The sequence below is a fragment of the Bacillus cereus group sp. MG9 genome (genome assembly GCF_040459995.1).
In the GTDB taxonomy this organism is placed as follows: Bacteria; Bacillota; Bacilli; order Bacillales; family Bacillaceae_G; genus Bacillus_A; species Bacillus_A mycoides.
Map to the genome: position 1 here is coordinate 1,007,058 of NZ_JARVHC010000001.1, position 57,077 is coordinate 1,064,134.

The window sequence follows — 57,077 nt, forward strand, 5'->3', positions numbered from 1 at the left end:
CAAATCATCCCCAAGCCATCCATAGAACTCATAATGTAAAAATTGAACTTTTCCTGAAATCCCTTCTTCTCTAATTTCCTTTTCAGTTCCATAAACTGTTTGTTCTCCATGTCCCCCCGCTACTTCGGGTGCTAAAAGGTACAAATTCATAATTTTATTTTTCTCTTTAAATTATTTACTGGAGTTTTGGATTTATCAATAATACCTATAAATTTCTTCATAAAGGCATCCCCTTTTAAAATATGTAATTATTATAACCTTACAATTGTATACAAAATTAAATATTTTAGTAATATACAAATAAAAAAATATACAATTGCATAAACAAACTTCTCAATAGAGTCTACCCTATTGAGAATATAGGAAGTTGTTGATTTTAAAGTATTTAGAAGCTCTCAAATACACTTATCAAAATTACATTCTGGAATTTAATCCCAGAGTGGCCCCTCATACCCAGAATCGTTTCCGTACCCCTGTTACGAAAAAGTAACACCTCACATACTATAAACCCTTGGTATTACTGACTTTTTTTATTAGCCCTATCTCACTCTTATATATAGGGCTAAAAGTTCCGCAAGGAACGGGTCGTATTTTTGAGAAGAACACTCAAAAATCTCCACCCTCAAAATTAAAAAGTCGGTTCGTTTATCCTCACCTAAAGGCTAACGCCTTTTCTTTTTGATTTTGTCTTTGCGAAACTTTTTTCGGCTCGTGTGCTTTTTTCGCCAAGCTGACAGACAAAAAGCAAAGCAATGGTTCTCGACTTGGATTAGCAAGTATACGAGCCGAACCGCTTAGGTCAATCGTTCAAAAATAGTTCTTATACTATATTTCAATACGTTTAATACGTGGGGTTTCGCCCCCACACGACGAGCCAGCATTCTAGCCAAAAAGCAACTACAAACTTTCTACTTAATACTATTTGTTTTTTAAGAATATATTTTTGTTTTTACGACAAATAATATTATTTCAAATCTATATTCTTTAAAATAGATTTTGAAGTGTCTGGATGCTATTTTATATTTTGTAAAGGAAACAAAATATAAAATAGCAATTAGCGGTGGGTAAATTAAGTTAAATTAATGAGGGAGTTTAATTTTTTGAAGAAAACTATAGAGCTTATAGCTGAAATTAAAGATTTGGAACAAAAATTAAAGAAATTTACAAAAACCGAAAAAATAATTTTCGGATGTATTAAAGAAGGGATGAAAAGAAAAGAAATAGCCGAAAAGTTGTTTAAATCAGAAGAAACGGTAAAAATACAAATCCGTTCATTAAGAAAGAAATTATAAAAATAAAAAGAGTCCTAACTTATAGGACTCTTTTTATTTTTACTAAATTTTATTAATTTAATCATGGGTAGGATGCCCAATTGTATAATCTTGTTTCCAATAAACACTAGCAGATATTTTTTTTTGTTTGTTGTTTAAAAAATGTCCTTCTATAAAAATCGTACCTCCACCTGTTTCTCCAGAAAATTCAGCTTCTGTAATAACAACATCTAGATTTTTTTCGTTTTTAAAGTAATCAATAACTGTTTTTGAGGCTTTATCCTTGATTTGTTGTTCTTCTTTAGATGACATAGAGAGGAAAGGGTTTACAGTATTTATTACTTTTATAACAGTACAAGAAGTAAGAGCGATAATAATAATACCAAATATGACTATAGGTTTTAATACAAATTTTTTCATGATTTTTCACCTTTCATTATATGTAATTATATTATACTTAAAATACTAAATTTTAGAAAAGAGGAGAAATGATGAGTAATAATATATCAGATTCAGCTTATCATCAATTAGCTGAATCTGCTTATAAAGATGAAAAGGCAATTAAAGATGATATCTCGAATGAAGAATGGAAACCAATACATCCAAAAGGTGCAAAATTGCATGATTCAGCTACAGGGTTTGATGCAACTGTTTATCAAAATGAAACAACAAAAGAAATTGTTGTAGCCTATAGAGGAACTGAAGGAAGTGAATCATTAGATAGGTCGGGACCTGATTTTTATACAGATTTAAGATTTATTATGATGGGTGATAATCCTATACAAAATGGAGAGAAGATCAATATAGATGATAAAAGTCAAATAATTGCTGCGAATCAATTTACACAAGCAGTATCTCTTATGGAACATGTGAAAAAAGAATACAAAGATGTAAAAATATCAGCTACAGGTCATTCATTAGGTGGTGCACAGGCTCAATATGCAGGAGCATTAAGTGATGTGCCTGTTGTTACTTATAGTGCTCCCGGTATTTATGATATGTTACCAAAAGATATACAAAAGAAAGTAAATGAAGGAGAATATAAAGGTAAAATAACGAATTATATAAATCCACAAGATTCAATTAGTGGTGGTGCTTTAAGAGAAGATAAAAAACATATTGGTGATACATATATGGTAAATTCTGATTTTAAGACTGCAAATAGTGATTATGGAATACATCAAGTTGATAGATTTTTAGATTCAATTGGCGCAAAAGATTTTCATGGGTTAAATAATTATCATTTTGATACTTTTGGTAATATAAATAATTCTAAATTAGTAAATGCTAGTACAGGGAAAGAAATATATAAATCTCCAAGGTATTCAATGGGACACGGTGAAATTAGAGTTGTCATGGAGTATTTAGAAGAATCAGCGAGGAAAATGGAACAAAGTGCAGAAGAGTTTCAAAATCAAGTTCCAAGAGCAATTGGAGAAGTGATGCAATATCTTAGTTCTACAAAAAGTCAACGCATGGAAAGAAGAATTGAGGAGTTATATCATTGTTTAGATCAAACAAGTAGAGTATACGTAACAAAAGCTAGAGAAGTATCTGGTTTTATTAGAAAAAAAGCTGAAGAATATAAGAATGCAGATGAAAATTTCCAAGGATTTGAGTGGTTAAAAAAATGAGACATATGTATTTTAATGAGGAACATATAGAAACAGCATTTGAACGTTTGACAAAGCTAATTACAGATATTAACAAAAAACAAGAACGAATTAATGATATATATAATTTAGTGCAAGCAGGTTGGTCACAAAAAGGTGCAGGAAAGATCTAATACCGGATGATTTTTTGAGTGGTGCTGCATTAAATCCAAATTTAATTGGTCCTACATTACCACCAATTCCTTCTTTTACATTTCCAACAGGACCAACAGGATCAACAGGACCAACAGGAGTAACGGGACCAACAGGAGAAACGGGGCCAACAGGACCAACAGGATCAACAGGAGTAACGGGACCAACAGGAGAAACGGGGCCAACAGGACCAACAGGACCAACAGGACCAACAGGATCAACAGGAGAAACGGGGCCAGCAGGACCAATAGGATCAACAGGAGAAACGGGGCCAACAGGATTAACAGGACCAATAGGATCAACAGGAGAAACGGGGCCAACAGGATTAACAGGACCAATAGGATCAACAGGAGAAACGGGGCCAACAGGATTAACAGGACCAATAGGATCAACAGGAGAAACGGGACCAACAGGATTAACAGGACCAACAGGAGAAACGGGGCCAACAGGATCAACAGCAACAAGCTGTATTAGAACTGACCCCGATAACGGATGTTCTGTGGCAGAAGGAAATAGTACTGTTGCAAATGGATTTGCCTCCCATGCCGAAGGAGATACCACAACAGCAAGCGGAAGTGCCTCCCATGCCGAAGGAAGTGGCACAACAGCAAGTGGAGATTTCTCCCATGCCGAAGGAAGAGGCACAATAGCAAGTGGAGATTTCTCCCATGCCGAAGGAGTTGGCACAACAGCAAGCGGAAGTGCCTCCCATGCCGAAGGAAGTGGCACAATAGCAAGTGCAACTACCTCCCATGCCGAAGGGTTTAGCACAACAGCAAATGGACTTTTTTCCCACGCTGAAGGTCTAAATACCATTGTAAATATAATTCATCCAGGTTCTCATATTATGGGACACGATGGAACTACACGATTCCCTTTTTCGTGGCATTTAGCAAATGGTGTTGGTATTGGACCATCATTAAATTCCGCTGTAATTGAAGGAGCAACAGGAAATCTTTACCTTGACGGTGTTGTATTATCTCCTGCTGCTGCGGATTATGCAGAAATGTTTGAAACCGTTGATGGAAACTCAATTGATGTTGGATACTTTGTAACTTTAGGTGGAGATGGTGACAAAATACGAAAGGCGAATGCAGATGATGATTATATTCTAGGGGTAGTGAGTGCAACTCCAGCAATGATTGCGGATTCAAGTGATTTGCGTTGGCATAATCTCTTCGTAAAAGATGAATGGGGAAGAACTCAATATCATGAAGTTATTGTACCAGAAAAAAAAGATGACGATGGAAAAGTGATTCACCCCTCCTTTACAAAAATCGAACCTATATTAAATCCTGAATGGGACTCCTCACAAGAGTATATCCCACGTTTGCAAAGACCTGAATGGGTACCTGTTGGTCTTGTTGGAAAACTTCTGGTTCGAGATGATGGAACATGTCAGCCAAAGAAATATTGTAAACCTAATAGTGAAGGTATCGCAACTGCGTCAAGTGAAGGATATCGAGTAATGAAGCGCACAGGACCAAATCAAATTATGATTTTAGTTCGCTAAAAGACAAACGACCATATAACATATTGAGTTCTAATGTAACCAAATCAACATTAGTGACATTAGAACAATGATAACTGGATTTGAATTGATGCTTTTCACTTCCAATAATAATAATTATGTAAATGTGCTGTCCATATGGGCAGCTTATTTTATTTTTTGTTTAGCACGGGGATTTTTTCATGAAGAAAAGACACCTTATAAGGTGTCTTCCTTCGATTTGAAACATTTTAAGTTTAATAATATACGGTCTTGCCACTGACCTATTAGGCTGAAATTTTATAGTGTTTCTGAACAAAATTTTGTGCTAATTTTGAATCCTTAAGTTGATGGGGATTCTTTTATGTTTTATCATTTTTAAAAAAATCCTTCATTATCTTAGCGCCTTTAATATTCACCGTCACAGCTTCTACTTTATCTTTCTTCTCATCTTTAGCAATCGTAATTTTCTCCTTATTATCAACCCATACAAGAAACTCTTCTTTTGCGTCATCTTTATATGTAACGGTAATAGTAGAATGTGCAGATTCTCTCTTTTTTTGATCTAATGTGATTGCTTTAGGAGTTCCGCTTTGAACTGCCGAAACGATAGATTTTATCATTTCCTCGTTATCTGTTTGAGATTTGGAACTAGTATTACTTGTTGTTCTAAGCATCTCAATGTTGGTAATGTCTGCAGAGTTTAATTGAATGGTATTTTTCGTATTTTCTTGCTTAGTTTTTGGAGTATTGTTTGTAGTAGAAGTGCTTGTACAGCCTATTAAAGTGAAAGATAGAATACTTAGAGCACATATGTAAGTGATTTTTTTCATTTTATCTCCTCCTCTAATTTAATTATAACAATATTCTGTTAACTAAGGTAGTTATTGTAAGGAAAAGGTAGAATAATATTTCATTCTTACAAAATTGTCACATTCATGTAAGGTAATTCAATAGATTAGATACTTTTTCCATGTCATAATAAAGACATAAGAAAGCTAATCAAAAAACTATAAGTTATTAGGAGAGTGTCAGTCATGATTGTAACAACAACGTCTGGAATTCAAGGTAAAGAAATTATTGAGTATATCGATATTGTAAATGGTGAAGCTATTATGGGTGCAAATATTGTCCGCGACTTATTCGCTTCCGTTCGTGATGTTGTCGGTGGTCGTGCTGGTTCTTACGAAAGCAAGCTAAAAGAAGCTCGTGATATCGCAATGGATGAAATGAAAGAACTTGCAAAACAAAAAGGTGCGAACGCTATCGTTGGTATTGACGTAGATTATGAAGTTGTTCGTGATGGAATGTTAATGGTTGCTGTAAGTGGTACAGCTGTACGTATATAATTAAATAAAAAACAGGCTCACCCCTTGAAGCTTATGCTTTGAGGGGATTTTTTTGTTTCATGACTAAAGTTAAAATGAAGAAGAGTTGATGTACTAGCGCGCTTAAACTATATGACTGCTTAAGGGATAAAATTGAAAAGAAACTATCATATACATATATTTAAAGTGGGGAAACTTTCGTCAAACATGGAAAAAGGCTAGGATTTCTCTTAGCACTCCATAAAGGGTATTGCATGGGAATTTAGATAATAAGCAGACGCACCCGCTTATTTCAAATGTAGTATATATTGTTTTCAAAGAGAAAAGTAAGAAATATAGCAATCTTTATATATGCTTAACGAAAGTGTTAACTTTATGACAAATAATAAAATTGTTATTTGAGGTAAAGAGAGAATTAATGGTATGAATAACTTTAGAGACAGTTAAGGAGGATTTCCAATTTGTAATAAAAATGGAGGGACCGAGAACACTTCAGAGGGTGTATAGTTTATGGGAAAAACGATTGAGCATTTTAAGAGTTTTATTACATAAAATTTATAAAGAAATCGAGGCGGTTACAATATGTTTTGGTTAGGGTGCTTTTTAGGATACATTGTAGGTTCAGTTATTACATGTGCGCTACTTTACTTTGGGTATAGATCCAATGAAAATAAAAAAGCGGATATGCAAAAAGGGGGGGAGAGGAAAATCAATAAAAAAGGTGTATAGGATGTGAAAGGTAAGGTGATAGCTTTGATACAAAAATAAAGGGCAGTACATATTGTATATGACTACTATGTACTGTCCTGATTATTCTTTTTGGATTATGAAAAGTTATTTCCTGTCTTGCTATAAAATTCATAGGCGAAAAATCCAAATAAATAGCCTATTCCAGCTCCTAAACCAATTGTAAGCAGTGAATAATTCGGGAAAAATATGTCGACAATTATACCGATTAAACACCCTAAAAGCATTCCCATTGGTATGAAATTATCTAATAAAACTTGAGCTTTTTTTGATTTTTTCTTACCTAAGTTACCGTTGTTATATTTATGTTTAAGCCTTTCAATCACATATACTACAATTCCCCCGACTATTACAACAGGCGCAATTGCCGTAAGTAACCACATATTAGAGTCTCCTTTCCCTTTTTAATAGAATTATACCAGATACTTACAATTAGCCATTCCTGAACGTACTATCTAGTCTATTTAAATGACCAATCAAAAAGACTCCTTCAATTGTAGTTAATAACCCGTCAAAAACACTTTCCCTTTCGTTTTCTCAGCAGACTGCACGACATCAACCGCTGTTTTCACATCCGCTAAGTCATATGTAGAATGTACCGTCATAAAACGTAATTGCTTGTTTTCCACTAAGCGAATTAAGTGACGAAACGTTTCTTGCCATTTATATGGTGATACTTCTTTATTCCAATGTCGTAAATGAAATATGTTCGCGTGCACTTTTGCTTTCGTGACAATCTCTGCCCAGTTAACTTGTATTCCTGATAGAAGGCCGATCGTTAAAAAGCGCCCGTTTGGACGTAAGGAGAAAGCTAATTCATTTCCATCCGGCCCTCCGATAGAATCAATCGCAGCATCTGCACCAAGCCCGTTTGTTAACTCCATAACGGTTTCATAAAGCGGGGCAGTGGAAGTATCAATTACATATTCGGCACCGAGCTGAAGTAATTCCTCTGTATGTTTATTATTTCTCGTAACAGCAATTAATCGGAAGTTTAAAATTTGTGATAACTGAGCAAAAAGATGACCAATAGCGGATCCGCAAGCATTCACTAATAGAACATCATCCTGTTTTAAATTTAGTGTTTCTGTACATGTAACCCATGCCGTAAGGGGATTAATATACATTTGTGCCGCTGTAAAATCATCAATGGAATCAGGAATAGGGACTACAAATTCAGCTGATGTTGTAACGAACTCTTGCCAAGTACCATCTCCGCGTAACGGTAAAACACGTTTACCGATAAGATCTCTAGTAACGCCCGCGCCTACATCTTCTACAATACCAACACCTTCATAACCAGGGATGTTAGGTAAAGGCATTCTATGTGCATACGCTCCGGTTACGGGAATTAAGTCAGATGGATTAATCGGTCTAACTAACATACGAACTAAAACTTCATTATCTTTTAATGGTTCTATATTTTTAGATTCAACTTGTAATACATCTTTTGGGTTACCAAACTCATGAAATTGAATGTATTTTCCGTGCAAGATAGTTGTTCCCCCTTAGTTTGATTGGGTTTATTATAGCATTTTTGGTTTAAATGATTATTTCATTAGCACTAAATAAAAGGGAACAGAAAGTCGTCGTTTATACTTTGAGGAGATTTTGATTGTGCAAACTTTTAAAATATACATTAATTATGTAGCATTGTATGGATTGCTGAATAATAATCTTACATAAACATCAATGCATTTCGATATACAATATTTCATATTTGTATTTGGTAATGAGGATGAAGAGGAATAAGTGACTTATCCCGCTATTTGTGGGAGTCGGGCTGTATGTAAAAGCCTTCACTTTATCAAAATGTAAGTTGCATCTTGTATAATGTAATGGTGGAGGTCAGATATGAAAAAAATAAGTTTAAATATAGATTTGGATACAAATGTATTGGAAGTGGTATTTATTCCAAGAAGGTTTATTATTTTATGGATTACACTCGTATATATAGCTTCAGTACTTTTAGAATTTCGTAATAATATTTTCTCTATGGATAGTTTTTTCTTTACAATAGTCATTGTTATTCATACTATTTTTCATTGGTATGCGAGTTCATTAAAAAATAGGCAATTGTTGTACTTCTTTTTTGTACAACTTTTCATTGTGTTTTTGGCTGCGTTTATTGCAACAAATGCTTCGATAGCGATTTTTGTTGGATTAACTCCTATTTTAATCGCCCAAAGTTTATATGTTTATAACAATATATTTAAAGTAATGGCAGTTTTTACTCTTATGTATGCAATATTTTGTGCTGCAATTAGTATCAATTATGGTGTGAATAAATTAGCTATTCTTATCTCTATGTTTCTTTTAGTGTTAGCAATTATTATTCCTTTTTCTTATATTAATAAGCAGCAATTTGATGCACGTAATCGTATACAGAGCTATATTCAAGAGTTAGAGTCTGCATATATGAGAGTGGAAGAATTGACATTAGCTAATGAAAGGCAGCGTATGGCAAGAGATTTACATGATACGTTAGCGCAAGGTTTAGCAAGCTTAATTATGCAATTGGAAGCGATAGATGCCCATATGCAAAAAGGGAATACAGGACGATCTCAAGAGATTATGAAACAAACTATGATAAGAGCGAGACAAACTTTACATGATGCAAGGTTGGTTATTGATGATTTGCGTCATACTACTAATTCATTTAATGGAGCAGTAAAAGAAGAGGTTCAACGTTTTTCTGAAGCTACGTCTATACATGTGAGACTTACTATTCAAAGTCCACCGTATATTTCAAGCGTAGTAAAAGAGCACTGTTTATATGTAATTAGTGAATGTTTAACGAATATCGCAAAACATTCACAGGCAGCAGATGTAAATTTAAATGTTGAATATATCGATGATCTTGAAAAACTTACTATTGAAGTTGAAGATAATGGAATTGGTTTTGACACTAGATATATTGGTAAGAATCCTGGACATTATGGTTTAATTGGTCTAAATGAGCGTGTTCGATTGATTAAGGGAGAAATACATATATTGAGTGAAAAGATGAAAGGTACGAAAGTGTATATTCAAGTGCCTATAAATAAAGAAGGAGATAGCCATGAAGCATAACGTATTAATTGTAGATGATCATTTCGTTGTAAGAGAAGGTCTGAAATTAATAATAGAAACGAGTGATTCATTTCAAATTATAGGTGAGGCTGCAAACGGAGAAGAAGCCCTTTCTTTCATAGAAAAGAAGAAACCTGATGTCATTTTAATGGATTTGAATATGCCTAAAATGAGTGGTTTAGAAACAATTGAGGCTTTGAATGAAAAACAAAACCATACGCCGATTATTATATTAACTACTTATAACGAAGATGAATTAATGTTAAAGGGAATTGAGTTAGGGGCAAAAGGATATTTGCTAAAAGATACGGATCGTGAGAATTTATTTCGAACATTGGAAGCGGCTATTCGAGGTGAGATTTTACTACAACCAAATATTATGGAAAAGATAGTGAAGTATAAAAGGAAAGAAGTACATGCTGATAAGGTTGCAGAAAATAACTTAACGGTTAAAGAATTGTTTGTGCTGAAAGCTATTGCGCGCGGATATAAGAATAAAGAAATTGCATTTGATATGGGAATAGCTGAGCGAACGGTAAAAGCATATTTAACAAATATATACAATAAATTAGGTGTTAATTCACGGTCAGAAGCAGTAGCTGTATCTATTGAAAGGAAGTTAATTCATTTTTAAAACATTATATATGCCCAATCGTACATTATAGGCTTGCCCTTTTGTACGATTTTTTTATTTCTTTCTCATGTTATGCTTCAGAAAGTATGAGAGATTTAAGAACAATCTAATTGCATTACAATTATAGACGTTTCTAATGTAGGAAAGGAAGAAGAATAATTAAATGGAAACTTTGCTTTTAATTCCTGTATTAATTTTCTTTATTTGGCTGCAAAGCAAACAAAGAAAAATAAACTGGATAGATATTATAACTTTTCTCATGATGATAGGGAGTATTACTTATACGGCGCCGCAACCAATAACTAGGGATTTACAAGCAGAGCTACTGGCAGTTACGCTTTTTTCTTTTGCTATTGGTGTTTGGCAAGGTGGGGGAATTACAGTCTGTTATGAGGATGAAATTTTATATATTACAAATGGAAAACAGTATTCCATTTCATGGATTCTCTTAATAATTGGCAACATAATTATTATTAATATATTTGAAGGTGGATTTACATTTAATGGATCGTGGTTTCTTTTGTGTGGTGTTGTCATTACATCTGGGGTGAAAAACAGTATTCTATGTGTTCTGTACAAATTAACAGTGCGAAATTGAATGGAAGACCAAAGCTGTTTTCTTTTACCCCAACATAAAACGTATTGCTGTAAGTTCATTAAAAGACCGTAGTTGATAAAAAATGAGATGGAAGTATTGGAAGTATTGGAAGAATGGGGGAGTTAACGTAGATGTTTCTACCTATTACTACATTTGATAGGTTTAGTTGGCTGGGGAATGTTGCTTTCTCTTCAGAAAAGACTAGTAGGAATCGAGCGCTATCGAGGGCTGAAGAAAGAGATGTTAATTTGTGTAATAAGAACTGTATAGGTTCAGTTAATAATATGCATCAAAAAATAACGATAGATTCTGTGGAACATGGTGATAATTGTGTATTGGGCCGTGCAGAACCTCATTCAACAATTGTCATAACGAGTGGCGATATGTATGTTGGAAGCGGACCGGTTAATAAGTATGGAGAATTTAAAATATATACAAATGATTATCTGGAAGAGTATTCGGTAATAGAGATTCAGTTGATAATGGGCGGTTTCTATCAAGGAAGTATAACGGTAAAGTTAAAAAGTTAAGGTATGATGATTTCCTTTTTATTTAGTAAATAAAAAGGAAGCAACCGTAGTCGCTTCCTACATCTATTAAGCCGAAGCTTTCTTCATTCTCTCAAGTAAACTAGATAAAATATGTGTACGATAAGATTCTAGTTTTTTACCTTCGTAAGTACGAATCCCTAATTTTTTAAGTTCTTTTACATACCAACCTTTGCTTCCGAAATACATGTGATCGCTCCCCTTCAACTTTGTTTATTTGTCCTGATTGTACTTGGAGGTACGGGTAATATAATGAAGGAAATGAATTTCGCGCGAAAATGGTTAACTTTGTTGCAAAAGACATATATACTAAGGGTAGTATATAACGAGGTGGGCAAGACGTGATTATAGAGAAGCACGAAATTCAAATTGACCAAATTACGAGCGGTAAGGTGAATATCTTTACTTTCTATCGAAATAGAAAGCAAGTTGACGATTACTTTTTACGATTGCAAGAACCATCGCTTACAGCAAACTACTTCTTCCATTTTCATTTTGATGCAGAGAGCTTGCATCTTCTGCAGGAAGAGTTTCCAGGCGTATATCCGTACGACCGTAGTGACACGATTCACGACTGGACGGAAAAGATGAAAGCGGAATTGCAACATCAGATCCAAACAGGAAAATGGAATAAGCGCGTACGTATCGGTAATCGTATTCTAGATGTGGCGTTTACGTGGTGTGACGAAGATATAGTAGAGTGAAAAAGAAGCGGATGACGCTTCTTTTTTTTAGCGCTGGAATAAAACGAGCTTACCTGCAGAAGATGTGCAGCGATGTGTTTTTTCGTACAATCCTTTTTCTTGTAAAATAGATTCACCTTTTGCTTTCGCTTCTTTTTCAGTTGCTGCCTCGAATGATTCGTCTAATGCTTTTGAACCATCTTTTTCAAAGACTGTTAGAACGTATACTCCCATGAAAATTCCCTCCAATAATTAAAATCAGAATCTTATAACTATTTTGGCATAAATCAATAGAATATGCAAAGAAATATATGACATTGCGTGTTACAATAAAGTGAAACTTTAACTAGTGGGGAGTCTTTTCATCCCCACTAGTTATTAGTTGAACTAATCGGGTATTTATGGGCAGTTTACTTTCAGATTGGCTTCTTTGCCTACTGCCCGTTAATACGGGGTAAAGTGAAACTTTAATCAGTGGGGGATTTTTTATTTCCTGCTTATTACTAGTTTTCAACAATTGAGCATTTATTGTTTGTGTTCATGCGGATAAGATGAAACTTTTGAACTATAGAAAGGATCGTTATTTGTGAAACAAGTGAAGTTTATACATGCGGCTGATTTGCATTTGGATAGTCCGTTTAAAGGGATGGAAATGAATGTACCACAGTCTGTTTGGGAGAGAATGAAGCAGAGTACGTTTGAATCGTTCGAGCGTATTGTTGATAAAGCGATTCAAGAGCGCGTTGATTTCGTATTACTAGCCGGAGATTTGTATGATGCGGAGACGAGAAGTTTGAGAGCGCAAGTGTTTGTGCGTGAGCAAATGAAGAGACTTTCGCAGTACGATATTCCCGTTTTTATTATTCACGGTAACCACGATCATTTAGGGGGAAGCTGGGCAGCGATTGAGTTTCCGGAAAATGTTCACGTGTTTACGGAGCCTTATGTGGAAGAGAAGTCATTTTATAAAAATGGTGAGCTTGTAGCTTCTATTTATGGTTTTAGTTATTTGCAGCAAGCGGTAACGGATAATATGACAGCGCAGTATACGAAAATGAGTGATGCGCCTTTCCATATTGGAATGCTTCACGGAAGTGTGGAAGGGGATGCAGAACATAATCGTTATGCACCGTTTCAAATTCGTGAGCTGAAAGAAAAGCAGTTTGATTATTGGGCTCTTGGTCATATACATAAACGTGAAATTTTATCAGAAGAGCCGTGCATTATTTATCCGGGTAATATACAAGGGCGTCATCGTAAGGAAACAGGGGAGAAAGGTGCGTACCTGATTGAACTTACGAAACAAGGAACGCATTGTTCATTTTTCCATACGGCGGATGTTGTGTGGGATGAGATTGAAGTTAGTATCGATGGACTTGAAACTGTTGATGATCTTATGACGAGCGCGTCAAGTGCGATGAATGAATGCAGAAGAGAAGAGGAAGGCACGCTTTTAACTGTCGTATTTACAGGGCAGGGGCCACTTTCTCCTTATTTGCGTGAAGACAAGCGCGTGGAAGAGATTTTTCATATTTTAGCAGCTGGCGAAGAGCGAAAAGACTTTGTGTATGCGATGAAGTGGAAAAATGAGACGGTTTCTTTTGCGGAAATTGAACGTTTGAAAGAAGAAAATCATTTCGTCGGTAGTGTGCTGAAAGAGTTAGAAGCTTTCACAAATATGGACGGAGTATTGCGCACCATTTGGACATCTCCTGTAGCACGTAATAGCATTGAAGCTTTTACGGAAGAAGAGAAGAAAGAGATTCAAAAGGAAGCGGAAAATATTATTTTAGAGCAATTATTCCAGCAAGAGAGGGATAAAAAATGAGAATTGAAAAACTCCATATTTATGGCTATGGAAAACTAGAAAATGTGGAAATGGATCTGTCAATGCTGACGGTGTTGTACGGTGAAAATGAAGCGGGAAAATCGACAATTCGCTCGTTTATGAAAAGTATTTTATTCGGTTTTCCGACGAGAGGACAGCGCCGTTATGAGCCGAAAGAAGGCGGAAAGTACGGCGGAGCGGTCACTGTACAAACAGAGAAGTACGGTCGTTTGAAAATTGAACGATTGCCAAAGACGGCAGTAGGCGCGGTGACCGTTTATTTTGAAGACGGGAAAACTGGCGGCGAAGATATTTTAAACGATATATTAAGCGGTGTGAATGAAAGCTTATTTGATTCTGTTTTTTCATTTGATATGCATGGTTTGCAAAATATTCATCAGCTCGGCGAAGCGGATATCGGTAATTATTTATTTTCGGCAAGTGCAGTCGGAAGCGATGCGTTATTGCAGTTAGATAAAAAATTAGAAAAAGAAATGAATCAGCGCTTTAAGCCGAGTGGTCGTAATCCTGAAATTAACGTGTCACTGCAAGAGATGAAGAAAATTGAGGAAAAGATGAAAGAGTGGCAAGGGAAGATTGGCACGTATGAAAAACAGGTCGAGCAGTTAAAAGAAAGTGAAGAGAAACTTGCTTCTGTTCGTGCGGAAAAAGAGTCAGCCGAAAGACGAAAGCAAGATTATGAAATATTAGTGGCGCTTGAGCCTCTCGTTATTGAAAAGAGTGCGCACGAGAAAGTGTTGAAAAACGAGAACGGGCAGTTTCCTGTAAACGGAATGGCGCGCTATGAGGCGGTAAAGGCAAAGATAGAACCGCTGCAAGTACAAGTAGATTCGCTTCAAAAAAAGATAGAAACAGTGCAATCAGAAATTGATTCCACAGAAATAGATGAAGTATTTTTACAAAAAGAAAGTTACGTAGAAGAACTTCGTATGCAACATATGTCTTATGAAAATGCACGCCAAGAAATGCGTGATATGACGGGAAGTATTGCGAATATAAAAGAAGAAATCGCAGAACTACAGCAACAAATTGGCGCTACTTTTGAACAAGAGACTGTTCTTTCATTTGATATAAGTTTAGCGACGAAAGAATTAATTACACAAACGGTGCAAAAAGCGAGAGAGTTAGAAACGCAAAAAACGCAGCTTGATGAACGTTTCAAAACGGCTCAGGAGCAATTAGAAGAGCAAGAAGAAAATATAAGACAAATCAGCCAGCAAATGTTAGCTGATGAAGAACGAAATACGTTAGTTGAGAGAGAAAAATCATTTCAGGATGCGGCATTTTTAGGAATGGGCGCAGAGAGAATGAAGCGCAAGTATGAGGAAAAAACAGGGGCGGCTATGCAAAAGAAAAAACAGTGGCAAAGAATTTGTCTTCTGTTACTTCTTATTAACACGCTTGTTTTATTCACGAGTCTATTTATAGATAACCGCGTGCTGTTATTTATTAGTGTGATTGTTTTTGTAGGGATTGTTTTAGCACTCGTTTTATATAAAGATCCTTCGGGTGGATTACAAGAAGAGCTTCTTACTCTTCAGCAAAGTGCTGGCGGACGACAAAGTGAAGAAGCGATGTCTGTTCGTTATCAGTTAGAAAAAGATGAAGAGATTCGTAAGCTATTTGAGCGTGAGTCGTATAAGTTGCAGCAAATGGAGCGAGCGTATGATAAAGTCGTTTCATCTTATGAGGAATGGGAGAGAGAAACGTTCCAAATAGGAGAACAAGTAGATGCGTATAAAACGCGTTATATGTTCCCAGAATTTTATACGTATGCGCACATATTGCCGGCGTTTGAGCGTATTGAAAAAATGCAACAATTATATCGTGATTTAGAGAAGCAAAGTAAGCGGAAATCTTCATTGTATGAAATGATTTCGCACTTTGAGCATAAACTAGAAACTGTTATCGGTAGCACGGAGTATAGCAATTTGCATGAGGCGCAAAGTCGTATGCAAAATGAAAAAGAGAAGCGCCAAACTTGTAAGCAGCTGAAAGAGAAGCTGGCGGAATGGCAAGAAGAATATGAGTTCATGCAAGAGCAATTAAAACAACTACTAGTAGAGCGAGATGGGTTATGGCATATCGCAGAATCTACAGATGAAGAGATGTTTTTAGAAGCTGGAAAATTGGCAGAGAAACGTGAAGACGCGGATAAGCAAGTGGGGCGTTTATTACCTCAAATTGATTTGTTAGAGCAGCGCTTAACGAGTTTGTCATTAGCTGAGCATTATGAGGCTGACGGTTATGATGAAAAATTAAAGCAAGAAATTACAGCCGCGCAAAACTGTCTGGCAGGGGAGAAAGAACTGACAGAGCGTATTGCGAAGCATCGAATAGAAATTGCGAATTTAGAAGAAGGCAGTACGTATGGTGATTTACTACATGAGTGGGAAATGAAAAAAGCGCAAGTGCGTGAACAAGTGAAGAAGTGGGCTGCATATGCGGCCGCAAAGACAGTATTAACGAAAACGAAGCAATATTATCATGAAGTGCATTTGCCGCGTATTTTACAAAAATCCGAAGAGTATTTCGTGTATTTAACAGGCGGAAGATATAGTAAAATATTCTCACCGTCAGAAGCGGAACCTTTCATTGTCGAACGTAACGATGGTATGCGTTTTTACAGTCATGAACTAAGCCAAGCGACAGCGGAGCAGTTATATTTATCGTTACGATTTGCGCTAGCGAAAACGTTTGAGCATGACTATCCATTTATTATTGATGATAGCTTCGTACATTTTGACGCGGTAAGGACGAATCGAACGATTGAACTTATAAAAGAAATTGCGAAAGATAGACAAGTTATCTTCTTTACATGCCATGCGCATTTATTAACGTATTTTACAGAAAATGAGATTATAAAATTAACACGTAAGCGTAAAGAAAATGAGTTGTAGTATGCTATACTAAAAGTAACTGATTTGGTGGAGGAATTCGAATGAAAAAGAAAATTGTAGAATATGAAGTTGGTGAACAAGTCGATGTTTTCTTGTTAATTAAAACAGCGACAAAAGGTCTCGCAAGCAATGGCAAGCCATTTTTAACAGTAATCTTACAAGATCCAAGTGGAGATATTGAAGCAAAGCTATGGGACGTATCGCCAGAAGTTGAGAAACAATATGTAGCGGAAACAATCGTTAAAGTAGCTGGAGATATTCTAAACTATAAAGGACGTATTCAATTACGTGTGAAACAAATTCGTGTTGCGAATGAGAATGAAGTAACAGACATCTCAGACTTTGTAGAAAAAGCTCCAATAAAAAAAGAAGATATGGTTGAGAAAATTACGCAATACATATTTGAAATGAGAAACCCGAACATACAGCGTCTAACAAGACATTTGTTAAATAAGCATCAAAATGAATTTTTAGAATATCCAGCAGCGACAAAGAACCATCACGAGTTCGTATCTGGACTAGCTTATCATGTTGTATCAATGTTAGATTTAGCGAAAGCTATATCAGCTCTATACCCATCGTTAGATAAAGACTTACTATATGCGGGCGTTATTTTACACGATCTTGGTAAAGTATTTGAGCTATCTGGACCAATTTCTACGACGTATACGTTAGAAGGAAATTTACTAGGCCACATTTCTATCATGGTGAACGAAATTGGTAAAGCAGCAGAGGAACTACAAATCGATGCAGAGGAAGTATTAATCCTTCAGCACATCGTCCTTTCCCATCACGGAAAAGCAGAATGGGGTAGCCCAAAACCACCATTAGTGAAAGAAGCAGAAATTCTGCACTACATCGATAACTTAGATGCAAAAATGAACATGATGGACCGCGCATTAGGACGCACAAAACCAGGCGAATACACAGAACGTGTCTTTGCGCTTGATAATCGTTCGTTCTATAAGCCAACTTTCCATAATTAAGATTGTGAATAGAATGGCCTCATTAAGTGTTAAAAGCTTAGTGGGGCTGTTTTCTTTATTAAAAATGAAATAGTTAAAATGAAATAATTGAAGAAGAAGCATTGAAAAGGGTAGGTTCTAAACATGCGAAAAAATGAGTTAGAACAGAAATTATTACAAGAAGAGGTGCCAAAGGATTTATATAGTTTAAAGGGTGGATTACCAAACGAATCGTATTGTTTTAATGAACAGAATGGAGTATGGAAAGTATATTATAATGAGCGAGGAACAAAGAGTAACCTTAAGACATTTAATTCTGAGACAGAAGCATGTGAATACTTCTATACTAGTTTAATTGAGATGTTAAAAGGAATGGGTGTAATTTAAAACTGAAATAAAAGGGCATTTCCGTTTGGGGGTGCTCTTTTATTTTATATACACATTATTATACTAATCTAAAATTTCTGTGTTTACATTTTTTTCTTTTTATCTCATAATTTTAATTGGGAAAAGGGAGGAAAGAAATGGTTCAAATCAAGGTAACACCTGAAATGCTAGAAGAAGTTGCAAATCGTGCACGTAATACCAGAATCGCATTAGAATCTATACATAATAATTTATGTAATGAAATTGATCATTTGTGCTTTCAATGGATTGGTGCCTCTAATCAACAGTTCATTCAAATGTTCAATGATGCGAGACCAAAAGCTTTTACATCTATCAATTCACTTATACAAGTGGAAGAAGATTTGAAACGAATTGCCGAAAAATTTCGTAACACAGATAATCAAGATGTTACAATGGAAGAAGGTGCAATGTGTGGACCACTATCATCAGAAAAAGAGGGTTTTGATGGTAAAAAACTAGCTAGGGATATAGCGGGTGAAATAAGTGGTGAGTATGATGTTCGTCGTGTTTGGGATGGTATTGATCCATCTACTGGCGAAAAACTTTCGGGGTGGGAACGTGCTGGGGCAGGTGTCATGGCTGTAGCCGGCCTTACACCCTTTGGAAAGATAGCTAAAGTAGGAAAAGGAGTTAAAATGACTGCTGAGGCTGCAAATACAGCTAAAAAAGTCACTGCTGGGACAAACAGCGGAGCTAATCTTAGAGTAATTGAAGAACTTAAAGGACCTGTTATAGATGGAAAACGAGTTGGAAGTGGAAAAAAGGTTGATAATGTAAAACCAGTTTGGGGAAGAGATGAAAAAGGGAAACCTTTTATAGAAAAAGAGTTCCCTCATGTATCAAAGGAACATGGTTTTTCTGATGTTATTGATAATTATTCAAGATTTGCGGAGGAGTTTCCACTAGAAGGAGGGGACCGTATTAAAAGGGAATTATATCAAATAACAGGAAGTAACAATGGTAATAAAGGTGTTTTTGAATGGATTGTTGAGCCCAATGGTGATGTGAGCCACAGGAGATTCATTGAAAATGGTGTTATGACGGGTAAGCCAAATCAAATTCCAAAAAAGTAAGAGGTAAATAATATGAAATTAAAAGATTTAAAAAATAAACATATTAAGTATGACTGGAAAACTATTTTTGTAGGCATCCAAGAAAATTATTTTAATAAAGACGTCATTTCCGATTATGCGGTAGAATTGATGGATATTGGTGATGAAAGTGGGTTTGTTAGTGAACTTGCATGGGGAGTATCTAGTGAAGATTTAGATAAGGTGATGTTAGAAATAAAAACTAATTATTTTCCTCAATTAGATGAAGAAAGCACAATGTTAGTAGAGGAGAATAGAAAACTAAGATTTGTTTTTTTATCTGAAATAAAAGAAAGATGTAAAGAAGATAATGAATTATTAAATGAAATTGCAGAGTTTTATGGAAATCATCACTACCCAGAAGATATGGTGAGTTTTGTTAATTATATGCCTCAAGAAGTCCCAACTACGAAAGAAGATCTGATAAATAGGTTTGAAAAATTTTTAAAATTAGAGAGAGCGAGATTTAAATATGAATAAAGAAACATTAGGAGAATCAATAAGAAAAATTCTAGTGAAAAACTTAAAATTATAAAATTTTTACTAGAAGAGGGTATTGATATTAATTACACTACAGCTAAAGATAAAAGGAATGCATTGCATATGTTTTATTTTTGTGTTTTACGCCCAACAATAGAATATGAATTAGAGATAACAAGATTACTTATTGATAATGAAATTAATATAAATGCTTTGGATAAATATAATGCTATTCCTTTGAAGTATGCTATTACGATAAATAAATTGTCTACAGAAGACAATAAAGACATGTATAAATTACTTATTAAAAATGGTTCAAACTATAATTTGAAAGATCAATCTGGAAAATCATGTGTAGATTATGCTAAAGAGTATTCTTGGAGAAATGATTTATTAACTATTATTGAGGAGTGTTAATATGAAAGTAAATAATTCTGATTACGGGGGCTTTATTGTTTCTAAAAATGTTGTAGCTGGAAAATCAATACGTTATACATTTAGGGAAAAATCAGAAATTCCTCAATTAAATGGGTGGACTATTTATTCTTCGGAAGATGATGATGAATATGTAAATGATTCTAGTAATTTTCAAGTATTAGGAGCAAGCTCTATATTAGAAATAGCTCCAGTTATGTTAGAAATTTTTGATGCTCCTTATGGTACTGATTTATGTTGGCTGTATGAAGAAGATATTCATGTAGGATTTTATGATTTAATAAGTGAAAATGAGAAAGAGATTGATCAAATTTTAAAAGGAAATTGATATTATTTTTTAAGTTGAGAGGGCAATTCCGAAAGGGATATGCTCTTTTTGTTTTATCTAGATGTATAGAAGACATATAGGGTGTTTTATGAAGATTTATGTTTGAGAACAGGGGTGAAATGAAAATTGGAACTAAAATCGGAAATGTATACACCGAAAATTATTGCGGATCATTTAGGGGTGACTCTCGATTTGCTTAAAGTATGGTCAAACAGAGCGAAGTCAGGAAGGATATCCGAGATACTCGAAGGAAAATATAGAAGAATTAAAAGCTATAAGAGAAAAAATACAGGTGCAAAAATGGTCTTATGATCAAGTTCGAGATGGTGTAATAGAGAAATTGATTCGTTTCTTTCAAAAGAAGAAAAATCGCAAATAGAAAAGAAATTGGATGAAGTATTAGAAAAGTTATATAATTTGTGGTTTTCTCAACCAAACTTAGATTTAACTTCTAAAGATAGTGCAGGATTTTCAGCTATTGAATACGCTAGAAAATTCCCATATAGATCAAGTTTAATTGAAAGGATGGAAAAATATGAATCAAAAAGAGCCTATTGAATTTATTGAAAAAGCTGGGGCCTGTATTGTTTCAAAAAATATAATAAATGAAACAGGAAAATTGAAATGGATATTGAGAGAGCAATCAATAGATGCGGTAGATAATGGTTGGAGATTCTTTTCAGAAATTGATGATGATGATTATATTAATAATCCTGATAATTTAGTAGTATGTGATTTTAATACTGTAGCAAATATTGAACCGGCCATTCTGGGAATATACGAACTACCAATAGGTAGTGATTTACAATTAGTTTCTGAGAATGGAAAAATAAGATTTGTTGATAATTTAACTGGTAAAGAAGTTTGATGAGAATACGAAAATCTAAAGACAACAAGGTAAAATGGTTCGAGGAGATGTAAATTTACCAAGTGTGAATTCATTAAATATCTTCGAAAAGAATGTAAAATGTTATAGTAAGCGAGTAATAAAGAGTAATATTAAGATATTTAATTCTGAGACAGAAGCATGTGAATACTTCTATACTAGTTTAATTGATATGTTAAAAGAAATGGGTGTAATTTAAACCTGAAATAAAAGGGCATTTCCGTTTGGGGATGCTCTTTTATTTTACTAACTTTATTTCACATATAAATTGGCTTCATTTTCTGTTAGACAAGTTTTATTTTATATGTTTACATTTTTTATCTCATAATTTCAATTAGGAAAGGGAGGAAGAAACATGAAATATATGGCGTATGTAGAAAAAGCCAATAAGTTAATCGAAGAGGAAGTTACAATAAATATTAACGGTGTAGTGTTTACGGGATTCTCCACTGTTTGTTCATATAAAATTGAAGAAGGAAAAAGTTATCCTGCTATTCTCGACATTACAGTTTTCGATAATATTGAAGTTTCTTTTCTCCACTAATGTTTTTAATATTTACCAAACCATTCTCCAGTCCAAAATGTTATGCAATAAAAAAATATCTCGAATTTGAGATAAATTACTTGCTTTTTAATCACTTGAGTTGTAAAGTGATAGTAACGAAAGCGATTGAGTCATATGAAAAACATACACTCACTTGCTTTCGATTAAAAAGCAAAGTAACTTATTCAGTAAAAACTAAGATGAATTTACAAAAATATAATGAGAATAAATTAAAAAGCTAAGAAGCATATTATTTTTTAGTTATCACTTGACTAGTAAAATGAAACGGAGGAATTATCAATGTATGAAATTAAAGGGCATCATCACATTTCAATGGTTACAAAAAACGGAAGTGAGAATAACCATTTTTATAAAAACGTGCTTGGTTTACGCCGTGTGAAAATGACGGTAAACCAAGATGATCCATCCATGTATCATTTATTTTACGGAGATAAAACAGGAAGTCCAGGTACTGAACTATCATTTTTTGAAATGCCTTTAGTAGGAAAAACGTACCGTGGTACGAATGCAATTACGCGAATCGGATTACTCGTTCCTTCAGAGGAAAGCTTACATTACTGGAAAGAACGATTTGAGAAATTTGATGTGAAACATAGTGAAATGACAACATATGCAAATCGTCCTGCTTTGCAATTTGAGGATGCGGAAGGTCTTCGTCTCGTGCTACTCGTTTCAAACGGAGAAAAAGTGGAGCACTGGGAAACTTGGGAGAAATCCGAAGTTCCAGCTGAACATCAAATTCAAGGAATGGGTTCTGTAGAAATGACAGTGCGTAGACTTGATAAACTGGCAAGTACACTAACAGATATATTTGGTTATAAAGAAGTTAGCCGAAGCGACGAAGAAGCGATTTTCCAGTCTATTAAAGGAGAAGCCTTCGGAGAAATCGTTGTGAAATATTTAGATGGTCCTACTGAAAAGCCAGGCCGCGGTAGCATTCACCATTTAGCGATTCGCGTGAAAAACAGTGAAGAGCTAGCTTATTGGGAAGAACAGGTGATACAAAAAGGTTTCCATTCTTCAGGCATTATCGACCGTTTCTACTTTAAAAGCTTATACTTCCGTGAATCAAATGGAATCCTATTTGAAATTGCGACAGATGGACCAGGATTTACAGTTGATGGAGATGTAGAGCATTTAGGAGAAAAACTTGATTTACCGCCGTTCTTAGAAGAACAGCGAGCAGAAATTGAAGCGAAATTAGCACCTATTGAAGAGAAATAATAGAAGAGAAAATATAAAATATAAAATTAAAAACCATTGGAGGAATATAAAATGAACCAATTAAAAGGAATTCACCACGTTACAGCAATTACAAGTAGTGCAGAAAAGAACTATGAGTTTTTCACTCACGTTTTAGGAATGCGTTTAGTTAAAAAAACAGTAAACCAAGATGATATTCAAACGTATCATTTATTCTTTGCAGATGATAAAGGTAGTGCAGGAACAGATATGACATTCTTTGACTTCCCAGGTGTTCCAAAAGGAGTACACGGTACAAATGAAATTTCAAAAACTTCATTCCGCGTTCCAACTGACGCAGCACTAGAGTATTGGGTGAAACGTTTTGACCGTCTTGAAGTAGAACATACAGGAATGAAAGAGCAATTCGGTAAGAAAACTCTTTCATTCGTTGACTTTGATGATCAACACTATCAATTGATCTCAGATGAATTTGATAAAGGCGTGGAATCAGGTACACCTTGGCAAGACGGCCCAGTGCCATTAGAATATGCAATTACTGGCTTAGGACCTGTATTTATTCGTATCGCGAACTTTAGTTATTTCAAAGAAGTACTAGAAAAAGTTCTATTATTTAAAGAGATTGCTCAAGAAGGAGAATTCTACTTGTTTGAAGTAAACGAAGGTGGAAATGGTGCCTCTGTCATTGTAGAACATAATACAGTTCTTCCTGAAGCACAACAAGGTTTTGGTACAGTGCATCATGCAGCATTCCGTGTAGAGGATCGCGCTGTATTAGAAGAGTGGATTGAGCGACTAAGCCGAGTTGGACTCCCTTCATCTGGTTATGTAAATCGTCACTTCTTTGAGTCATTATACGCAAGAGTTGCGCCGCAAATTTTATTCGAGTTTGCAACAGATGGCCCTGGTTTTATGGGAGATGAGCCTTATGAAACGCTTGGAGAGAAATTATCTTTACCTCCGTTCTTAGAGCCAAAGCGTGAAGAAATCGAAAAATTAGTTCGTCCGATTGATACAGTGAGAAGTACTAAGGAATTTATTAAAGAGTAAAAATAGAAATAATAAGTAGAAGAGCAAGTAGTTTTAGCGAATCGCTGGAATTGCTTGCTTTTTTATTTGGTCTATAAAATTTTCTGAAAAATGTTTCTCAAGTTTTTAAAATAGAAATATTTGGTATAATTCATTTAAATTATAAATTTTCTGACAATTATTTTTCAATACATAGAAAAGGGGTGATAATATACAATTTGAATAATTGTATAAATATCCTAATTTTGTAAGTTTGGAGAAAAGGGGATGCGAAGGTATGGGAACAGATGTAGTAACGAAGGAGCAAATGAAACATTCTTTAGATAATTGGTATCGTGTAATGTTGCAGCAAAACATAGAGAAAGCTACGGAAATGAAAGAAGAGATTGATAGTACGATTAGTGGGTTGGACGTGGATCAAGATGTATTGCTTTATCATGCGTTATTGAACTTCAGATATGATGCATTAGTTGATTGGATTTCAGTTAGAGAAGATAGTTTTAATAAAGTGGAATCTTTCGAAATTCCGACAGAAGGTTTTCTAGCTTATTACTATCACTTTTTTAAAGGATTTCATTGCACATTAATTTCAAATTATAACGAAGCGAAAGAACAGTATGAACAAGCTGAGAAGTTATTGAAATATATTGCAGATCCGATAGAGCATGCGGAGTTTAATTATCGGATGGGGAATTTTTATTATCATTCCTATCAACAAATCAATGCGATTGATTATTTGAAAAAGGCAAAAGAAGATTTTACGAAGCAATCAGGATATGAGATTAATTTTGCTTTATGTGAAAATATTTTAGGGTTATGCTATGTTGATTTAAATCAATTTGAGTTAGCAGAGGAGATATTTAATAATTCGTTAAATGTTTTTCAGCAAATTAATCATGAAAAATACATTTTAATGGTTAGAAATAACTTAGGGTTGCTATATGCAAATCAGAATTTATCTGAGTTAGCCATTCGTCATTTATCCGAAGTAACAAAGAAAGCTCCTAATCATTTTAGGGCACTGTACTTGGAGGCTGATGAATATTTAAAAATAAAAGAATTTGAAAAAGCGAGTGCCATAATAAGTAAAGGATTGCATATTTGTAATCAGTTGAAGAATCAAGAATATCAATACCGATTCATGGTTTTAAATAAAATGAATACAAATATTGATGCATTAGAAGAGGTTGTTATAGCAGGTATTTCTTACTTTGAAAGAGAAGAGTTGTTTGACTGTATTCAGGAATATACAGAACGCTTAGCAGATAAATTTTATGATATAAACAATCATGAAAAGGCTAGTAAATATTATCGTATGAGTAAAGAAGCAAGGCAAAACCAGATGACAAAAGGGGCGTTAAAGTAATGAAAAAAATTGTGTTAACAGTAATTGGATTTGCATTTACTTTCTCAGTTTTAGGTTCCCATGATTTTAATGCCGTTGCTCTTAATAAGGGAGATACAGGTGGAGCGCCAGCAAGACCCGATTATGCTGGTTTTAATAAGGGAGATACAGGTGGAGCGCCAGCAAAACCAGACTATACTAGAGGTGACACAGGCGGAGCACCAGCAGATAATAGAGGCGACGGCGGCGGAGTAAGCCAACTATAATAAAAATAAAGAAAGGGACTTCAAAATAAAATGTACCCTATAGAATAGACACTGAAAAAAAGTCTATTCTATAGGGTATTTCTTGTATAATGAGAGAAAATTGGAATCGGAGAAGGTTTAAAATGACAAAAAAGCTATTTACAGAAAGAGACATTCAAATTCTATCAAATAACCCATATATAAAATCTGTAAGTCAGAAAGGTATCACTTATACAGATGAATTTAAGCGTATTTTTATTGAGGAGAATGCGAAAGGAAAACTACCCCGAAATATTTTTGAAGAATGTGGTTTTGATATAGATATGATTGGAATGAAACGAATTATGTCATCAGGAAGTAGATGGCGTGCTGCTTACAGAAAAAATGGTGTATTTGGTTTACGAGATACACGCACCGAAAACGCGGGAAGAACTCTTGAGAGAGAGCTTACGTTAGAAGAGAAGTATGCTCGTTTAGAAGCCGAACGGAACTTACTAAAGGCAGAAAATGAATTGTTAAAAAAGATCAAACTTATGGAAGGGAGGATGAGAAGGAAATAACGTTATCACCTAGTCAGAAATATATCCTGATTCGTTCTGTTATCATAAAATATAACTTAAGAAATATGGTGAGTTACTTGTGTAAAGTAGCTGGTGTATCCCGTTCGGGATACTATAATTATTTTTCCATTTCATCTCAAGAACAACGGAAACAAAAGAACGATCAAGATGAAATCGTGAAAGAAATCATATTAAAAGCACTTCGATTTAGAAATCGAAAGAAAGGGGCTCGTCAAATAAAAATGACATTGGCGGGTCATTTTCAAGTTGTCTACAATTTAAAGCGTATCCGTAGAATCATGAAGAAATATGAGATTGTCTGTCCGATTCGGAAAGCAAACCCTTATAAAAGAATGCTGAAAGCTTCAAAAGAACATCGAGTAGTGCCGAATCAATTAAATCGAGAATTTAAACAAAACACCCCAGGAAAAACACTTCTTACAGATATCACTTATTTAGTTTATGGTAAGAATAAAAGAGCTTATTTATCTACAATTTTAGATAGCTCAACCAATGAAATTTTAGCTTACCATGTTTCAGAACAGATGACATTAGACCTCGTAACAACAACTCTTCATAAACTAAAACGGAATAAGAGGATTCGATTGACTAACGGTGCATATATTCATTCAGATCAAGGAGCCCACTACACAAGCCCTACCTACCAAAAATTAGTCAAAAAGCTAAAGCTCGGACAATCTATGTCAAGAAGAGGAAACTGTTGGGATAACGCTCCACAGGAATCATTTTTTGGTCATCTGAAAGATGAAGCACATATAAAACCTTGCGAGTCTTTTACTGAGTTGAAACAAGAGATTAAGAAATATATGACGTACTATAATCACTATAGATATCAATGGAATTTAAAAAAGATGACTCCTGTTGGATACAGAAATCATCTCCTTGATGTTGCCTAACTTTTTTCAAAATGTCCTTTACAAAGGGTACAGATTATCAAAATGGAGTCCCTTTCTTTATTTTTAGGCCACGTAGAGAAAAGAATTGACTTACTTTAAATATGTAACTATAATAGTTACAAAATAACCATCATTAATAGAAATGAGTTATATTTTTTTAATATAATTGTAACTAAAGTGGTTACAATTAAAAATAATCATAAAACAACCAAATAATGTAAAAACTTTAAATAGCAACATGAGAAAGGAGACGGGAATTTTGAAACGGTTTAAATTTTATTTTATTAGCGGTATTGTGCTCGTTTTGTTAATCGTATGTAACTTCGTTGATAAGCCGATTGCGAAGGTTGGAGAAGTGAAAGATACTGTGATGATGAGGATGAATACGAAAGAGAGTATGGCGCAGATTGATGGGCAGACGATTTATTTTAAGCAAATTGGTGAGGGGAAACCGCCTTTACTTATGCTTCACGGGTTCGGTGGTTCTTCAGATGGGTTTAATGATATTTATCCGGAACTTGTAAAGGATCATACGATTATTGCGGTTGATATTTTAGGGTTTGGGCGTTCTTCTAAACCAATTGATTTTCAGTATTCGTTTCCCACGCAAGTGAATTTATATTATAAGTTAATGAAGAAACTCGGATACGATCAATTCGCAGTACTTGGTCATTCGATGGGCGGAGAGATGTCTCTAAATTTAGCGTATTTATATCCGGATGCAGTAACGCATCTCGTTTTAGCGGATTCTACAGGAATAGAGTCTTTCCAGCAAAAAGAAAGTTATGAAGTGCCGCCACTATCGACAGACTTACAAACTGTAACAGAGATTACGGATTATAATAAAAATGAAGTGAAAAATAGTCGCGATGATAAAGAGCATTATGATCAGCTTACGAAAATGAGAGAGCGCCGCATTGCGATGGAAGCCGATAAAATTAAGGTACCGACTTTAATTATATGGGGACGACACGACAAGAGTGTTTCTTGGAAAAATGGTGAACTGTATCACGAGCTATTTGCAAATAGTACGTTCCATATCATTGAAAAAGGATACCACGCACCGTTTCGCCAGGAACCAATAGAGTTTATGGAATATGTACAAGCGTTCTTCGCGAAGAATCCACAATAAAATTTTAAGCATAAATCCACTTCTTTCCTCATAAAGTGAAACTAATAAGGCTTGTCTAAGGAAAGGGATGAACGAAAGTGGAAACTTTACCATGGTGGATTTATCTTGTAATCATTGGGATTGTACTAAGTGGCTACATGGTTTTATATACTTCGAAAAAAGAGCAAGAGATGGATAATGATTTTATCGAAAAAGAAGGCGAAGTATATATGAAGCGTTTAGAAGAAGAGCGAGAGAAGCGGAATCAGGATAGTGATAAAGATTCGGTATTGCTTTAATAGAAATTTTGAAAGGCTACCAACTAGGAGAACTTTATATCTAGGTGGTAGCCTTTTTTCTTTTTTGGAGCAGTATATGTTCATCAAGCTAAGCTTATATAAGCTTAATTTTACATGTATATGATATTCATCATGAAACTTTATTGATGGTATTTATATATATGTTCACTCATAAGAATGGAAATAGCGCAGTATCTACAGGGGGGATTAACAATGCATAGGGATGAAACATCATTACATCCTGATACAGGTGTTACATCTGTAATGTTTGTTGAGCGTTCATTAAATGAAATTCGTTTTTGGTCTAGAATCATGAAGGAGCATTCTTTTTTTCTTCGCTTAGGGTTTAGATGCGAGGATACTCAACTAATTGAAGAGGCTAATCAATTTTATCGATTGTTTGAACATATCGAACAAATAGCGCATTCCTATACAAATGAAACAGATCCTGAGCAAATAAAAAGATTTAATTCAGAAGTACAACAAGCCGCAACTAATATTTGGGGATTTAAAAGAAAAATTTTAGGATTAATTCTCACATGTAAATTGCCAGGACAAAATAACTTTCCACTGTTAGTTGACCATACAAGTAGGGAAGCTGACTATTTTAGAAAACGTTTAATACAATTAAATGAAGGGAAATTAGATGCCCTTCCTGATGCTATTATTAAAGAAAATGTTTTCTTTTTAAGGATTATGGCAGACCATGCTAAATTTATTGGGCATCTTCTTGATCCATCGGAAAGAAAGCTTGTAGACACAGCACGGAATTTTAGCAATGATTTTGATGAATTGATGTATCAAGCAATTGACTTAGAATCTATGAAACCACAATCCCAAACAGTCCCTCTTTTAGATCAATTTTTAGATCAAAATCGTGTGTCGGTTACATCTCTTCGGGATTTTAAGAAAACAGCACGTGATTTAATTGAGCAATGTAAAATAAAGAGTATCATTCATCCATTATTAGCAGACCATGTTTTCCGTGAAGCTGATAGATTTCTTGAAATAATTGATATGTTTGATGTTCATCTTACAAATATTCAATCCCAACCTAGATATTAGAAGATAAGGAAAGATAATATTTTACTTTCAGCCGAGAAGTTAACAATTTATTGTTAGCTTCTTTTCTTTTTGATGAAAATGTTTAAAAATGAAACTTTACGTTATTCTTTCTGGAGAATGATAAGAAGGGATGGCGTATTTTTTTATGCTTAATCTAGTCATCCGTTCATTGTATTATTGTTCGGGAAATTATTATAGGAGCATAGCATATGGAATATACACACTACATAGCGCCATTACAACCTGTAACGCACAAGTTGCACAGGTTACGCAACGATAACTAGCTTTACTCTTCATCATTTATTTGACCATACTAGACATAGAGAGGTGATAAACACAGTATGATTTTTAGTGAACGTTTAAAAGAAGAAAGGGAAAAAAGAAATTGGTCGCAAAATGATTTGGCTGAAAAAATTCATGTAAGTAGGCAGTCTGTTTCGAAATGGGAGACGGGAAAGAACTATCCGAGCATTGAAATTATTATTCATTTAAGTGATCTGTTCGGTATTACAATTGATGAGTTATTGAGGAGTGATGAAGAGTTGACGCAAAAAGTAATTGAGGATAGTAAGCAATTAGCGTATCCGAAATGGAAGGTGTTTTTCGATAGTCTATTTATGATGGGCGTATTTTTATTTATTACAAAAATCGTTGTATGGGCGTTAAATAAGTTTGCAGGAGCAAGCATTACAATTGTCGCAGATGCACCATATGTAATGAATTTTTTACCGCTCCTATTAATGATTATAGGTGGTACGGTTTCTGATAAGTTGAAGAAAATATATAGATAAGAGAAAGATTTGTAAGAAATCCCCTACACTAGCTGTTCTTTTCACCCAAATTGTGTACTATAAAGGATAGATAGGAAGGGGACGTTTAGAATGGAATTTCATGAGCAAAAGATTTTGCCGGCAGTGAGGCAAATTAAAGATTTGGAGAAGCTATTACATAGTTCGTATGAGTATATTGTTATTTTAGATATTCATGTCGGTCAATTGAAGAGTGTTGTGTCGCTCGCGAAGCAGCATAATAAAAAAGTATTTTTACATGTGGATTTGATCCATGGATTACAAAGTGATGGGCATGCGACGGAGTTTTTATGCCAAGAATATAAACCGTACGGGTTATTATCGACAAAGGCGAGCGTAATTATGAAGGCGAAGCAAAAAGGTGTCGTCTCCATTCAACGCATCTTTTTAATTGATTCTAGCGCAATGGAAAAGAGCTGTAATTTGCTAGAAAAGACGAAGCCGGATTATATAGAGGTGCTTCCTGGTGCGTTAACGGGTGTCATTGCTGAGGTGAAAGAGCGTACAGGTGTACCAATTTTAGCAGGTGGTTTTATTCGAACGGTAGAAGACGTTGAAAGAGCGTTAAATGCTGGTGCGACAGCAATTACGACATCGAAAAAAGAACTATGGAAACATTACCAAAAAAAGTGACGAAAATGTGAAAAAATTCTGTTGACACCGCTTTCATTAAGGGTTAACATTATAGACAAGTTAATAAACGTGACGGAGAAAAGAAGAGATCCACATTTTATTGTTTCTATATATATTATATAGAAGCATGTAAGCTGTGGATCTTTTTCTTTTGAAAAAAACGAATGGCCATTCATTTTACCTCTATCACTTTTCGAAAGCATTTAAATTGATTGTGGAGGGATTTTATGTCAGCATTTTTAGGGGAATTAATAGGGACTGCATTGTTAATCTTACTTGGTGGCGGCGTTTGCGCTGGTGTAAGTTTAAAGAAATCGTTTGCGAAAGATTCTGGTTGGATTGTAATTACAATGGGTTGGGGTCTAGCGGTTGCTATGGCAGCGTATGCAGTTGGATCAATTAGTGGGGCACATTTGAATCCGGCTTTAACGATAGGACTTGCTTTTAAGGGAGCGTTCCCATGGAGTGACGTACCTATGTATATCGCAGCACAAATGATTGGGGCAATTATCGGGGCAGTTCTTGTATATTTACATTACTTACCACACTGGAAAGAAACAGAAGATCCAGGAACAAAGTTAGGTGTATTTGCAACAGGTCCAGCAATTCCGAACACATTTACAAACCTTTTAAGTGAAATGATTGGAACATTCGTTTTAGTATTTGGTATATTAGCAATTGGAGCAAATAAATTTGCAGATGGTTTAAATCCATTTATCGTAGGTTTCTTAATTGTAAGTATTGGTTTATCATTAGGTGGAACAACAGGATACGCAATCAACCCAGCTCGTGATTTAGGTCCGCGTATTGCACACTTCTTCCTTCCGATTGCAGGAAAGGGCGGTTCAAACTGGAAGTATGCATGGATCCCAGTAGTTGGTCCAATTCTAGGTGGATCACTTGCAGGATTATTCCATCAAGTTGTATTTGAAGGAAAACAAAATTCAGCACTTATTTATGTGATTATTACAACTGTGATTGTACTAACAATCTCTTATATGACAAGTAAAAAAAGTGAAGCTACTACAAATAGTAGAAAAGTAGCATAGGGGGAAACTGATATGAAAAAATATATTCTTTCATTAGACCAAGGAACAACAAGCTCACGCGCAATTCTTTTCAATAAAGAAGGAAAAATCGTTCATTCAGCTCAAAAAGAGTTTACACAACATTTTCCAAAGCCAGGCTGGGTTGAGCATAATGCACAAGAAATTTGGGGATCTATTTTAGCAGTTATCGCAACTTGCTTAAGCGAAGCAGATGTGAAGCCAGAACAAATCGCTGGTATCGGTATTACGAACCAACGTGAAACAGCGGTTGTATGGGATAAAACGACTGGAAAACCAATTTATAACGCAATCGTATGGCAATCTCGTCAAACAGTTGAAATTTGTGATGAGTTAAAAGAAAAAGGTTATAGCGAGATGGTTCGCGAAAAAACAGGTCTTTTAATTGATGCATACTTCTCTGGTACGAAAGTAAAATGGATTTTAGATAACGTTGAAGGTGCAAGAGAAAAAGCAGAAAACGGCGAGTTATTATTCGGAACAATTGATACATGGCTTGTATGGAAATTGTCTGGCGGTAAAGCGCACATAACAGATTACTCAAATGCATCACGTACATTAATGTTTAACATTCACGACTTACAGTGGGATGATGAGCTTCTAGACATGTTAACAGTACCAAAGAGCATGCTTCCAGAAGTACGTCAATCATCTGAAATATATGGAGAAACAATTGATTATCACTTCTTCGGTCAAAATGTACCGATCGCAGGTGTAGCTGGTGACCAGCAAGCAGCATTATTTGGACAAGCTTGTTTCGGTGAAGGTATGGCGAAGAACACTTACGGAACTGGTTGCTTTATGTTAATGAACACAGGCGAAAAAGCAGTAGCTTCTGAGCATGGCCTATTAACAACAATTGCATGGGGTTTAGATGGTAAAGTGAATTACGCATTAGAAGGAAGTATTTTCGTAGCTGGTTCTGCAATTCAGTGGTTACGTGACGGACTGCGTATGTTTAAAGATGCGAGCGAGAGCGAAGTGTACGCTAGCCGTGTTGAATCAACTGAAGGTGTATACATAGTACCGGCATTCGTAGGACTAGGTACACCGTATTGGGATAGTGAAGTACGCGGCGCTATGTTTGGTGTAACACGCGGTACGACGAAAGAGCATTTCATTCGTGCAACGCTAGAATCTTTAGCATACCAAACGAAAGATGTACTATGCGCAATGGAAGCAGATTCAGGTATTGAACTGAACACATTACGCGTTGATGGCGGAGCAGTTAAAAATAACTTCTTAATGAAGTTCCAAAGTGATATTTTAGAAGTTCCTGTAGAGCGTCCAGTGATCAATGAAACGACAGCTTTAGGTGCAGCATACTTAGCTGGTCTTGCGGTTGGATACTGGAAAAACCAAGATGAAATTAAAGCACAGTGGCATATGGACAAACGCTTTGAACCAACGATGGAAGCGGAAACAAGCGAAGAGCTATATGCTGGATGGAAAAAAGCAATTGAAGCAACTAAAGCTTTCAAATAATCATAAACAGTGTTATAATGATGACAAGTTAATAATTCGGTAGGAGATTTGGAGAGACCACAACACGCTGTAGAGGCGAAATCTATAGCGGAGCTTGTGGTCTCTTTTTTCGTTATCAAAGGGAGGAATTACCATGAAATTTTCAAGTAAACAACGTAAAGACGTATTAAACGGAGTAAATAAACAAGAGTTAGATGTGATCGTAATTGGTGGAGGTATTACTGGTTCTGGTATTGCATTAGATGGGGCAACACGCAGTTTATCAACGATTGTGTTTGAAATGCAGGACTTTGCAGCAGGTACATCAAGTCGTTCAACGAAACTTGTACACGGCGGTTTACGTTATTTAAAACAACTTGAAGTGAAAATGGTAGCAGAGGTGGGGAAAGAGCGTGCGATCGTATATGAGAACGGTCCCCATGTAACAACACCGGAGTGGATGTTACTTCCGTTCCATACAGGCGGCACGTTCGGGTCATTCAGTACATCAATTGGTCTTCGTGTATACGACTTCTTAGCAGGTGTAAAACGAAGCGAGCGCAGAAAGATGTTTAACCGTGAAGAAACGCTAAATAAAGAGCCTCTTGTAAAACAAGAAGGATTAAAAGGCGGCGGTTACTACGTAGAATATCGTACAGACGATGCGCGTCTTACAATTGAAGTAATGAAAGAAGCGATTGAACATGGTGCGAAAGCTGTTAACTACGCAAAAGTAGACAGTTTCTTATATAAAGATGGAAAAGTATGCGGTGTACGTGTAATCGATTTACTAGACGGAGAAGTGTATGAAGTTTACGGTAAGAAAATTGTAAACGCAGCTGGTCCTTGGGTAGATACACTTCGTGAAAAAGATAACTCTAAAAAAGGGAAAGTACTTCAGTTATCAAAAGGTGTGCATTTAGTAATTGACCAAAAACGTTTCCCATTAGGGCAAGCAATTTACTTTGATACACCAGATAAACGTATGGTGTTCGCGATTCCTCGCGAAGGAAAAACGTACGTAGGTACAACAGATACGTTCTATGATAAAGACGCAGCTGTACCGCACATGACAACAGAAGATCGCACATATATCATTAATGCGATTAATTACATGTTCCCAAGCGTGAAAATTACAGAAAAAGATGTGGAATCAAGCTGGGCTGGTGTACGTCCGCTAATTTATGAAGAAGGTAAGAATGCATCTGAAATTTCTCGTAAAGATGAAATTTGGACTTCTGAATCTGGTTTAATTACAATCGCGGGCGGTAAATTAACAGGATACCGCAAAATGGCTGAAATGGTAGTAGACTACGTAACGAATCTATTACAAAAAGAAGGCCATAGCGCATATAAGAAGAGCGATACGAAACATATGCCAATCTCTGGTGGTCATGTAAGTGGTTCACACGGATTCCCGGCATTTGTTGCGAAAAAAGCAGGCGAAGGTACGAAATATGGTTTAACGACAGCACAAGCGGAAAAATTCGCGAAATTCTACGGCTCTAACGTTGACGTACTGTTTGACTTAGCGAAAAAACATAAAGACGAAGCGAAAGAATACAACATGCCGCTAGACGTTCTAATCCCACTTGTATACGCAATGGATTACGAAATGACAGCGAAACCAGTTGACTTCTTCGTACGCCGCAGAGGCGCTGTATTCTTCAACATCCACTGGGTATACGAGTGGAAAGAAGCAGTAATCAACTACATGGCTGCGAAACTAGGCTGGAGCAAAGAAGAGCAAATGAAATACACAGCTGAATTAGAAAAAGCATTAACAGACGCTGTAATTCCTGTAGATCAGCAAGAACAAGCAGCTGCTTTAGCTTAAAAATAAACCGCGTGAGGGAGAGCCCTCGTGCGGTTTATTGTTTTATTATATTTGTATAGAGTGTACTGAAATTAACTGAGTGTAGATTTTTGTTGCTTAACAGGATATGAATACGAAAGGTATAATAAGTATTATTATACCGTTTGAATAACTTAACAATTGTAGTAGTGTATTGGAGTTGAAATGAATCAATTTATTAATTTGTTTCTACAGTTAGGATTTATTGAGCAGGATTAATTTAAAGAGGTGAATGGAATGAATACTAATGTTCAAAAAGAGTTAAATCAATTAGTAGATAAAATGACTTCCTCTCTTTCTGATGTTAATAAAATTATTTTATTTGGGTCTCATGCTTACGGTATGCCTAATGAGGATAGTGATTTTGATTTGTGTGTAGTGGTTGATGGTATTGGTAAGAGGAAAAGAGAAGCCTTAAAGAAATTGAATTTAAGTATATTCGATGTAATGAAAACACCAGTCGATTTACTTGTTTACGGTTCTGAAGAATTTAATGAGCGTTCTGGTAATCCTGTAACAATGGAATACAAGATTGCTGAAGAAGGTAAGGTATTGTATGAAAAATTTCAGTGAGGCAAATTTATGGTTTGAAATTGCAGATTCAGATCTTAGAGCTTCTAATCATTTATTGTCTTTAATGCCTATTCCTTTTGCAATTATCTGTTATCATTGTCAACAGTGTGCTGAGAAATATCTAAAGGGGTATTTAACGTTTAAAGGAACTCATCCGCCTAAAACGCATAATTTATTGCTGTTAGTAAAGGGATGTGCTGAATTTAATATGGAGTTCAATGATTTAATAGATGATTGTGCAGAGTTAAATAGTTATGCGATTGAAGTCAGATATCCTTATTTTGAAGAACTTAATAAAACAGACGTATCGCAAGCTATAAAAAGTGCGGGGGATATTAAAAGTTTTGTTTTAGAAAAAATTAAATAGTAGAGGATGAGCAAAACGGTATGGACATTTCCAACCGTTTTTTTATGAATTTATAAAACTTTTCCATACAGTGCGTCGTCTAATAAATGGGAAGGAGGAAATGATGTGGATGAATTAACGGTAGAAGCGTTTGAAATAGAAGATAAGGAACTCCTTATCGATGAAATCATGAACAAGTATGGACAAGAAGTCTTACAGCTTGTGTATTCATATGTGAATAATAAAGAAGTCGCTGAGGATTTAACGCAAGATATATTTGTGAAATGTTATAAATCTCTTCATACATACAAAGGGAAATCGAATGTGAAAACGTGGTTGTGGAGAATTGCGATTAATCAATGTAAGGACTACATAAAAAGTTGGTATAACAAAAAGGTGATCGTGACAGAGGATGAAGCTGCTTATATTGGGGTTCAAAATGATAGTGTCGAACAAACTGTTATTCAAAATGCGAAGGACCGTGAACTGGCTTCTGCAGTAATGAATTTACCGATAAAATATCGAGAAGTCATTTATCTATTTTATTATGAAGAACTATCAATTAAAGAGATTGCTATTGTAATAGAAGTGAAAGAAAACACGATAAAAACGAGACTGAAAAAAGCGAAGGAGCTTTTGAAGAAAGGATTGGAGGAATAATCAAATGGAAGATCGATTAAAAGGCCTGCGAAAATCAATGGAGAATACAACGTTTAAACATTTGAGTTTTTCTGATCAACACCGAAAGCGGGTGCGTGAAAAAATCAATGCATCACACGAAAAGGAAGAGGACATCTCGTTAGCCATTTTACAACTCCTCAGTAATGAAAAAACAGGATACGAATTGTCACAGCTACTACGAGGGAGAGGGATTCGAAAATTCGAAGGGAATGAAGGGTTTTTATATACCGTATTACATCGTCTAGAACAGAATCGTTTTATCCAATCAAGTTGGGATCATTCAGGAGCTAAATATTATCAATTAAATGATAAAGGAAACAAGATGCTGCGAAAGGCAGAAAAGGATTCTACGAAGGCACGGTTTATATTAAAAGGATTAGTACAGGAGTGAGATAAAATTGAACAAAAAAGGGGATCGTTTTTTAAGCGAAGTTACCAATCACATTAAATCAAAAGAAGCAAAGAGCTTTGTAGCAACTGAACTAGATTTTCACTTGAAACAGGCGAAGAACACGTGGATAGAGAAAGGGTTAAGTGAGGAAGTTGCTGAAAATAAGGCTGTTGAACAAATGGGAAGTCCGATCAAGCTTGGCAGGGAACTTAACAAACTTCATAAGCCAAAGGTGGATTGGTTCTTAATTATTTTATTAGTGGCTGCTATGGGGCTAGGGTTTTTACCAATAATCGCTCTTGGGCATACGAATGATTTATTAATGAACAAGGTAATTTCTGTTATTCTCGGCATTGCAACAGCTATTGGAATGATGTTGCTTGATTACCGGAAGTTAGAAAGAATCGGGTGGCTGTTTTATACAATTGGAATACTTATCTTGTTAGCTATAAAATGTTTTCCGACTATTTCTGTGAATGGAGAAGCATTAATAAAGATTGGTCCTCTCACAATTGACTGTTTAATGACGATACCATTCTTCTTTCTAGCTTGGGCTTCTTTTTTCAATAATAGTAGGTTAAAGTTTATGCACCTTCTCATGTTGTACGTATTTTCTTTATATCTATTTTCAACTACATCAATTCTGGTGCCAATTTTTATTTATATTACGATGGTATTCGTTATGCTTTGGTGGAGTAAGCTAGGAAAGAAAACGGCATGGCTCATTACAATTTTACCAATTTTACCCTTTGTTATTAAGGATCTATTTTCCTGGTCTGCCGTAAAAGAATACCGGATAGCTAGAATTTTAGGTTTTTTAAACCCAGAGCATGATCTATGGTATTTACGTTTAAAAGAGGCAATGTCGTCGGCAGGTTGGTTTGGTACATATGGAAATATAAAGTCTATCCCTGCTGCGCATACTGATTTTGTATTCGCGAGTTTGACTTACTATTATGGATATGTGCTTGCGCTGATTCTTGTCTTGATTCTTTCTCTTTTTGCAGTGAGAATAATGACCATATCGTATAGAATAAATGATGGTTATGGTAAATTGCTACTCGTTGGTGGCGTAACTCTTTTTGTAGTCCATTTCATTTGTAACGTTGGCATGATCCTCGGGATATTACCACGTGTTTCTATATCATTACCCTTTATTAGCTACGGATTGATACCAACTCTGTTTCATGCATTTATAATGGGGATTGTGCTGAGTGTGTATCGGCGTAAAGATATGCCGTTTAGAATGAAAAAAACACCTTGATGATGATCAAGGTGTTTTCGTTACAAGTTCAAAACTCTCCGAAGCAGCCCCTGTTACAAAAGGACTAACCTCACCAACGCTATAAAGCTGCAATTCATGCATTGCGCGTGTACAAGCAGTGTAGAACAATCTACGTAGGCTCTCATCGCTGTACACATCTTTAGAAGCATCGTAAATAATAACAGCATCAAATTCGATACCCTTCGCTAAATAAGCAGGGATAACGACGATGCCTTGCTCATACTCGGCTGAGTTACTTTTCACAAGTTTAATATTCTCGATATGACTGAGTGCCTCGTATGCAGCGGCACTTTCAGCCGCGGATTTACATATAATTGCGATCGTATTGTGCTGTTGTTTTTGTAGTTCAGCAACTTTGGAAGTGATACGCTCATGCAGCTCACTGTAATCCGAAACTTTAGTTACTGTAGGCTTTTCACCGTCACGTTCAAATGCATTAATGTTCTTTCCTTCAGGTACGAGGTCCCGTGTAAATTCAATTATCGGTTTTGTTGAACGATAGCTACGAGTTAAGTTAATGCCGTTCGTTTCATCTGGTCCGTATAAGCTAGTAAGTGTATTGAAATTAACTGTTTCACTCGCATGGGCAAATATCGCTTGGTTAAAGTCTCCGAGTACAGTCATTTTTGCGGCAGGGAAGAGACGTTTTAAAAACTCGAACTGAAACGGAGAATAATCTTGTGCTTCGTCTACAAGTACGTGTTTAATGGATCTGTTCGTTTGGAAGCCTTCAATTAATTCTTTTAAAAGTAAAAATGGAGTCGCATCCTCGTAATGTAGCTTTCCTTCATCAAGCATGTTCACAGTTAATGAGCAAATGTCGTCCCATTCTTTAGGTTTTTCCCCAGCAACCCATGATGCATCTGTGAAGAGTTGTTTATATATGCCTGTGAAGTTGATGAAGCGCAATGTTTGAACACCTTTACGAAGCGGCTTCAATTTTTTACGGACAATCATACGTCCAAGTACTTTCGTTTCTTTCTCAAAATCATTAAAGGAGTTGTCGTCAAACTCGCCTTTTTTCTGTAAATATTTATAAGCCTTTTGGTATTCATCTTTACTAAGTAGCTCAATTTCTTCTTCTACCCAAGGCTTTTTCAGTTCTGTTTTTTCAATTGTGTCTATTTGTTTGTTTAGCCAATCCGTTAACTTCTCAATTCGATTATGGAAGCGGAGGGAGGAATCAGTATTATAAAATTGCTCTGTAATTTCTTTAGCAGAGGCAATCAGTTTTCCTCTAAATTTCATTCCTCTAAATAGCATGCCTGAAGATTCAAGAGATTGTCTGTACGCTCTAATCATCTCGAAAAATTGAGTAGATGCTTTAAATCGAATGCTCGCATTTCGAGTTTTATAATTTGCGCTATTCGTTTCAGTTAGCATATATTCTAATTGCTCGTAAGGATCCTCAACGTCAAATGACTTACTTAGTCTATGATTTAAATATTCTTGGAATGTAACTTGCTGCATATTTTCTTCACCGAGTTCTGGCAGTACGTTAGATACGTAGCTGTTGAACATGGAGTTAGGGGAGAAGAGAATGATTTGATCTGCTTTTAGCCATTCGCGATATTTATATAGTAAGTAGGCGATTCGCTGCAGGGCAGCTGACGTTTTCCCGCTACCAGCAGCTCCTTGCACGATAAGTAGTCGCCCTTCATCGTGACGGATAATTTCATTTTGCTCGCGCTGAATAGTAGCAACGATACTTTGCATATGTTTGTTTGTTCCTTTTCCGAGCGCTTGTTGCAGAATTTCATCGCCAATTGTGAGGCTCGTATCGAACATTGAATCAATCTCGCCATTCTGAATTATATATTGTAATTTCTTCTCCACATTACCGCAGATTACGCCTCCTGGTGTGCTGTATTCAGCCGGTCCTGGTGGATAATCGTAGTAAACACTTGAAATTGGTGCGCGCCAATCGTATATAAGAAAGTTTTCTCCGCTTGCATCGGTAAGTGTAGCAACGCCGATATAAATTTGTTCTGCACCAATTTCTCCTTCTTCTTTGAAATCAATTCGTCCGAAGTAAGGTGCTTTATGCATACGGCGTAGTGCGGCAAGTCGATTAAAGGTGTGCTTATGGGTAATTTGTGTTACGGCTAGTGACTGAGCTTGTTGTCTTAAGTTGATAACTGTTTCAAGATAATCGTCAAAAGTATCAGTATTAACTTTTACATCATCCCAAAAGTGTTTACGAATGTTGATTACTTCTGCCCGGCGTCTGCCAGTTTCGCTTTCCAGTTTATCAATTTGCTCCGTAATCGTTTCTATTACGTTATCCAATCGTTTTTGCTCTTGATCAAGTTTTTTGTTCATACGTAAGCACTCCTTTAAAAGTGAAAAATAGAGGTTGACTGAAGATGTGTTTTGGTGTACAATTAAGATACGGATAAATACATTCTTTTATTTTTATCGAATGCGTTTCTGTACTAATTTAACATAGTTTTTTAATTTAATCAATGATAATAAGATAAACCTTGGTTTCGTGCTGTACGAAATCAAGGTTTTTTTGTGTTGAATGGAGTAAGATGGGGGAGTATATCGATTTATCGGTAAAAAACTACTACAAAATAAAAAAGCTTGGGGCTACCCAAGCTTTTTTCACTTCATTATTTCTTTTCGTCTTTTTTAGCGTCAGCTTTTGGTTCTTCGAAAAGATCTTTCAAATCTTTATCGTCAACTTTTACGTCAGCTTTTTTGATTTCTTTCATCATAAGATCATTCATAAATTGAGCATCTTGTGTTTTTTCTTGAACTACTTCTTTTTTGATGTCAGCTTTTGCTTTATCGAAAGTTGCGTCAGCATGAGTCTCAGTTACTTTAATGATATGGTAACCATGCTGTGTTTTTACTGGTTCACTTACTTCATCTTTTTTCAGCTTACGAGCAGCTTCATCGAATTCTTTTACCATTTTATCTGGTCCGAAGAATCCTAAGTCGCCACCTTTTTCTTTTGAACCTGGATCTTCAGAGTACTTTTTCGCTAACTCTTCGAAAGATTTACCTTGTGCAAGTTCTTCTTTCACTTTTTTAGCAGTCTCTTCATCTTTTACAAGAATATGGCTTGCTTTAATTTCTTGCTTATAGTCCTCGAATTTTGCTTTTAAGTCTTTATCAGTAATTGCTTTTTCAATCGCTTGTTCTTGAGCTAATGAAGCGCGAACGCCATTTTTAACTGTTTCTTCTTTAAGGCCTTGTTGTTTCATTAGTGTATCGAATTGGTCACCGACTTGCTTTTTCATTTCATCGAACTTTTTGTCTACTTCTTTTTCATCGACTTTGTAGTTTTTAATAAGTACTTTTTCCATAACCATGTTATTTAGTACTTGTTTACCAGCTTGTGTCTTCATTTGATTGTAGAACTCTTCTTTAGTGATGTCACCAGCTTTAGATGTAACAATTTTGTCTGATGATGATGTTCCACATGCTGATAATGCGATTACACTTGTTGCGGCTAAGGCAAGCATAGCTTTCTTCATTCAATAAACACTCCTACTATTATGTATTTTTAATTTATCCCATACGAATGAAGAAACGCCTTATGATAGGTTATTTTCGTTCATAAGAACCTGATTAAGTCTCACTGATGTCTTTGCTTTTTTTATATGTAAAAGCACGCTTAACAGGGCTTACCGAGGCTTTAGGATAAAGTTTAGATGCGTGTCGTTTATTTCATAGTATAAGCAATATGTACAAAATTTAATATATCATATTTCGACGGGTTTTCCTATTGATAAAGAAATTTTAACCAGTTTGTGTCAGATTTTGAAAGGGTACCATATTGGGCGCATGTCGCATATACAGAAAAGAGGAGGGGATGGGGGATGAATTCAAAACTTATTTTATTACTTGTACTGTTTATTTTATTAGTTATAGTAGGTATAATTTGCTTATAGAGGAAAAAAATGAGGAAGGGGCTTCCTTCCTCACTTTCCATGAAATATAATTTCTACATAACTAGAAATTAATAGAATGGTAATACATACATTAATAACTCGAAAGACACCGGGCTGGCGGCTCGCAGATATTTGTTTTCGCTCACACAGTGTATGTGTCATGAAATTCGTGTAAAATATAACAAGAAGTGCGAATGCAACAAAAACAACGGTTATAAGAGTCATGAGGCGAGACCTCCTTTTGGCTAAAATACATATACTTTATATATTGTATCATACGATATTTTGTTCGTGTTACAAAATTCAGAAATAGAAGACTTTGTGTTAGGAAGCGAGGGAGAAAATGGACGTTGTAAGAAGACTAGAACAAGCTGAATACTACGTAGACCTACTATTTAAAATGATTGATGAAGAAAAGTGTCCATTTTATTCTTTAATCATAAAGAAAAAAGCTCGTAAAAAAGACATTGAACGTATACTAAAACTTTGTGAAAAGCTGAACGAACAATATGTAGTGGAGAAAGCAGAAGGCCTTCTATTGTTTGGTGCGCTATTAGATCAATTTGAAAAAGCGCTTCCACATCAGCTCGAAGTACACGAAACTGCGGAAGCGCTAGCAAAACAAGGTTTATTTAAGCCACTTATGAATGAATTCTTAAGCATGATTGCGAAAAAATAAATAGATTATTTCTTAACTAACTTTTGATCGGATTCCGTAAAGTTCTCCTCGATATCTTCTAATGATTTCTCAAAAATATCGATGAAGTCTTGTCCGTAAATATTGCGAAGTATCGCAATAAGTTCGATATTTTCTGGGAACTTACCGTAAAAATTACGAAGTTCAAGTGCCCCATTAAAAACAGAATTATTTTCAGGGTCATACTCCTCCATTAAGCGAAGTAGTAATTCTTCCCCTTTGTCTGTAATTTCAATGTACGTATTTCGTTTATCATCTTCTTTTTTAGAGAATACAAGATAGCCGCGTTCTTCTAGCTTTTTAGAGAAGTTAAACGCCGTTGATACGTGCATAACTCCAAACTTAGCAATCTCAGAAATAGAAGCCCCTTTTAAATGATAAGCGATGGTTAAAATGTGATGCTCGTTAATGTTTAAATCGTAAGGTTTAATCCATTGTTGCCAATCTTTCTCTACGCATTTCCATAACGCTTTCGATAATTGAGCAATACGTTGGCTGAAAATCATCGCTTCTTTTACCGAGTAATTTTTTTCTCCACTTTTCATTTACTCACCCACTTTAACATTCTTTTTTCATTATTATCTATTATGCCAGTAAAATAAAAATTAATAAAGTCTTTTTGTGAGAATTGTGAAAATTTTTCGGAAAAATAACATTCTATACAAATCATGCATAACTATGGAAGCGTTTTATGAGTCGAGAATACATGTGTTGTCTTTACATGTTAAGGGATAACATATATTGTAAATGCATAAAAACACGGCATATCTATGTGATATGCCGTGTTAAGGTCAATTCGTATGAAAAATATTTGTTATATGCAAAAAACTAAGCAGGAATATGTTTACGCTTTTTCTGGAACAGCTTCTTGTAGTTTCTCAATTGACTTTTGAATGTCTAAAATTTCTTTTTCGATATGTCGTTTGTTTTGAGAAATATCTTGTTTCCAGTTAGAAAGCGTGTCATGCATATCGTCTTTTAGTTCTTGGAATACTTCTTTACCTTCTGAAGCAGTTTCAACGATTTGACGCTTTAATAACTTCGTATCAGCTGTAATATCAGCTAATGTTTTTTTAATATCAGTTCCTTTTTCTTTCAGCTTACCGCGCATAGCTTTACCAGAAGAAGGAGTTGAGAAAAGAACGGCTAGTCCAGCAACTGCTCCGCCGCAAAGTACACCTGTAATAAAGGATTTAGCTTTTGACATAAAAGGAAACCTCCTTATTTTTCGTTCGTATTCATGATGTATAAAAGTGTGCATATCTTTAAGACAAGGGGAAGAAAAGTGAGCTTTTCTCTCTTGTACATGCTATGCACAAAAAATCATACCCCCGGCATTTTTTGTGAAGAAAGAAGCCATACAATAAATGCCAGAGGAATCGGCTTGTTATGTATTACTTCTTATTATAGTGGCACTATTTCACACTATTTGCAATTGTACTTGCGATGTTTTGTAAATTTTCCATTGTGTATTCATTTTGGTGTGATTTCCAAACAGCACCGAAACCATCGTTTTCACCGTAGCGTGGAATTAAATGAAGGTGGAAGTGGAATACAGTTTGTCCAGCTTTCTCGCCGTTATTGTTAAGTAGGTTGAAACCAACTGGATTAAATTCTGCTTTCATTGCATTTGCGATTTTTGGAACGACCGCAAAAATATGTGATGCGATTTCTGGCGTTAACGCAAAAATGTCTTGTTTGTGAACTTTCGGAATAACAAGAGTATGTCCTTTTGTTACTTGACTAATATCTAAAAATGCAAGTACATGTTCATCTTCGTATACTTTTGAGCAAGGGATTTGCCCGTCAATGATTTTACAAAAAATACAATTGTCCGCTGTATGATTCATCGATCTCATCCTTTCAAATAGTCTTAGCCGTATTTTACCATAATTACATAGGAGAACAAACACGAAAAACAGGAAGCTGACTCAGCTTCCTGTTTTCTGAAGAGGGATTGAAAAAGCATTTTTTATAATTTACGGTTCGCAGACACCTCATTTATTTAAGAAATGCACGGTAAATCGGCTAAAGTTTCTGCCGTAGACACCCCATTTTCAAGTGAAATGAATTGCAATCTTTTTTTAAAATGAAATTGTTTATTTTTTAAAACAGTATATGCTCTTTCGGAGACACCCCGTTTCGAAAATGAAACAAATTATCTGGTTATGTGTAAATTTCATTGTCCAACTTGGACACCCCATTTCATGATGACTTCACTATGTTGTTGTACTCATCAATTGGTGGTTGCTTTTTCAATGTGTTCCTTCTTCACTAATTATGATGTCCGCTTTCGTAAAAATATATGCCAAGAAATTTAAATTTTTTTTTGAAGGCATCGATACTATGTAGTGCACCATGATTTTTGGTAAGATGAATATATACATTTCTTACAAAAGTGAATGAATATAAATGAAGAAAGTGGTGTCGTATGAGCGAGTTATTGCGTGTAGAAAATGTTACAGGAGGATATACGAAACGACCTGTACTGCAAAATGTTTCGTTCTCTGTTAATAAAGGCGAACTTGTTGGCTTGATCGGTTTAAATGGAGCGGGGAAAAGTACGACAATTAAACATATCATCGGTTTAATGGAGCCGAAAAAAGGAACTGTCACAATTAATGGGAAAACAATTCGTGATGATATGACAGCGTACCGTTCTAGTTTCTCCTTCATTCCAGAAACGCCAGTATTATATGATGAGTTAACGTTAGAAGAGCATTTGAAATTAACAGCGATGGCGTACGGTGTAGATGAAAAACAATATGAAGAACGCGTAGGACAACTATTACAAGAGTTTCGGATGAAAAATCGTTTGAAATGGTTTCCGTCTCATTTCTCAAAAGGGATGAAACAAAAAGTGATGATTATGAGTGCATTTTTAGTTGAACCATCACTTTACATTGTGGACGAACCTTTCGTTGGGCTTGATCCGTTAGCGATTCAATCACTTCTTCAAATGATGGATCAAATGAAAAAGAGTGGTGCGGGCATCTTAATGAGTACACATATTTTAGCGACAGCAGAGCGCTATTGTGATTCATTCATTATTTTGCATCAAGGTGAAGTGAGAGCGATGGGAACATTATCAGAACTTCAATCCGGGTTTAATATGCCTGGTGCAACGCTTGATGATATTTATATTGCGTTAACGAAGGAAGAAGATTATGAATAGCACAGCGTTATGGAAAGAACGATTTCGGCACTTTCTAAAAGAAGTTCGTACATATAGTAAATACGTATTTAATGATCATTTGAAATTTATTTTCGTATTTATCATCGGCGCAGGAGCGTATTATTACCAGCAATGGTTACAAACGTTAACACCTTCGTTTCCGACAGCGTTTGTTATGGCAGTCTTACTTGGCCTCGTATTAACAGCTGGGTCCATCCAAACGTTATTAAAAGAAGCGGATCTCGTGTATTTGCTTCCAGTTGAAGAAAAGTTAAAGCCTTACTTTACGAAGGCATTTCTCTTTACGTTTATGATTCAGTTATACATAATCGCAATGGTAGCAGCTGCGCTTGCCCCGTTATATTTCCAGCAAATGAAACAAACAGGTGCCAATTACATATGGATTGTAATCGCGTTTGTCATTGTAAAAGCGTGGAATTTATTCGTAGCGTGGGAAAAATCATTTTTAACAGATCAAAGCGTTCAAAAAGCAGATTGGTTCATTCGCTTTATCTTAAACGGCTTATTTGTGTACGTCCTTGTAGAACGTACTTCATTCATTTTTACCGGTGTAATTGTCTTTCTTATGGCACTATACCTTGCTGTTATGCATCAAAAGGTGAAAGGAAAGCCGCTAAACTGGGAGTATTTAATTTCTGAAGAAGGTAAAAAAATGATGCTGCTGTACCGCATTGCGAATATGTTCGTTGATGTACCAGCGTTAAAAGAGAGAGTATCACGTAGGAAATGGCTTGATTTCATTCTTTCGATGATTGGTGAGAAACGTACATATTTATACTTATATACGAGAACATTTTTAAGATCGGGTAACTATTTCGGATTATATATGCGTTTACTCGTTCTTGGGGGAATTATTCTTTACTTTATCCCATTTTTATATGGACGTTTTATCGTAAGCCTTGTTTTCTTATACTTAATCGGCTACCAGCTCTTAACCCTTTGGAAACATCACCGTATGAAAGTTTGGCTTGATTTATATCCGGTAGGGGGAGACGAGAAGAAGAGAGATTTCCTTACTTTATTAAATGCGATTCTTATTATCGGCAGCGTTGTATTTACAGTTATATTTGCACTTGCGACGAAAGATTTCATAATGACCGGCATTTTATTTGTAGTAAGCATATTATTTAGTATTGGTTTCGTTTATCAATACGGTGCAAAGCGCATTGAGCGTTTAAACTGAAAGGAATGAACCTATGATTACATATGAAGAGAAGGTTATAAAAGAATTGGAGCAGTGGAAAGCTACATTCATGAAAGATTCTTCTATGATGACACGGTTCTCTAAAAAAGTGCAGGTGAAAGTGCAACAACTAGTGCCCGCGAAAGTGCAAAAGGTACTAACAGAAACGATTCGGATGATGGTGCAAACAATTAGTGCTGGATCAAACTTCATAAAACCGAAGCTAAAAGAAACGAACTGGTCACTGCAAAGACGAGACGATGAAGTACGTAAAAAAATGGATGAGTACAAAAAAGTCGCAGCGGCAGAAGGGGCAGGAACAGGAGCAGGTGGTATTCTCCTTGGCCTTGCCGATTTCCCGTTATTACTTACTATTAAAATAAAATTTTTATTTGATGCAGCAACATTGTACGGATTTGATACGAGTAAAAAAGAAGAGCGCCTTTTTATTCTTCACGTTTTCCAACTTGCTTTTTCAAGTGACGATCACCGAAAAGAAGTATGGAAAGCGATTGAAACGTGGGATACAGAAGAAGAAAATCATATGGACTGGGAAAAGTTCCAAACAGAATACCGAGACTATATCGATTTAGCAAAAATGCTCCAGCTCGTCCCGATCATCGGTGCCCCGGTCGGAGCGTACGCAAATTATCAATTGTTGCAAAGGCTTGGGGAAGTGACGATGAATTGTTATCGTATGCGATTGCTTAATAGAAATTAATTTGTTTTACAAAAAGTATCCTAAATTACACATTTAGGATGCTTTTTGTTATTTTTATTCATATTTTTCATCTTTTTACCAATAATATACAAATAGAGTTACTTGAGATTACTTTACTGTATTTAGGGGTGCAAATATGAAAGTATCAATTTTTATCACTTGTGTGGCAGATGTTTTTTATCCAGAGGTCGGAAGTGATGTCGTCGAAATTCTTGAAGATTTAGGGTGTGAAGTTGATTTTCCAAAAACTCAAACTTGCTGCGGACAACCTGCTTATAATAGCGGGTATGTGAAAGAAACAAAAACAGCTGCAAAACATATGATTGAAGCCTTTGCTAGTTCAGAATATGTTGTGGCACCATCGGGGTCTTGCGCTATGATGGTTCACGGGTTTTCTAGCTTATTTTCTGAAAGTGAAGCAGATTGGAAGAAAAAAGCTACTGAACTTGGAAATAAAACATATGAATTCACACAATTTCTAGTTGAAGTGTTAGGGAAAGAAGATTTAGGTGCGGAGCTTCATAAAAAAGCAACGGTTCATACATCTTGTCATATGAGCCGATTAATGGGGATTAAGGAACCACCGCAAAAACTATTAAAGTGTGTAAAGGGACTGGAAGTTGTTTCATTGCCGCATAATTATGATTGTTGCGGATTTGGAGGGACATTCTCGGTGAAAATGCCAGAAATCTCTGAGCAAATGGTTGAAGAAAAAGTAAAGCATATTATGGAAACCGGTGCGGAATTGTTAATCGGGATGGATTGTAGCTGCTTAATGAATATAAAAGGACGTTTAACACGTAATGGTTATCAGATTGATGTAAAACATATTGCTCAAGTATTAAATGAAGATCGAAAACAAGGGGGGATATAGAGATGGGAATGAAAATTGGGAACGATCCCTTTCATAAGCGTACTGCAACAGGTATTGGGGATCAATTTATGCGACAGGCTGTCAGGAAAGCGCAAGATGGTCTGAGAGTCAAGAAATTAAAAGCTACTGAGAGTCTTGGGAACTGGGAAGAATGGCGAGCTTTAGGAGAAGAAATTCGAAAGCATACATTAGAAAACCTTGATTATTATTTATATGAGCTGAGTGAAAATATTGAGAAAAACGGTGGTTTCGTTTATTTCGCAAAGACTGCAGAAGACGCAAGGGAATATGTAAAAGAGATTGTAAAAAAGAAAAACGCGAAAAAAATTGTGAAATCAAAATCGATGGTAACGGAAGAGATTAGTTTAAATGAAGCGATTGAAGAAGCTGGAGCGGAAGTGTTAGAAACAGATCTTGCTGAATTTATTCTACAAGTGAACGACCACGATCCTCCCTCGCATATTGTTGTTCCATGCCTTCACAAGGATAAAGAACACATTTGTGAAATATTTAAAACAAAGTTAGATTATACTGGAACATCTGATCCTACGGAAATGGCGAGGTTTGTAAGATCGTATTTACGTGATGATTTTTTTGCAGCGGATATAGGGGTGACTGGATGTAACTTTGCTGTTGCAGAGTCTGGATCAATTTCTATCGTAGCAAACGAAGGAAATGCAAGACTTACTACGACACTTCCAAAAACGTTGATTACAGTTATGGGGATGGAGCGTATTGTTCCGACGTGGGAAGAGCTTGATGTTTTAGTAACACTTCTATGCCGAAGTTCTGTAGGACAAAAGTTAACAAGTTATATTACAGGGTTAACTGAGCCTGGCGGGACGGATGGACCTGAGGAATTTCATTTAGTCATTGTTGATAATGGCCGTTCCGATATTGTAGGAACAGAATTCCAAAGTGTCCTTCAGTGCATTCGTTGCGCGGCATGTATTAATGTGTGTCCTGTATACAGGCATATTGGTGGACATGCATATGGCTCAATTTATCCAGGACCAATTGGAGCTGTGTTGACACCGCTTTTAGGGGGATATGATGAATATAAGGATTTACCTTACGCATCTAGCCTGTGTGGTGCTTGTACAGAAGCGTGTCCAGTGAAAATCCCGTTACATGACTTATTAATTAAACATCGTAGCCGCATTGTAGAAGAAAAACAATCACCTGTAGCTTGGAACGTGGCTATGAAAGGTTTTGAAAAAGCGGTGAAGAGTCCTAGACTATTTTCTTTTGCAGCGAAGAGCGCTCCGTATGCATTAAAACCTCTTGCAAAAGGGGATAAGATCGAGCGTGGAATTGGGCCGTTAAAAGCTTGGACGGATGCGAGAGATTTTCCAGTTCCGAAAAAACAACCGTTTCGAGAGTGGTTTGAAAAACACGAAAAGGAGAACAATGATGGCCATCCAAAATCGTGAGGAATTTTTACTCCAGTTATCAGAAAAGCTTGGTAGGAAACGTCCAGAAGCAGTGAAAAAACCGAACTGGTCTTTTTCCCCGCAGTGGGATGTTTTTGACGGACTGGCGCAAGATGAACTTGTATTAAAGTTAATAGAGCACTGCGAAGTGATTCATACAGAAGTAAAGCGAACAACAAAGGAAAATCTTGTTGAAACATTTCAATATTTAATAAAAGAATGGAATATCAAATCTGCTATGTATTCGAACGATGAGCGCTTTAATGAGTACGGTCTTACTTCATGTTTCAACAATGAAGGCACAACACATTTTCGTGCATGGGGATTAGGTGATAAAGAAGAGGACATAAAATTTGCGAAAGCTGCTGACCTTGGCATTACGTTCAGTGATATGACTCTGGCGGAATCAGGAACCGTTGTGCTATTTAATGATGGGTTAAAAGGAAGGCATGTTAGTTTGCTTCCAGAGTCATATATTGCAATCGTTCCTAAAAGTACGATCGTACCAAGGTTAACCCAAGCTACAAAACTGATTCATGATCAAAGTAAAGCGGGAGAAAACTTGCCGGCTTGTGTGAACTTCGTTTCTGGTCCGTCAAATAGCGCAGATATTGAAATGAACCTTGTCGTAGGTGTACACGGGCCAATTAGAACAGCGTATATTATTGTGGATGATCAATAATGATTTACGTGTGCGACAGAGCGCCCGCGCATACGAGTTGGAAATATAAATGAAACATTATAAGAGTACTGAAAATAGAAAGCGCTGGCTGTTAAATATAACCGGGGCTTTTTATTTTGCGTGCCCAGGTTATTAGTTTTTAAGTTCTAAATTTTTTGAATGAGACATAGAGCTTATACGATATTCTCCGCCACTATATTCTACATCCACAGAGAAAGTTTTACTTTTGTCATCTTTAACATGTCCATTTATAAAAACTGTTTGAAAATCATTGGGAGCAAATTTATGACTTGTAAGGGTTACTTCTAAATTCTCTTTTTCTTTGAAATATTCAATTGTTACTTTTTTTGCTTTATTAACTATTTGTTGTTCAGTATTTTTTTGATCTATAGTACATCCCCCTAAAATACTTAAAATAAATGTAAAGAATAGAAAAAAACTAATCTTTTTGATTTTAATATCCATATTTATGCTCCAATAATGACATCTTGATTATATAAAATATCGTGATAGAAGGAATGTTTTTAGGGAAAAAAGCACTCACTTTTTCTGGTAGCGGGTGCTTTTTAGTTTTCTTTCTTATAAGGAATACTCCTGAATGAAAGAAGCAAACTTAAATAATTATGTTGACGTGAAACTATTAGATTTAATGTTTAAAATCAAAATTATTAGACGCTGAGATAGAACCAATATGATAATCATTAGCGTATTGGACTGAAGCGGTAAACTTTTTACTTTTGTCATTTGTTACATAACCTGAGATAAGGATAGTTTGAAAATCTTTTTGTCCAAATTTATGATCAGTGATTGTTACATCTAAGCCCTCTGTTTCTTTAAAATATTTAATTGTTACCTCTTCTGCCTTTGTTACTATTTCTTTTTCTTCATTTGTTTTATTATTCATACTGCATCCTCCTAAAAGTATAAGTGTAAGAATAATGAATAATCTTATACTATATTTTTTCACGAATAATCACTCCATTAATAGTGCGTTATATTCCTCGCCACTAAATTTTATATTCACTGAACATTGTGTAGTGAAGCAAAAAGAAAAGGCACTCTAAAGTGCCCCAATTATTAGTTTTTAAGCTCTAAATTTTTGGTGGTTGAAATAGCGCCGATATGATAATTATTTGCGTATTCAACTGAAGCAGTAAATTCTTTAGTTTTATCATTAGTCACATAGCCTGATATAGAGATAGTTTGAAAGTCTTTTGGTCCAAATTCATGATCAGTAATTGATACATCTAAGCCCTCTGTTTTTTTGAAATATTGAATGGTTTCTTCTGTTGCTTTATTAATGATTTCTTCCTCGGTATTATTTTCATTATTACAGCCTCCTAAGGTAGTAATAATGAAAATGAAAACTAAATAAAAAAACAATCTTTTATGCAACATAATTCTCCTCCAATCATTGGTTCCTAAATTAGGGATATATCAAATGTTGTAGAAGAGAAACTTTAAAATGTTTTAATAGGTTCAAATCAATCTAGGTTTTTAAGAATTATTTGAGGGGCTCCTTTTGAAAATAAAAATAGACACCTTATTGTTAGGTGCCCAAAAGTTTGATACATTGCTTCTAAATTTTTAATGTTAGAAGTTGAGCTTATTGAATATTGATCTCATCCTTTATATACATATGAAATAATTGGAATTAATATAAAGGGCCAACAAAAATATACTTTATTTTCATATTAATTTCAGTCATCATAACTAATACTTTCAACCTTATTTTTATAATTTATATCTGCAGTTATTTTACGGTTTGGATTATTTGTTACATGACCAGATACAAAAATCACCCAAAAATCTGAGGGGGCGAATTCCACTCTTGTCACTGTGACACCTAGCTTTTTATCTTCTTTAAAATGTTGGATTGCGATCTTTTCTGCTTTTTCTTTTAATGCTATTTCCTCATTTTTTTATCCATATTGTATTATTTTTTTAGAGAAAAATTCGTTGAAACAGAACCAACATTATAATTATTATTGTAATCTATTGTAGCAGTGAATTCCTTGCTTTCATCATCTTTGATATGACCAGTTATGAAGACTGATTCTAGATCATTAGAAGGGAACCTGTAATCAGTAATAGTTACATCTAAATTTTGTTTCTCTTTAAAGTAATTAATTGTTTTTTCTGTTGCTTTATCTACTATTTGTTTTTCTTTATTATTTTCCTGCATATTACATCCCCCAATTATTGTACTTACAAAGATAAAAAAGACAAAAAAGGTAAATTTTCGGATTTTAATTCTCATGTTTACCCTCCGTTAATGTTGTTCTATAATTTAGAATATACTAAATATCCCGAGGAGGGAATACTTTGGATAGCAAAAATACACAAGAAGTGTTAGATTTAAGCTTTTATCGAATGGCTAAAGATGCGTATAAATCAGATAAAGAGTTAAGAAATGAAATTACAGTGAATAATGCGAATGATGATACTTTACAAACATGGAAGGTCCGTGAAACATTCCACGACAAACAAACCGGAATGGACGCAGTAGTCTTTGAACGAGATGTCGATGGGAAAAAGCAAGTTATGGTAGCTTTCCGAGGTACAGAAGGGGATAAAATTATAGAGAAAAACTCTTTAGGCATTCCGATGAAGTCAGGGGAAGGCATGAAGGATTTAAAAACGGATACCAATCATTTTGTATTACGAGAAGGTGTTCATGAACCAGCAGCACCTCCTGTAGCAGGGACTGAGAATGAAGGTTCAAAGAAATATTGGAATGAAGAGAATCAGCGCTGGGAAACACACAATCAATTCGAACAGGCTGAAAGGGTCATGAAACAAGTAACGGATACATACAAGGACAGGGATGATGTGGAGATATATACGACGGGTCATTCGTTAGGGGGAGCTTTAGCGGAATATGCAGCGGCATCTAATGATAATGTAAGATGTATGTCATGGAATGCGCCGAGTGCAAAACATTTGTTACCGCCTGATTTACAAGAAAAAGCAAATAATGGTGAGTTTAATAATAGAATTGTAAGTGTTGTTCACGGAAATGATTCAATTGGCTATGGACCATTTGGTGCATATGAAAGTCATATAGGCTCTACTTATACGGTAACCCCACCAATTTCGAAAGAAGAAATGTCAAAGCTATCATTACAGCAAAAGATCGGGATGGATGTTACTCGATTTTTGAATTCGATAAGTGGCCCTGGTTATCACTATCAAACAGATCAGAACTTCCGGTTTGGAGAGAATGGGTCTTTATCCAATAAATACTTGTTAAATGTAGACACGAATGAAAGAGTTTATGATTCACCAGGCGCGTTATTAGGCGGGGGAGAGATTCGTGTGGTTGTAGAGAATTTGGAAAAGGCCGTAAGAGATATGAAGCGAAACGCGCAAGAATTTCAAGATAGAGTACCGAGGTTAATTTCTAATATGATGACATTATTAGAAACGGCTGAAAGTAGACGGGTAGAAGCTAAAGTAAATAATATACGTGCACATGTAGAGCATTTAAGTTTTTGGTACATACGAACAGCAACGGAAATTTCAGATTTTATTGAGAAGAAAGCCGATGATTATAAGAAGACGGATCAACAATATTAAGGGAGAAGATTAGGATGCCGAGAATTTACTTAAATGAAGAAGCATTGAACCAAGCCTTACAACAATTTGACCATATGATCCAAGACTTAAATCATAATAAAAGAGTTGTAAGTAATGTACATAATTTACTCTTATCAAGCTGGTCGCAACTTGGAGTGGGGAAGAAGGCCATTAGTGATTTAGAATCTTTTAAAAAAGATATCGAAAGAAGGATGGAAGAATTAGAGTCTGATAAAAGGGAGTTAAAGGGTGCGATTGATTTATTAAAAGCGCTAGATCAAAGTTATGATTACATGGGGCCTAAATATTAAATTACAAGAAGCACTCACAAAGGTGCTTTTTGTAGTTTAACTGGATTAAAGATTATTGTAGTCATTATTAAGGAATATGATCCTAGATCCATAATGTAGATTGAAAAAGTAATATACAATTTTGAATCAAACTTGCAAACGATGATTTTTTATTTTACAATTTACTTACCGACCGGTAAGTAAAAATAAGTGAGGTACAGTATGACAAAGAATTTACAAACATCGCAAAACATTGTAGAGGCATCATTTAAACTCATGGCAGAGCACGGTATTGAGAAGATGAGCCTTTCTATGATTGCGAAAGAGGTAGGTATTTCAAAACCGGCTATTTATTATCATTTTTCTTCTAAAGAAGCGTTAGTTGATTTTTTATTTGAAGAAATTTTTTCTGGGTACCATTTTGCAAGTTACTTCGATAAAGAGCAATATAAGAAAGAAAACTTTGCAGAAAAATTAATTGCCGATGGTTTACATATGCTCTCTGAGTATGAAGGACAAGAAGGTATACTACGCGTCATAAATGAATTCATCGTAACTGCATCGCGAAATGAAAAGTATCAGAAACGCTTATTTGAAATACAAGAAGATTTCTTAAATGGTTTCCACGATTTATTGAAGAAAGGTGTGGAACTTGACGTTGTGTCACAACAGGCAACGGAAGAAAATGCTCATACGTTAGCGCTCGTGATCGATAATATGAGTAATTACATGTTAATGGGATTCCAGTTAAAGTATAAAGAAATTTGGATTCGAAATGTGAAAAACGTCATGAAGGAGGAATAAAAGTGAAAATGCAAAAAAACTGGTGGCTCGGTTTTCTTGGATTTATTGGCATTTATCCCGCATTAACGGGCAGTAAGACCCCCACCTCAAAATTCAGCGAAAGCAAAGAAGTTAGGTGGGGGATCAACTGCCCGTTAAAGCCCGATTGGTGAGGGCTGATTAAAGTTTCACTTTATAAAATACCAGGTATGATTGAAGCTTTTCAAGCGGATGGAAGTTGGATGAAGTTAATCGGCTTCATTTGGCTACTTTGGTTCGGATATTTTATTCCTGAGAAGAAAGATAAAGAAGAATAAATACTAATTTTCTGTAAAGTTATGTAAAATATAGATTGAGAGTATTCATATATTAGATTAATAGATTTGGAGTGGTTACATGGATCCATTGAAAAATGAAATTCATCCTGACATGGTCAAGGTGTGGAAAGTTCGTGCTGTAATTGAAGAAGGGATAGGTATTCTCGTCATCTTAGTATACCTTTTCCTCATGATAAAGTTTGATTGGTGGGCGTGGATTTTGTATGTGATGGTTGGGTTAACAGTTGCGCTAGCACCATTTTCGTACTTTTTATTCCCGAAACTACGTCAGCGTTATTATAGCTATCAATTAAATGAAGAAGAGCTTGAAATTCAGCACGGTCTTTTCGTTGTAAAGCGCGTATTAGTACCGATGATTCGTGTACAGCACGTTACAATTGAACAAGGACCAATTATGAGAAAATATGGATTAGCAGAATTACATATTTCAACAGCAGCA

68 protein-coding genes and 1 pseudogene (2 of these 69 cut by a window edge) are annotated in these 57,077 nt (G+C 35.4%); 52 read left to right on the plus strand and 17 right to left on the minus strand.

The annotated features are described in order from the left end of the window. On the minus strand, positions 1-150 hold the start of the coding sequence (locus tag QCI77_RS05095; protein WP_002188565.1) for a hypothetical protein. It extends 327 nt beyond the left edge of the window; 150 of the gene's 477 nt are visible here — the first part of the coding sequence; its start codon is at positions 148-150; its stop codon lies beyond the left edge, outside the window. A gap of 950 nt (positions 151-1,100) precedes the next feature. On the opposite strand from QCI77_RS05095, the gene QCI77_RS05100 reads away from it, so the two are divergent. Beyond that, positions 1,101-1,292: a helix-turn-helix transcriptional regulator gene (locus tag QCI77_RS05100; protein WP_002188566.1), complete on the plus strand. Its 192-nt coding sequence runs from the start codon at positions 1,101-1,103 to the stop codon at positions 1,290-1,292. Positions 1,293-1,349: 57 nt separating this feature from the next. On the opposite strand, the gene QCI77_RS05105 is transcribed toward QCI77_RS05100, so the two are convergent. Continuing rightward, positions 1,350-1,691 carry a hypothetical protein gene (locus QCI77_RS05105; protein ID WP_002188567.1) on the minus strand — a complete coding sequence of 114 codons (342 nt, stop codon included), beginning with the start codon at positions 1,689-1,691 and terminating at the stop codon, positions 1,350-1,352. 71 nt (positions 1,692-1,762) lie between these two features. On the opposite strand from QCI77_RS05105, the gene QCI77_RS05110 reads away from it, so the two are divergent. From QCI77_RS05110 to QCI77_RS05120, 3 genes are read left to right on the plus strand one after another with little or no spacing between them, the layout of a single operon-like run. Beyond that, on the plus strand, positions 1,763-2,905 hold the full coding sequence (locus QCI77_RS05110; protein ID WP_353824607.1) for a Tle-like phospholipase domain-containing protein: 1,143 nt from the start codon (positions 1,763-1,765) through the stop codon (positions 2,903-2,905). After that, positions 2,902-3,057, plus strand: coding sequence for a hypothetical protein (locus QCI77_RS05115; RefSeq protein WP_353824608.1), 156 nt, complete (start codon positions 2,902-2,904; stop codon positions 3,055-3,057). Before QCI77_RS05110 ends, QCI77_RS05115 begins: the two co-directional genes overlap by 4 nt. 14 nt (positions 3,058-3,071) lie before the next feature. Beyond that, a complete protein-coding gene (locus QCI77_RS05120) occupies positions 3,072-4,589 on the plus strand; it encodes a peptidase G2 autoproteolytic cleavage domain-containing protein (RefSeq protein WP_353824609.1) in 1,518 nt (505 codons plus the stop codon). Positions 4,590-4,927: 338 nt separating this feature from the next. Here QCI77_RS05120 and QCI77_RS05125 read toward each other — a convergent pair whose 3' ends face one another. After that, complete coding sequence (locus QCI77_RS05125) at positions 4,928-5,398, minus strand: hypothetical protein (RefSeq protein ID WP_353824610.1); 471 nt, start codon at positions 5,396-5,398, stop codon at positions 4,928-4,930. 204 nt (positions 5,399-5,602) lie between these two features. Here QCI77_RS05125 and QCI77_RS05130 point away from each other — a divergent pair, with 204 nt between their 5' ends. Continuing rightward, positions 5,603-5,914, plus strand: coding sequence for a YbjQ family protein (locus tag QCI77_RS05130; protein ID WP_000637510.1), 312 nt, complete (start codon positions 5,603-5,605; stop codon positions 5,912-5,914). 803 nt (positions 5,915-6,717) lie between these two features. Here the strand turns inward: QCI77_RS05130 and QCI77_RS05135 are convergent. Both QCI77_RS05135 and QCI77_RS05140 read right to left on the minus strand, forming a co-directional pair. After that, positions 6,718-7,023 (minus strand): hypothetical protein, encoded by a 306-nt coding sequence (locus QCI77_RS05135; protein ID WP_353824611.1) that lies wholly within the window; start codon positions 7,021-7,023, stop codon positions 6,718-6,720. A 117-nt stretch (positions 7,024-7,140) separates the two neighbouring features. Beyond that, positions 7,141-8,133: a zinc-dependent alcohol dehydrogenase family protein gene (locus QCI77_RS05140; RefSeq protein WP_353824612.1), complete on the minus strand. Its 993-nt coding sequence runs from the start codon at positions 8,131-8,133 to the stop codon at positions 7,141-7,143. Positions 8,134-8,494: 361 nt separating this feature from the next. Between QCI77_RS05140 and QCI77_RS05145 the strand changes: the two genes are divergently transcribed. From QCI77_RS05145 to QCI77_RS05160, 4 genes are all read left to right on the plus strand, one after another. Beyond that, on the plus strand, positions 8,495-9,712 hold the full coding sequence (locus QCI77_RS05145; protein WP_002188594.1) for a sensor histidine kinase: 1,218 nt from the start codon (positions 8,495-8,497) through the stop codon (positions 9,710-9,712). Beyond that, the gene (locus QCI77_RS05150) at positions 9,702-10,346 is read left to right on the plus strand and encodes a response regulator (RefSeq protein WP_002087211.1); all 645 of its coding nucleotides are present in this window, start codon (positions 9,702-9,704) and stop codon (positions 10,344-10,346) included. Before QCI77_RS05145 ends, QCI77_RS05150 begins: the two co-directional genes overlap by 11 nt. Before the next feature lie 163 nt (positions 10,347-10,509). After that, positions 10,510-10,944 (plus strand): hypothetical protein, encoded by a 435-nt coding sequence (locus QCI77_RS05155; RefSeq protein WP_002011089.1) that lies wholly within the window; start codon positions 10,510-10,512, stop codon positions 10,942-10,944. 131 nt (positions 10,945-11,075) lie between these two features. Continuing rightward, on the plus strand, positions 11,076-11,474 hold the full coding sequence (locus tag QCI77_RS05160; RefSeq protein ID WP_353824613.1) for an Ig-like domain-containing protein: 399 nt from the start codon (positions 11,076-11,078) through the stop codon (positions 11,472-11,474). A gap of 66 nt (positions 11,475-11,540) precedes the next feature. On the opposite strand, the gene QCI77_RS05165 is transcribed toward QCI77_RS05160, so the two are convergent. Beyond that, entirely contained in the window at positions 11,541-11,681 is a 141-nt protein-coding gene (locus QCI77_RS05165; protein WP_000273535.1) for a YflJ family protein, read from the minus strand. Between the two features lie 152 nt (positions 11,682-11,833). Here QCI77_RS05165 and QCI77_RS05170 point away from each other — a divergent pair, with 152 nt between their 5' ends. Then, positions 11,834-12,196, plus strand: a complete 363-nt coding sequence (locus QCI77_RS05170) for a hypothetical protein (RefSeq protein ID WP_199663524.1) — start codon at positions 11,834-11,836, stop codon at positions 12,194-12,196. A 27-nt stretch (positions 12,197-12,223) separates the two neighbouring features. Here the strand turns inward: QCI77_RS05170 and QCI77_RS05175 are convergent, their stop codons facing one another. Next, the gene (locus QCI77_RS05175; protein WP_000539551.1) at positions 12,224-12,409 is read right to left on the minus strand and encodes a YhzD family protein; all 186 of its coding nucleotides are present in this window, start codon (positions 12,407-12,409) and stop codon (positions 12,224-12,226) included. A 352-nt stretch (positions 12,410-12,761) separates the two neighbouring features. Here QCI77_RS05175 and QCI77_RS05180 point away from each other — a divergent pair, with 352 nt between their 5' ends. The 30 genes and pseudogenes from QCI77_RS05180 (at position 12,762) to QCI77_RS05320 (ending at position 38,939) form a co-directional block, all read left to right on the plus strand. Next, positions 12,762-14,003, plus strand: coding sequence for a metallophosphoesterase family protein (locus tag QCI77_RS05180; RefSeq protein ID WP_353824614.1), 1,242 nt, complete (start codon positions 12,762-12,764; stop codon positions 14,001-14,003). Next, positions 14,000-16,924 carry an ATP-binding protein gene (locus QCI77_RS05185; RefSeq protein ID WP_353824615.1) on the plus strand — a complete coding sequence of 975 codons (2,925 nt, stop codon included), beginning with the start codon at positions 14,000-14,002 and terminating at the stop codon, positions 16,922-16,924. The genes QCI77_RS05180 and QCI77_RS05185 overlap by 4 nt, the downstream gene beginning before the upstream one ends. Positions 16,925-16,965: 41 nt before the next feature. Beyond that, a complete protein-coding gene (gene yhaM / locus QCI77_RS05190; RefSeq protein ID WP_002030183.1) occupies positions 16,966-17,910 on the plus strand; it encodes a 3'-5' exoribonuclease YhaM in 945 nt (314 codons plus the stop codon). 123 nt (positions 17,911-18,033) lie between these two features. Then, a complete protein-coding gene (locus QCI77_RS05195; RefSeq protein WP_098169104.1) occupies positions 18,034-18,276 on the plus strand; it encodes a hypothetical protein in 243 nt (80 codons plus the stop codon). A 137-nt stretch (positions 18,277-18,413) separates the two neighbouring features. Further along, on the plus strand, positions 18,414-19,370 hold the full coding sequence (locus QCI77_RS05200; RefSeq protein ID WP_353824616.1) for a WXG100 family type VII secretion target: 957 nt from the start codon (positions 18,414-18,416) through the stop codon (positions 19,368-19,370). Positions 19,371-19,382: 12 nt separating this feature from the next. After that, a complete protein-coding gene (locus QCI77_RS05205) occupies positions 19,383-19,868 on the plus strand; it encodes a DUF2247 family protein (RefSeq protein WP_353824617.1) in 486 nt (161 codons plus the stop codon). Positions 19,869-19,916: 48 nt separating this feature from the next. Continuing rightward, complete coding sequence (locus QCI77_RS05210) at positions 19,917-20,285, plus strand: ankyrin repeat domain-containing protein (protein WP_353825758.1); 369 nt, start codon at positions 19,917-19,919, stop codon at positions 20,283-20,285. A 1-nt stretch (position 20,286) separates the two neighbouring features. Next, complete coding sequence (locus QCI77_RS05215; RefSeq protein ID WP_012260493.1) at positions 20,287-20,631, plus strand: DUF2185 domain-containing protein; 345 nt, start codon at positions 20,287-20,289, stop codon at positions 20,629-20,631. 126 nt (positions 20,632-20,757) lie between these two features. Next, positions 20,758-21,036, plus strand: a pseudogene (locus QCI77_RS30900) (MerR family transcriptional regulator); the annotation flags it as partial. Next, positions 21,019-21,189, plus strand: a complete 171-nt coding sequence (locus QCI77_RS30905) for a hypothetical protein (RefSeq protein WP_483298995.1) — start codon at positions 21,019-21,021, stop codon at positions 21,187-21,189. The pseudogene QCI77_RS30900 and the gene QCI77_RS30905, both read left to right, overlap by 18 nt. Continuing rightward, positions 21,167-21,499, plus strand: a complete 333-nt coding sequence (locus tag QCI77_RS05225) for a DUF2185 domain-containing protein (protein ID WP_001072112.1) — start codon at positions 21,167-21,169, stop codon at positions 21,497-21,499. The genes QCI77_RS30905 and QCI77_RS05225 overlap by 23 nt, the downstream gene beginning before the upstream one ends. 373 nt (positions 21,500-21,872) lie before the next feature. Continuing rightward, on the plus strand, positions 21,873-22,061 hold the full coding sequence (locus QCI77_RS05230) for a hypothetical protein (RefSeq protein ID WP_012260497.1): 189 nt from the start codon (positions 21,873-21,875) through the stop codon (positions 22,059-22,061). Between the two features lie 300 nt (positions 22,062-22,361). Next, positions 22,362-23,306: a ring-cleaving dioxygenase gene (locus QCI77_RS05235; RefSeq protein ID WP_012260498.1), complete on the plus strand. Its 945-nt coding sequence runs from the start codon at positions 22,362-22,364 to the stop codon at positions 23,304-23,306. A gap of 51 nt (positions 23,307-23,357) precedes the next feature. After that, positions 23,358-24,335, plus strand: a complete 978-nt coding sequence (locus QCI77_RS05240; protein WP_215584635.1) for a ring-cleaving dioxygenase — start codon at positions 23,358-23,360, stop codon at positions 24,333-24,335. 256 nt (positions 24,336-24,591) lie between these two features. Then, a complete protein-coding gene (locus QCI77_RS05245) occupies positions 24,592-25,680 on the plus strand; it encodes a response regulator aspartate phosphatase (protein ID WP_353824618.1) in 1,089 nt (362 codons plus the stop codon). Next, complete coding sequence (locus QCI77_RS05250; protein WP_193652892.1) at positions 25,680-25,925, plus strand: hypothetical protein; 246 nt, start codon at positions 25,680-25,682, stop codon at positions 25,923-25,925. The genes QCI77_RS05245 and QCI77_RS05250 overlap by 1 nt, the downstream gene beginning before the upstream one ends. Positions 25,926-26,047: 122 nt before the next feature. Next, positions 26,048-27,381, plus strand: a protein-coding gene (locus QCI77_RS05255) for an IS3 family transposase (RefSeq protein ID WP_113770855.1) whose coding sequence is annotated in 2 segments (ribosomal slippage) — positions 26,048-26,435 and positions 26,435-27,381 — 1,335 coding nt in all. Because the reading frame shifts where the segments join, the coding sequence is not laid out codon by codon here. A gap of 259 nt (positions 27,382-27,640) precedes the next feature. Further along, positions 27,641-28,513 (plus strand): alpha/beta fold hydrolase, encoded by an 873-nt coding sequence (locus QCI77_RS05260; RefSeq protein ID WP_002188611.1) that lies wholly within the window; start codon positions 27,641-27,643, stop codon positions 28,511-28,513. 77 nt (positions 28,514-28,590) lie between these two features. Next, the gene (locus QCI77_RS05265; protein WP_002087191.1) at positions 28,591-28,791 is read left to right on the plus strand and encodes a sporulation YhaL family protein; all 201 of its coding nucleotides are present in this window, start codon (positions 28,591-28,593) and stop codon (positions 28,789-28,791) included. Positions 28,792-29,004: 213 nt separating this feature from the next. After that, positions 29,005-29,856 (plus strand): DUF2935 domain-containing protein, encoded by an 852-nt coding sequence (locus QCI77_RS05270; RefSeq protein ID WP_000554485.1) that lies wholly within the window; start codon positions 29,005-29,007, stop codon positions 29,854-29,856. A gap of 341 nt (positions 29,857-30,197) precedes the next feature. Next, the gene (locus QCI77_RS05275; protein WP_002087188.1) at positions 30,198-30,647 is read left to right on the plus strand and encodes a helix-turn-helix domain-containing protein; all 450 of its coding nucleotides are present in this window, start codon (positions 30,198-30,200) and stop codon (positions 30,645-30,647) included. Positions 30,648-30,737: 90 nt separating this feature from the next. Next, positions 30,738-31,298 (plus strand): glycerol uptake operon antiterminator GlpP, encoded by a 561-nt coding sequence (glpP, locus tag QCI77_RS05280; RefSeq protein ID WP_000394293.1) that lies wholly within the window; start codon positions 30,738-30,740, stop codon positions 31,296-31,298. 227 nt (positions 31,299-31,525) lie between these two features. Further along, positions 31,526-32,347 (plus strand): glycerol uptake facilitator protein GlpF, encoded by an 822-nt coding sequence (glpF, locus tag QCI77_RS05285; protein ID WP_002188616.1) that lies wholly within the window; start codon positions 31,526-31,528, stop codon positions 32,345-32,347. 12 nt (positions 32,348-32,359) lie between these two features. Next, positions 32,360-33,850: a glycerol kinase GlpK gene (gene glpK, locus QCI77_RS05290; RefSeq protein WP_063217551.1), complete on the plus strand. Its 1,491-nt coding sequence runs from the start codon at positions 32,360-32,362 to the stop codon at positions 33,848-33,850. 133 nt (positions 33,851-33,983) lie between these two features. Further along, positions 33,984-35,666, plus strand: a complete 1,683-nt coding sequence (glpD, locus tag QCI77_RS05295) for an aerobic glycerol-3-phosphate dehydrogenase (RefSeq protein WP_353824619.1) — start codon at positions 33,984-33,986, stop codon at positions 35,664-35,666. A 255-nt stretch (positions 35,667-35,921) separates the two neighbouring features. Then, positions 35,922-36,257, plus strand: coding sequence for a nucleotidyltransferase domain-containing protein (locus QCI77_RS05300; RefSeq protein WP_002087180.1), 336 nt, complete (start codon positions 35,922-35,924; stop codon positions 36,255-36,257). Continuing rightward, entirely contained in the window at positions 36,241-36,624 is a 384-nt protein-coding gene (locus tag QCI77_RS05305) for a HEPN domain-containing protein (RefSeq protein WP_353824620.1), read from the plus strand. Before QCI77_RS05300 ends, QCI77_RS05305 begins: the two co-directional genes overlap by 17 nt. 105 nt (positions 36,625-36,729) lie before the next feature. Continuing rightward, complete coding sequence (locus QCI77_RS05310; RefSeq protein WP_002011110.1) at positions 36,730-37,263, plus strand: sigma-70 family RNA polymerase sigma factor; 534 nt, start codon at positions 36,730-36,732, stop codon at positions 37,261-37,263. A gap of 4 nt (positions 37,264-37,267) precedes the next feature. Further along, complete coding sequence (locus QCI77_RS05315) at positions 37,268-37,675, plus strand: PadR family transcriptional regulator (protein ID WP_002011111.1); 408 nt, start codon at positions 37,268-37,270, stop codon at positions 37,673-37,675. Between the two features lie 7 nt (positions 37,676-37,682). After that, positions 37,683-38,939, plus strand: a complete 1,257-nt coding sequence (locus QCI77_RS05320) for an FtsW/RodA/SpoVE family cell cycle protein (protein WP_353824621.1) — start codon at positions 37,683-37,685, stop codon at positions 38,937-38,939. A gap of 6 nt (positions 38,940-38,945) precedes the next feature. On the opposite strand, the gene helD is transcribed toward QCI77_RS05320, so the two are convergent. The 3 genes from helD to QCI77_RS05335 all read right to left on the minus strand — a co-directional run bounded on the left by helD (position 38,946) and on the right by QCI77_RS05335 (position 43,087). Then, positions 38,946-41,282, minus strand: coding sequence for an RNA polymerase recycling motor HelD (gene helD / locus QCI77_RS05325; protein ID WP_353824623.1), 2,337 nt, complete (start codon positions 41,280-41,282; stop codon positions 38,946-38,948). Between the two features lie 293 nt (positions 41,283-41,575). Then, positions 41,576-42,445, minus strand: coding sequence for a peptidylprolyl isomerase PrsA (gene prsA / locus QCI77_RS05330; protein WP_002186490.1), 870 nt, complete (start codon positions 42,443-42,445; stop codon positions 41,576-41,578). 447 nt (positions 42,446-42,892) lie between these two features. Continuing rightward, entirely contained in the window at positions 42,893-43,087 is a 195-nt protein-coding gene (locus QCI77_RS05335; protein WP_000172693.1) for a hypothetical protein, read from the minus strand. A 118-nt stretch (positions 43,088-43,205) separates the two neighbouring features. Here QCI77_RS05335 and QCI77_RS05340 point away from each other — a divergent pair, with 118 nt between their 5' ends. Next, positions 43,206-43,541 carry a DUF1878 family protein gene (locus QCI77_RS05340; RefSeq protein ID WP_341086473.1) on the plus strand — a complete coding sequence of 112 codons (336 nt, stop codon included), beginning with the start codon at positions 43,206-43,208 and terminating at the stop codon, positions 43,539-43,541. 5 nt (positions 43,542-43,546) lie between these two features. Here the strand turns inward: QCI77_RS05340 and QCI77_RS05345 are convergent, their stop codons facing one another. The 3 genes from QCI77_RS05345 to QCI77_RS05355 all read right to left on the minus strand — a co-directional run bounded on the left by QCI77_RS05345 (position 43,547) and on the right by QCI77_RS05355 (position 45,409). After that, the gene (locus QCI77_RS05345) at positions 43,547-44,104 is read right to left on the minus strand and encodes an HTH-type transcriptional regulator Hpr (RefSeq protein ID WP_002150075.1); all 558 of its coding nucleotides are present in this window, start codon (positions 44,102-44,104) and stop codon (positions 43,547-43,549) included. 299 nt (positions 44,105-44,403) lie between these two features. After that, positions 44,404-44,766, minus strand: coding sequence for a YtxH domain-containing protein (locus QCI77_RS05350; protein WP_002011120.1), 363 nt, complete (start codon positions 44,764-44,766; stop codon positions 44,404-44,406). Positions 44,767-44,974: 208 nt separating this feature from the next. Next, on the minus strand, positions 44,975-45,409 hold the full coding sequence (locus QCI77_RS05355; protein WP_001016832.1) for an HIT family protein: 435 nt from the start codon (positions 45,407-45,409) through the stop codon (positions 44,975-44,977). Between the two features lie 581 nt (positions 45,410-45,990). Between QCI77_RS05355 and ecsA the strand changes: the two genes are divergently transcribed. The 6 genes from ecsA (at position 45,991) to QCI77_RS05385 (ending at position 51,648) form a co-directional block, all read left to right on the plus strand. Beyond that, positions 45,991-46,734 carry an ABC transporter ATP-binding protein EcsA gene (ecsA, locus tag QCI77_RS05360; protein WP_001292616.1) on the plus strand — a complete coding sequence of 248 codons (744 nt, stop codon included), beginning with the start codon at positions 45,991-45,993 and terminating at the stop codon, positions 46,732-46,734. Beyond that, complete coding sequence (locus QCI77_RS05365) at positions 46,727-47,938, plus strand: ABC transporter permease (protein WP_088038759.1); 1,212 nt, start codon at positions 46,727-46,729, stop codon at positions 47,936-47,938. Before ecsA ends, QCI77_RS05365 begins: the two co-directional genes overlap by 8 nt. Positions 47,939-47,951: 13 nt before the next feature. Next, complete coding sequence (gene ecsC, locus QCI77_RS05370; protein ID WP_002030211.1) at positions 47,952-48,659, plus strand: ecs operon protein EcsC; 708 nt, start codon at positions 47,952-47,954, stop codon at positions 48,657-48,659. A 136-nt stretch (positions 48,660-48,795) separates the two neighbouring features. Further along, positions 48,796-49,533: a (Fe-S)-binding protein gene (locus tag QCI77_RS05375; RefSeq protein WP_353824624.1), complete on the plus strand. Its 738-nt coding sequence runs from the start codon at positions 48,796-48,798 to the stop codon at positions 49,531-49,533. A 2-nt stretch (positions 49,534-49,535) separates the two neighbouring features. Then, entirely contained in the window at positions 49,536-50,966 is a 1,431-nt protein-coding gene (locus tag QCI77_RS05380; protein ID WP_088292334.1) for a LutB/LldF family L-lactate oxidation iron-sulfur protein, read from the plus strand. Further along, positions 50,947-51,648: a LutC/YkgG family protein gene (locus QCI77_RS05385; protein ID WP_088292333.1), complete on the plus strand. Its 702-nt coding sequence runs from the start codon at positions 50,947-50,949 to the stop codon at positions 51,646-51,648. Before QCI77_RS05380 ends, QCI77_RS05385 begins: the two co-directional genes overlap by 20 nt. Positions 51,649-51,780: 132 nt before the next feature. Here the strand turns inward: QCI77_RS05385 and QCI77_RS05390 are convergent, their stop codons facing one another. The 4 genes from QCI77_RS05390 to QCI77_RS05405 all read right to left on the minus strand — a co-directional run bounded on the left by QCI77_RS05390 (position 51,781) and on the right by QCI77_RS05405 (position 53,908). Then, positions 51,781-52,113 (minus strand): hypothetical protein, encoded by a 333-nt coding sequence (locus QCI77_RS05390; RefSeq protein ID WP_353824625.1) that lies wholly within the window; start codon positions 52,111-52,113, stop codon positions 51,781-51,783. Positions 52,114-52,294: 181 nt separating this feature from the next. Continuing rightward, positions 52,295-52,615, minus strand: coding sequence for a DUF1433 domain-containing protein (locus QCI77_RS05395; RefSeq protein WP_353824626.1), 321 nt, complete (start codon positions 52,613-52,615; stop codon positions 52,295-52,297). Between the two features lie 110 nt (positions 52,616-52,725). Then, complete coding sequence (locus tag QCI77_RS05400) at positions 52,726-53,046, minus strand: DUF1433 domain-containing protein (RefSeq protein WP_061689379.1); 321 nt, start codon at positions 53,044-53,046, stop codon at positions 52,726-52,728. A gap of 538 nt (positions 53,047-53,584) precedes the next feature. Continuing rightward, on the minus strand, positions 53,585-53,908 hold the full coding sequence (locus QCI77_RS05405) for a hypothetical protein (RefSeq protein ID WP_001220548.1): 324 nt from the start codon (positions 53,906-53,908) through the stop codon (positions 53,585-53,587). Between the two features lie 113 nt (positions 53,909-54,021). On the opposite strand from QCI77_RS05405, the gene QCI77_RS05410 reads away from it, so the two are divergent. From QCI77_RS05410 to QCI77_RS05430, 5 genes are all read left to right on the plus strand, one after another. Further along, entirely contained in the window at positions 54,022-55,227 is a 1,206-nt protein-coding gene (locus QCI77_RS05410) for a lipase family protein (protein ID WP_483298992.1), read from the plus strand. 14 nt (positions 55,228-55,241) lie between these two features. Further along, entirely contained in the window at positions 55,242-55,538 is a 297-nt protein-coding gene (locus tag QCI77_RS05415; protein ID WP_001137435.1) for a hypothetical protein, read from the plus strand. A 201-nt stretch (positions 55,539-55,739) separates the two neighbouring features. Continuing rightward, complete coding sequence (locus QCI77_RS05420; protein ID WP_353824628.1) at positions 55,740-56,321, plus strand: TetR/AcrR family transcriptional regulator; 582 nt, start codon at positions 55,740-55,742, stop codon at positions 56,319-56,321. A gap of 2 nt (positions 56,322-56,323) precedes the next feature. Then, on the plus strand, positions 56,324-56,473 hold the full coding sequence (locus tag QCI77_RS05425) for a hypothetical protein (RefSeq protein WP_353824629.1): 150 nt from the start codon (positions 56,324-56,326) through the stop codon (positions 56,471-56,473). Between the two features lie 223 nt (positions 56,474-56,696). Beyond that, positions 56,697-57,077, plus strand: the 5' portion of a protein-coding gene (locus QCI77_RS05430; protein WP_098322978.1) for a PH domain-containing protein. 96 nt of this gene lie beyond the right edge of the window; the window shows 381 of its 477 coding nt (coding positions 1-381); the start codon lies at positions 56,697-56,699; its stop codon lies beyond the right edge, outside the window.

Bases quoted from the DNA above. Each gene is read 5' to 3' on its own strand.
- QCI77_RS05105 (WP_002188567.1), bottom strand. From the start codon at position 1,691: ATGAAAAAATTTGTATTAAAACCTATAGTCATATTTGGTATTATTATT.
- QCI77_RS05110 (WP_353824607.1), top strand. From the start codon at position 1,763: ATGAGTAATAATATATCAGATTCAGCTTATCATCAATTAGCTGAATCT.
- QCI77_RS05115 (WP_353824608.1), top strand. From the start codon at position 2,902: ATGAGACATATGTATTTTAATGAGGAACATATAGAAACAGCATTTGAA.
- QCI77_RS05125 (WP_353824610.1), bottom strand. From the start codon at position 5,398: ATGAAAAAAATCACTTACATATGTGCTCTAAGTATTCTATCTTTCACT.
- QCI77_RS05130 (WP_000637510.1), top strand. From the start codon at position 5,603: ATGATTGTAACAACAACGTCTGGAATTCAAGGTAAAGAAATTATTGAG.
- QCI77_RS05135 (WP_353824611.1), bottom strand. From the start codon at position 7,023: ATGTGGTTACTTACGGCAATTGCGCCTGTTGTAATAGTCGGGGGAATT.
- QCI77_RS05145 (WP_002188594.1), top strand. From the start codon at position 8,495: ATGAAAAAAATAAGTTTAAATATAGATTTGGATACAAATGTATTGGAA.
- QCI77_RS05150 (WP_002087211.1), top strand. From the start codon at position 9,702: ATGAAGCATAACGTATTAATTGTAGATGATCATTTCGTTGTAAGAGAA.
- QCI77_RS05155 (WP_002011089.1), top strand. From the start codon at position 10,510: ATGGAAACTTTGCTTTTAATTCCTGTATTAATTTTCTTTATTTGGCTG.
- QCI77_RS05160 (WP_353824613.1), top strand. From the start codon at position 11,076: ATGTTTCTACCTATTACTACATTTGATAGGTTTAGTTGGCTGGGGAAT.
- QCI77_RS05165 (WP_000273535.1), bottom strand. From the start codon at position 11,681: ATGTATTTCGGAAGCAAAGGTTGGTATGTAAAAGAACTTAAAAAATTA.
- QCI77_RS05175 (WP_000539551.1), bottom strand. From the start codon at position 12,409: ATGGGAGTATACGTTCTAACAGTCTTTGAAAAAGATGGTTCAAAAGCA.
- QCI77_RS05185 (WP_353824615.1), top strand. From the start codon at position 14,000: ATGAGAATTGAAAAACTCCATATTTATGGCTATGGAAAACTAGAAAAT.
- yhaM (WP_002030183.1), top strand. From the start codon at position 16,966: ATGAAAAAGAAAATTGTAGAATATGAAGTTGGTGAACAAGTCGATGTT.
- QCI77_RS05195 (WP_098169104.1), top strand. From the start codon at position 18,034: ATGCGAAAAAATGAGTTAGAACAGAAATTATTACAAGAAGAGGTGCCA.
- QCI77_RS05200 (WP_353824616.1), top strand. From the start codon at position 18,414: ATGGTTCAAATCAAGGTAACACCTGAAATGCTAGAAGAAGTTGCAAAT.
- QCI77_RS05205 (WP_353824617.1), top strand. From the start codon at position 19,383: ATGAAATTAAAAGATTTAAAAAATAAACATATTAAGTATGACTGGAAA.
- QCI77_RS05215 (WP_012260493.1), top strand. From the start codon at position 20,287: ATGAAAGTAAATAATTCTGATTACGGGGGCTTTATTGTTTCTAAAAAT.
- QCI77_RS05225 (WP_001072112.1), top strand. From the start codon at position 21,167: ATGAATCAAAAAGAGCCTATTGAATTTATTGAAAAAGCTGGGGCCTGT.
- QCI77_RS05230 (WP_012260497.1), top strand. From the start codon at position 21,873: ATGAAATATATGGCGTATGTAGAAAAAGCCAATAAGTTAATCGAAGAG.
- QCI77_RS05235 (WP_012260498.1), top strand. From the start codon at position 22,362: ATGTATGAAATTAAAGGGCATCATCACATTTCAATGGTTACAAAAAAC.
- QCI77_RS05240 (WP_215584635.1), top strand. From the start codon at position 23,358: ATGAACCAATTAAAAGGAATTCACCACGTTACAGCAATTACAAGTAGT.
- QCI77_RS05245 (WP_353824618.1), top strand. From the start codon at position 24,592: ATGGGAACAGATGTAGTAACGAAGGAGCAAATGAAACATTCTTTAGAT.
- QCI77_RS05250 (WP_193652892.1), top strand. From the start codon at position 25,680: ATGAAAAAAATTGTGTTAACAGTAATTGGATTTGCATTTACTTTCTCA.
- QCI77_RS05270 (WP_000554485.1), top strand. From the start codon at position 29,005: ATGCATAGGGATGAAACATCATTACATCCTGATACAGGTGTTACATCT.
- QCI77_RS05275 (WP_002087188.1), top strand. From the start codon at position 30,198: ATGATTTTTAGTGAACGTTTAAAAGAAGAAAGGGAAAAAAGAAATTGG.
- glpP (WP_000394293.1), top strand. From the start codon at position 30,738: ATGGAATTTCATGAGCAAAAGATTTTGCCGGCAGTGAGGCAAATTAAA.
- glpF (WP_002188616.1), top strand. From the start codon at position 31,526: ATGTCAGCATTTTTAGGGGAATTAATAGGGACTGCATTGTTAATCTTA.
- glpK (WP_063217551.1), top strand. From the start codon at position 32,360: ATGAAAAAATATATTCTTTCATTAGACCAAGGAACAACAAGCTCACGC.
- glpD (WP_353824619.1), top strand. From the start codon at position 33,984: ATGAAATTTTCAAGTAAACAACGTAAAGACGTATTAAACGGAGTAAAT.
- QCI77_RS05300 (WP_002087180.1), top strand. From the start codon at position 35,922: ATGAATACTAATGTTCAAAAAGAGTTAAATCAATTAGTAGATAAAATG.
- QCI77_RS05305 (WP_353824620.1), top strand. From the start codon at position 36,241: ATGAAAAATTTCAGTGAGGCAAATTTATGGTTTGAAATTGCAGATTCA.
- QCI77_RS05315 (WP_002011111.1), top strand. From the start codon at position 37,268: ATGGAAGATCGATTAAAAGGCCTGCGAAAATCAATGGAGAATACAACG.
- helD (WP_353824623.1), bottom strand. From the start codon at position 41,282: ATGAACAAAAAACTTGATCAAGAGCAAAAACGATTGGATAACGTAATA.
- prsA (WP_002186490.1), bottom strand. From the start codon at position 42,445: ATGAAGAAAGCTATGCTTGCCTTAGCCGCAACAAGTGTAATCGCATTA.
- QCI77_RS05335 (WP_000172693.1), bottom strand. From the start codon at position 43,087: ATGACTCTTATAACCGTTGTTTTTGTTGCATTCGCACTTCTTGTTATA.
- QCI77_RS05340 (WP_341086473.1), top strand. From the start codon at position 43,206: ATGGACGTTGTAAGAAGACTAGAACAAGCTGAATACTACGTAGACCTA.
- QCI77_RS05345 (WP_002150075.1), bottom strand. From the start codon at position 44,104: ATGAAAAGTGGAGAAAAAAATTACTCGGTAAAAGAAGCGATGATTTTC.
- QCI77_RS05350 (WP_002011120.1), bottom strand. From the start codon at position 44,766: ATGTCAAAAGCTAAATCCTTTATTACAGGTGTACTTTGCGGCGGAGCA.
- QCI77_RS05355 (WP_001016832.1), bottom strand. From the start codon at position 45,409: ATGAATCATACAGCGGACAATTGTATTTTTTGTAAAATCATTGACGGG.
- ecsA (WP_001292616.1), top strand. From the start codon at position 45,991: ATGAGCGAGTTATTGCGTGTAGAAAATGTTACAGGAGGATATACGAAA.
- QCI77_RS05365 (WP_088038759.1), top strand. From the start codon at position 46,727: ATGAATAGCACAGCGTTATGGAAAGAACGATTTCGGCACTTTCTAAAA.
- ecsC (WP_002030211.1), top strand. From the start codon at position 47,952: ATGATTACATATGAAGAGAAGGTTATAAAAGAATTGGAGCAGTGGAAA.
- QCI77_RS05375 (WP_353824624.1), top strand. From the start codon at position 48,796: ATGAAAGTATCAATTTTTATCACTTGTGTGGCAGATGTTTTTTATCCA.
- QCI77_RS05380 (WP_088292334.1), top strand. From the start codon at position 49,536: ATGGGAATGAAAATTGGGAACGATCCCTTTCATAAGCGTACTGCAACA.
- QCI77_RS05385 (WP_088292333.1), top strand. From the start codon at position 50,947: ATGGCCATCCAAAATCGTGAGGAATTTTTACTCCAGTTATCAGAAAAG.
- QCI77_RS05390 (WP_353824625.1), bottom strand. From the start codon at position 52,113: ATGGATATTAAAATCAAAAAGATTAGTTTTTTTCTATTCTTTACATTT.
- QCI77_RS05400 (WP_061689379.1), bottom strand. From the start codon at position 53,046: ATGTTGCATAAAAGATTGTTTTTTTATTTAGTTTTCATTTTCATTATT.
- QCI77_RS05405 (WP_001220548.1), bottom strand. From the start codon at position 53,908: ATGAGAATTAAAATCCGAAAATTTACCTTTTTTGTCTTTTTTATCTTT.
- QCI77_RS05410 (WP_483298992.1), top strand. From the start codon at position 54,022: ATGGCTAAAGATGCGTATAAATCAGATAAAGAGTTAAGAAATGAAATT.
- QCI77_RS05415 (WP_001137435.1), top strand. From the start codon at position 55,242: ATGCCGAGAATTTACTTAAATGAAGAAGCATTGAACCAAGCCTTACAA.
- QCI77_RS05420 (WP_353824628.1), top strand. From the start codon at position 55,740: ATGACAAAGAATTTACAAACATCGCAAAACATTGTAGAGGCATCATTT.